Source organism: Colidextribacter sp. OB.20 (assembly GCF_009911595.1).
In the GTDB taxonomy this organism is placed as follows: Bacteria; Bacillota; Clostridia; order Oscillospirales; family Oscillospiraceae; genus Lawsonibacter.
Genome location: NZ_QWKG01000026.1, coordinates 1 through 54493 on the forward strand (window position 1 = coordinate 1; position 54493 = coordinate 54493).

64 protein-coding genes are annotated in these 54493 nt (G+C 60.7%); 8 read left to right on the forward strand and 56 right to left on the reverse strand.

Annotated elements, in window-relative coordinates; translation table 11 throughout:
• From D1641_RS08130 to D1641_RS08140, 3 genes are all read right to left on the reverse strand, one after another.
• Positions 1-191: hypothetical protein (locus tag D1641_RS08130; protein ID WP_160664518.1), on the reverse strand; the 191-nt coding region annotated here is incomplete at its 3' end.
• On the reverse strand, positions 181-1959 hold the full coding sequence (locus tag D1641_RS08135; RefSeq protein WP_160664520.1) for an ATP-binding protein: 1779 nt from the start codon (positions 1957-1959) through the stop codon (positions 181-183). The genes D1641_RS08135 and D1641_RS08130, both read right to left, overlap by 11 nt.
• 270 nt (positions 1960-2229) lie before the next feature.
• Complete coding sequence (locus tag D1641_RS08140; RefSeq protein ID WP_160664522.1) at positions 2230-2448, reverse strand: helix-turn-helix transcriptional regulator; 219 nt, start codon at positions 2446-2448, stop codon at positions 2230-2232.
• 81 nt (positions 2449-2529) lie between these two features.
• On the opposite strand from D1641_RS08140, the gene D1641_RS08145 reads away from it, so the two are divergent.
• Positions 2530-2793, forward strand: coding sequence for a hypothetical protein (locus D1641_RS08145; RefSeq protein ID WP_160664524.1), 264 nt, complete (start codon positions 2530-2532; stop codon positions 2791-2793).
• Positions 2794-2858: 65 nt separating this feature from the next.
• On the opposite strand, the gene D1641_RS08150 is transcribed toward D1641_RS08145, so the two are convergent.
• The 3 genes from D1641_RS08150 to D1641_RS08160 all read right to left on the reverse strand — a co-directional run bounded on the left by D1641_RS08150 (position 2859) and on the right by D1641_RS08160 (position 4845).
• On the reverse strand, positions 2859-3566 hold the full coding sequence (locus D1641_RS08150) for a response regulator transcription factor (RefSeq protein ID WP_160664526.1): 708 nt from the start codon (positions 3564-3566) through the stop codon (positions 2859-2861).
• Between the two features lie 22 nt (positions 3567-3588).
• On the reverse strand, positions 3589-4125 hold the full coding sequence (locus tag D1641_RS08155) for an NUDIX hydrolase (RefSeq protein WP_160664528.1): 537 nt from the start codon (positions 4123-4125) through the stop codon (positions 3589-3591).
• A 498-nt stretch (positions 4126-4623) separates the two neighbouring features.
• A complete protein-coding gene (locus D1641_RS08160; protein WP_347707402.1) occupies positions 4624-4845 on the reverse strand; it encodes a helix-turn-helix transcriptional regulator in 222 nt (73 codons plus the stop codon).
• 121 nt (positions 4846-4966) lie between these two features.
• Here D1641_RS08160 and D1641_RS08165 point away from each other — a divergent pair, with 121 nt between their 5' ends.
• The gene (locus D1641_RS08165; RefSeq protein ID WP_160664532.1) at positions 4967-5206 is read left to right on the forward strand and encodes a hypothetical protein; all 240 of its coding nucleotides are present in this window, start codon (positions 4967-4969) and stop codon (positions 5204-5206) included.
• 52 nt (positions 5207-5258) lie between these two features.
• Here D1641_RS08165 and D1641_RS08170 read toward each other — a convergent pair whose 3' ends face one another.
• From D1641_RS08170 to dusB, 4 genes are all read right to left on the reverse strand, one after another.
• Complete coding sequence (locus tag D1641_RS08170; protein ID WP_160664534.1) at positions 5259-7331, reverse strand: elongation factor G; 2073 nt, start codon at positions 7329-7331, stop codon at positions 5259-5261.
• A 283-nt stretch (positions 7332-7614) separates the two neighbouring features.
• Positions 7615-8457, reverse strand: a complete 843-nt coding sequence (locus D1641_RS08175) for a hypothetical protein (protein ID WP_160664536.1) — start codon at positions 8455-8457, stop codon at positions 7615-7617.
• A 5-nt stretch (positions 8458-8462) separates the two neighbouring features.
• Complete coding sequence (locus D1641_RS08180; protein ID WP_160664538.1) at positions 8463-9077, reverse strand: sigma-70 family RNA polymerase sigma factor; 615 nt, start codon at positions 9075-9077, stop codon at positions 8463-8465.
• Between the two features lie 16 nt (positions 9078-9093).
• Positions 9094-10065 carry a tRNA dihydrouridine synthase DusB gene (dusB, locus tag D1641_RS08185; RefSeq protein ID WP_160664540.1) on the reverse strand — a complete coding sequence of 324 codons (972 nt, stop codon included), beginning with the start codon at positions 10063-10065 and terminating at the stop codon, positions 9094-9096.
• A 279-nt stretch (positions 10066-10344) separates the two neighbouring features.
• Here dusB and D1641_RS08190 point away from each other — a divergent pair, with 279 nt between their 5' ends.
• The 3 genes from D1641_RS08190 (at position 10345) to D1641_RS08200 (ending at position 13667) form a co-directional block, all read left to right on the forward strand.
• The gene (locus D1641_RS08190; RefSeq protein WP_160664542.1) at positions 10345-11541 is read left to right on the forward strand and encodes a DUF815 domain-containing protein; all 1197 of its coding nucleotides are present in this window, start codon (positions 10345-10347) and stop codon (positions 11539-11541) included.
• Positions 11542-11607: 66 nt separating this feature from the next.
• Complete coding sequence (locus D1641_RS08195) at positions 11608-12243, forward strand: TetR/AcrR family transcriptional regulator (RefSeq protein ID WP_160664544.1); 636 nt, start codon at positions 11608-11610, stop codon at positions 12241-12243.
• Between the two features lie 185 nt (positions 12244-12428).
• Entirely contained in the window at positions 12429-13667 is a 1239-nt protein-coding gene (locus tag D1641_RS08200) for an MFS transporter (RefSeq protein ID WP_160664546.1), read from the forward strand.
• A 37-nt stretch (positions 13668-13704) separates the two neighbouring features.
• Here the strand turns inward: D1641_RS08200 and D1641_RS08205 are convergent, their stop codons facing one another.
• From D1641_RS08205 to D1641_RS08400, 40 genes are all read right to left on the reverse strand, one after another.
• Positions 13705-14538 (reverse strand): tetratricopeptide repeat protein, encoded by an 834-nt coding sequence (locus tag D1641_RS08205; protein ID WP_160664548.1) that lies wholly within the window; start codon positions 14536-14538, stop codon positions 13705-13707.
• Positions 14539-14551: 13 nt separating this feature from the next.
• Positions 14552-15301, reverse strand: coding sequence for a CpXC domain-containing protein (locus D1641_RS08210; protein ID WP_160664550.1), 750 nt, complete (start codon positions 15299-15301; stop codon positions 14552-14554).
• 82 nt (positions 15302-15383) lie between these two features.
• Positions 15384-16301 (reverse strand): chemotaxis protein, encoded by a 918-nt coding sequence (locus D1641_RS08215; protein ID WP_160664552.1) that lies wholly within the window; start codon positions 16299-16301, stop codon positions 15384-15386.
• A 53-nt stretch (positions 16302-16354) separates the two neighbouring features.
• Complete coding sequence (locus D1641_RS08220; RefSeq protein ID WP_160664554.1) at positions 16355-16840, reverse strand: chemotaxis protein CheD; 486 nt, start codon at positions 16838-16840, stop codon at positions 16355-16357.
• A complete protein-coding gene (locus D1641_RS08225) occupies positions 16833-17456 on the reverse strand; it encodes a chemotaxis protein CheC (RefSeq protein WP_201757302.1) in 624 nt (207 codons plus the stop codon). The genes D1641_RS08220 and D1641_RS08225 overlap by 8 nt, the downstream gene beginning before the upstream one ends.
• 20 nt (positions 17457-17476) lie before the next feature.
• Entirely contained in the window at positions 17477-18283 is an 807-nt protein-coding gene (locus D1641_RS08230; protein ID WP_160664556.1) for a flagellar hook basal-body protein, read from the reverse strand.
• A gap of 32 nt (positions 18284-18315) precedes the next feature.
• Positions 18316-19071 carry a flagellar hook-basal body protein gene (locus D1641_RS08235; RefSeq protein WP_160664558.1) on the reverse strand — a complete coding sequence of 252 codons (756 nt, stop codon included), beginning with the start codon at positions 19069-19071 and terminating at the stop codon, positions 18316-18318.
• Positions 19072-19099: 28 nt separating this feature from the next.
• A complete protein-coding gene (locus tag D1641_RS08240; protein ID WP_160664560.1) occupies positions 19100-19921 on the reverse strand; it encodes a FliA/WhiG family RNA polymerase sigma factor in 822 nt (273 codons plus the stop codon).
• Positions 19918-22041, reverse strand: a complete 2124-nt coding sequence (flhA, locus tag D1641_RS08245; RefSeq protein ID WP_160664562.1) for a flagellar biosynthesis protein FlhA — start codon at positions 22039-22041, stop codon at positions 19918-19920. Before flhA ends, D1641_RS08240 begins: the two co-directional genes overlap by 4 nt.
• Before the next feature lie 58 nt (positions 22042-22099).
• Positions 22100-23164 carry a flagellar biosynthesis protein FlhB gene (flhB, locus tag D1641_RS08250; RefSeq protein WP_160664564.1) on the reverse strand — a complete coding sequence of 355 codons (1065 nt, stop codon included), beginning with the start codon at positions 23162-23164 and terminating at the stop codon, positions 22100-22102.
• A gap of 37 nt (positions 23165-23201) precedes the next feature.
• A complete protein-coding gene (locus tag D1641_RS08255) occupies positions 23202-23969 on the reverse strand; it encodes a flagellar biosynthetic protein FliR (RefSeq protein ID WP_347707403.1) in 768 nt (255 codons plus the stop codon).
• 14 nt (positions 23970-23983) lie between these two features.
• Positions 23984-24247 (reverse strand): flagellar biosynthetic protein FliQ, encoded by a 264-nt coding sequence (locus tag D1641_RS08260; RefSeq protein ID WP_160664566.1) that lies wholly within the window; start codon positions 24245-24247, stop codon positions 23984-23986.
• 9 nt (positions 24248-24256) lie between these two features.
• Entirely contained in the window at positions 24257-24931 is a 675-nt protein-coding gene (fliP, locus tag D1641_RS08265; RefSeq protein WP_160664568.1) for a flagellar type III secretion system pore protein FliP, read from the reverse strand.
• 28 nt (positions 24932-24959) lie between these two features.
• Complete coding sequence (locus D1641_RS08270) at positions 24960-25328, reverse strand: flagellar biosynthetic protein FliO (RefSeq protein ID WP_160664570.1); 369 nt, start codon at positions 25326-25328, stop codon at positions 24960-24962.
• A gap of 4 nt (positions 25329-25332) precedes the next feature.
• Entirely contained in the window at positions 25333-25698 is a 366-nt protein-coding gene (locus D1641_RS08275) for a response regulator (RefSeq protein WP_160664572.1), read from the reverse strand.
• 56 nt (positions 25699-25754) lie between these two features.
• Positions 25755-26987, reverse strand: coding sequence for a flagellar motor switch phosphatase FliY (gene fliY, locus D1641_RS08280; protein ID WP_160664574.1), 1233 nt, complete (start codon positions 26985-26987; stop codon positions 25755-25757).
• A gap of 20 nt (positions 26988-27007) precedes the next feature.
• On the reverse strand, positions 27008-27997 hold the full coding sequence (locus D1641_RS08285) for a FliM/FliN family flagellar motor switch protein (protein WP_160664576.1): 990 nt from the start codon (positions 27995-27997) through the stop codon (positions 27008-27010).
• A 60-nt stretch (positions 27998-28057) separates the two neighbouring features.
• On the reverse strand, positions 28058-28879 hold the full coding sequence (locus D1641_RS08290) for a flagellar motor protein MotB (protein ID WP_160664578.1): 822 nt from the start codon (positions 28877-28879) through the stop codon (positions 28058-28060).
• Positions 28880-28968: 89 nt separating this feature from the next.
• Positions 28969-29796, reverse strand: a complete 828-nt coding sequence (locus D1641_RS08295; protein WP_160664580.1) for a MotA/TolQ/ExbB proton channel family protein — start codon at positions 29794-29796, stop codon at positions 28969-28971.
• Positions 29797-29900: 104 nt separating this feature from the next.
• Positions 29901-30116, reverse strand: a complete 216-nt coding sequence (locus D1641_RS08300; RefSeq protein ID WP_160664582.1) for a flagellar FlbD family protein — start codon at positions 30114-30116, stop codon at positions 29901-29903.
• A gap of 126 nt (positions 30117-30242) precedes the next feature.
• Positions 30243-31724 (reverse strand): flagellar hook-basal body complex protein, encoded by a 1482-nt coding sequence (locus tag D1641_RS08305; RefSeq protein ID WP_243149327.1) that lies wholly within the window; start codon positions 31722-31724, stop codon positions 30243-30245.
• 84 nt (positions 31725-31808) lie between these two features.
• Positions 31809-32192, reverse strand: a complete 384-nt coding sequence (locus D1641_RS08310; protein WP_160664584.1) for a flagellar biosynthesis protein — start codon at positions 32190-32192, stop codon at positions 31809-31811.
• A 70-nt stretch (positions 32193-32262) separates the two neighbouring features.
• On the reverse strand, positions 32263-32862 hold the full coding sequence (locus D1641_RS08315; protein ID WP_160664586.1) for a flagellar hook capping FlgD N-terminal domain-containing protein: 600 nt from the start codon (positions 32860-32862) through the stop codon (positions 32263-32265).
• Positions 32863-32884: 22 nt separating this feature from the next.
• Positions 32885-34093 carry a flagellar hook-length control protein FliK gene (locus D1641_RS08320; protein WP_160664588.1) on the reverse strand — a complete coding sequence of 403 codons (1209 nt, stop codon included), beginning with the start codon at positions 34091-34093 and terminating at the stop codon, positions 32885-32887.
• 8 nt (positions 34094-34101) lie between these two features.
• Positions 34102-34593, reverse strand: coding sequence for a YeaH/YhbH family protein (locus tag D1641_RS08325; protein ID WP_160664590.1), 492 nt, complete (start codon positions 34591-34593; stop codon positions 34102-34104).
• Between the two features lie 64 nt (positions 34594-34657).
• Positions 34658-35110: a flagellar export protein FliJ gene (gene fliJ / locus D1641_RS08330; RefSeq protein ID WP_160664592.1), complete on the reverse strand. Its 453-nt coding sequence runs from the start codon at positions 35108-35110 to the stop codon at positions 34658-34660.
• A gap of 89 nt (positions 35111-35199) precedes the next feature.
• Entirely contained in the window at positions 35200-36501 is a 1302-nt protein-coding gene (locus D1641_RS08335) for a FliI/YscN family ATPase (protein ID WP_160664594.1), read from the reverse strand.
• A 20-nt stretch (positions 36502-36521) separates the two neighbouring features.
• Positions 36522-37430, reverse strand: coding sequence for a FliH/SctL family protein (locus D1641_RS08340; RefSeq protein ID WP_160664596.1), 909 nt, complete (start codon positions 37428-37430; stop codon positions 36522-36524).
• Positions 37423-38439 carry a flagellar motor switch protein FliG gene (gene fliG / locus D1641_RS08345; protein ID WP_347707404.1) on the reverse strand — a complete coding sequence of 339 codons (1017 nt, stop codon included), beginning with the start codon at positions 38437-38439 and terminating at the stop codon, positions 37423-37425. The genes D1641_RS08340 and fliG overlap by 8 nt, the downstream gene beginning before the upstream one ends.
• Positions 38432-40087 carry a flagellar M-ring protein FliF C-terminal domain-containing protein gene (locus D1641_RS08350; RefSeq protein WP_347707405.1) on the reverse strand — a complete coding sequence of 552 codons (1656 nt, stop codon included), beginning with the start codon at positions 40085-40087 and terminating at the stop codon, positions 38432-38434. The genes fliG and D1641_RS08350 overlap by 8 nt, the downstream gene beginning before the upstream one ends.
• Before the next feature lie 51 nt (positions 40088-40138).
• On the reverse strand, positions 40139-40444 hold the full coding sequence (locus tag D1641_RS08355) for a flagellar hook-basal body complex protein FliE (protein ID WP_160664600.1): 306 nt from the start codon (positions 40442-40444) through the stop codon (positions 40139-40141).
• 127 nt (positions 40445-40571) lie between these two features.
• Positions 40572-41048: a flagellar basal body rod protein FlgC gene (gene flgC, locus D1641_RS08360; RefSeq protein WP_160664602.1), complete on the reverse strand. Its 477-nt coding sequence runs from the start codon at positions 41046-41048 to the stop codon at positions 40572-40574.
• Positions 41049-41131: 83 nt separating this feature from the next.
• Positions 41132-41527: a flagellar basal body rod protein FlgB gene (flgB, locus tag D1641_RS08365; protein WP_160664604.1), complete on the reverse strand. Its 396-nt coding sequence runs from the start codon at positions 41525-41527 to the stop codon at positions 41132-41134.
• Between the two features lie 416 nt (positions 41528-41943).
• On the reverse strand, positions 41944-42180 hold the full coding sequence (locus tag D1641_RS08370; protein ID WP_160664606.1) for a carbon storage regulator: 237 nt from the start codon (positions 42178-42180) through the stop codon (positions 41944-41946).
• On the reverse strand, positions 42174-42626 hold the full coding sequence (locus D1641_RS08375) for a flagellar assembly protein FliW (protein ID WP_160664608.1): 453 nt from the start codon (positions 42624-42626) through the stop codon (positions 42174-42176). Before D1641_RS08375 ends, D1641_RS08370 begins: the two co-directional genes overlap by 7 nt.
• Positions 42627-42637: 11 nt before the next feature.
• Positions 42638-43246, reverse strand: a complete 609-nt coding sequence (locus D1641_RS08380) for a DUF6470 family protein (RefSeq protein ID WP_160664610.1) — start codon at positions 43244-43246, stop codon at positions 42638-42640.
• Between the two features lie 92 nt (positions 43247-43338).
• Entirely contained in the window at positions 43339-44658 is a 1320-nt protein-coding gene (locus D1641_RS08385; RefSeq protein WP_160664612.1) for a hypothetical protein, read from the reverse strand.
• Positions 44659-44680: 22 nt separating this feature from the next.
• On the reverse strand, positions 44681-46996 hold the full coding sequence (locus D1641_RS08390; protein WP_160664642.1) for a flagellar basal body rod C-terminal domain-containing protein: 2316 nt from the start codon (positions 46994-46996) through the stop codon (positions 44681-44683).
• A 36-nt stretch (positions 46997-47032) separates the two neighbouring features.
• Entirely contained in the window at positions 47033-47482 is a 450-nt protein-coding gene (locus D1641_RS08395) for a hypothetical protein (protein ID WP_160664614.1), read from the reverse strand.
• On the reverse strand, positions 47483-47785 hold the full coding sequence (locus D1641_RS08400; RefSeq protein WP_160664616.1) for a flagellar biosynthesis anti-sigma factor FlgM: 303 nt from the start codon (positions 47783-47785) through the stop codon (positions 47483-47485).
• A gap of 230 nt (positions 47786-48015) precedes the next feature.
• Here D1641_RS08400 and D1641_RS08405 point away from each other — a divergent pair, with 230 nt between their 5' ends.
• Positions 48016-48624 carry a PilZ domain-containing protein gene (locus D1641_RS08405; protein ID WP_160664618.1) on the forward strand — a complete coding sequence of 203 codons (609 nt, stop codon included), beginning with the start codon at positions 48016-48018 and terminating at the stop codon, positions 48622-48624.
• Positions 48625-48847: 223 nt separating this feature from the next.
• Here D1641_RS08405 and D1641_RS08410 read toward each other — a convergent pair whose 3' ends face one another.
• Complete coding sequence (locus D1641_RS08410) at positions 48848-49057, reverse strand: DUF378 domain-containing protein (protein ID WP_035103403.1); 210 nt, start codon at positions 49055-49057, stop codon at positions 48848-48850.
• A 78-nt stretch (positions 49058-49135) separates the two neighbouring features.
• A complete protein-coding gene (gene cdd, locus D1641_RS08415; protein ID WP_347707406.1) occupies positions 49136-49573 on the reverse strand; it encodes a cytidine deaminase in 438 nt (145 codons plus the stop codon).
• A gap of 56 nt (positions 49574-49629) precedes the next feature.
• Here cdd and D1641_RS08420 point away from each other — a divergent pair, with 56 nt between their 5' ends.
• Complete coding sequence (locus D1641_RS08420; RefSeq protein ID WP_160664622.1) at positions 49630-50292, forward strand: HAD family phosphatase; 663 nt, start codon at positions 49630-49632, stop codon at positions 50290-50292.
• A gap of 148 nt (positions 50293-50440) precedes the next feature.
• Here D1641_RS08420 and D1641_RS08425 read toward each other — a convergent pair whose 3' ends face one another.
• The 4 genes from D1641_RS08425 to D1641_RS08440 form a co-directional block, all read right to left on the reverse strand.
• Positions 50441-52642 (reverse strand): ATP-dependent RecD-like DNA helicase, encoded by a 2202-nt coding sequence (locus D1641_RS08425; protein WP_160664624.1) that lies wholly within the window; start codon positions 52640-52642, stop codon positions 50441-50443.
• A gap of 33 nt (positions 52643-52675) precedes the next feature.
• Entirely contained in the window at positions 52676-53008 is a 333-nt protein-coding gene (locus tag D1641_RS08430) for a hypothetical protein (protein ID WP_160664626.1), read from the reverse strand.
• Between the two features lie 143 nt (positions 53009-53151).
• A complete protein-coding gene (locus tag D1641_RS08435) occupies positions 53152-53649 on the reverse strand; it encodes a small multi-drug export protein (protein WP_160664628.1) in 498 nt (165 codons plus the stop codon).
• A gap of 88 nt (positions 53650-53737) precedes the next feature.
• Positions 53738-53950, reverse strand: a complete 213-nt coding sequence (locus D1641_RS08440) for a helix-turn-helix transcriptional regulator (protein WP_160664630.1) — start codon at positions 53948-53950, stop codon at positions 53738-53740.
• An 81-nt stretch (positions 53951-54031) separates the two neighbouring features.
• Between D1641_RS08440 and D1641_RS08445 the strand changes: the two genes are divergently transcribed.
• Positions 54032-54259: a hypothetical protein gene (locus D1641_RS08445; protein ID WP_160664632.1), complete on the forward strand. Its 228-nt coding sequence runs from the start codon at positions 54032-54034 to the stop codon at positions 54257-54259.
• Positions 54260-54493 lie beyond the last annotated feature (234 nt).

Below are 54493 nucleotides of genomic sequence, written 5' to 3' on the forward strand. Positions count from 1 at the left end.
AGCGCCGCCGCCCCCCAGCCGCCCGCCTGGCTCTGGCCGGGCGGGGTCTGAGGGCCCTCCTCCCGGAGCAGGCTCCGCAGGGGGGCCGCCAGCTGGGTGTGGAAGGCCAGCCAGACCGCGGAGCAGGACAGCAGGAGAATCAGCACATTTTTCAGGGCCTCAACGGCCCCGCGTCCGCGTTTATTTTTCATCGCCAGGTCCCTCAACACTCAGCTCCAGCCGAATTGCCAGGCCGGGCCCCTCCTTGTCCAGCAGGGTAATCCGGCCCTGGTGGCGGTCCACAATCTCCTTGGCGATGGACAGGCCCAGGCCGGTGCCCCCGGACTGGCGGGAGCGGGCCTTGTCCACCCGGTAGAACCGCTCGAAGATGCGGGGGCGATCCTCCTCCGGGATGCCGATGCCGTTGTCGTCCACCACCATCCAAACCTTTTCCCCTCTCCGGCCCGCATAGATGTCAATGTGGCCGCCGTCGGGGGTGTATTTGATGGAGTTGGACACGATATTCATCATCACCTGAAGAATCCGCTCCCGGTCGGCCAGGATCTCGGGCAGGCCGGGCTCCATCTCCAGGGTAAGGGTGTGGTCGTGCTTTTGGGCGTCCATATAGACGGCGTTGTAGATGTCCTGCACCGCCTCCTCGAAGGAGAAGCGGGTCAGCTTCAGCTCGCCCCGCTCCGAGTCGAAGCGTGACAGGGTGAGCAGGTCCTGGACGATGTGGGTCATCCGGTCGCTCTCGTTGAGGATAACCCCCAAAAACTTCTTCTCCATGTCCGGCGGCATCTCCCCGGCGCTGTCGGTGAGGGTCTCCGCGTAGGAGCGGATATTGGTCAGGGGGGTGCGCAGCTCGTGGGAGACATTGGCCACAAACTCCCGGCGCATGTCCTCATTTTTCCGCTGCTCGGTGACGTCGTGGAGAACCACCAGGGCGCCGCCCCCCTCCCGGCCCCGGTCGAAGGGGGCCATGACAATCTGGAGGTAGCGCTCCCGGACCTGCCGCTCCTCCTCCAGGTAATCGTCGCCATAGAGGACCTGTTCCAGGGGGGCTCCCCCGGCAAACAGCGCCTCATAGGTGGTGTCCGGCCCGATGGACCGGCGCAGCATCCGGGCGGCGGCGGGGTTGGAGTGGATGACCCGGCCCTCCCGGGAGAAGGCCACCACACCATCGGTCATGTGGAGAAACAGGGTGTCCAGCTTGTTGCGCTCGTTCTCCACCTGACGCAGGGTGTTTTGCAGCTGGGAGGACATGTCGTTAAAGGCGTCGGTGAGCACGCCAATCTCGTCCTGAGAGGGCACGGCGATTTTGCGGGAGAAGTCTCGCTCCGCCACCCGCATGGCCCCCTCGGTCAGCTTCTGGATGGGGGTGACCATGGTCTTGGACAGCAGGAAGGACAGCAGAATGGAGATCACCAGGCCGAAAATCAGCGCCTCGATGATCAGAACCAGCATCTGGTCGGTGAGGTCGTTGGCGGTGGCCTTGTTGTCCAGAATGTAGATGACAAAGTCCTCCCCGCCCCGGTGGATGGGGATGGCCACGTCCATATAGTCCAAAGCCAGGCTGCTCTTGTCCCCGGCCTGATTGCTCTCCAGGCCGGGGCCCAGGGCAAAGACCAGGTTCTCCGTGTACTCCAGCTTGGACTCGTCCCCGTCGGGGGAGACCACCGGCGTGCCGCTGCCGTCCAGCACGTACAGCTTGCGGTTGCGGTTGTCCACGCCCAGCTCGCCCGCGTAGGCGTCCAGCACCAGAGACAGCTGCTCCGCCCCGTTCTCCTCCTCGCCGGCGGGGGTGGTCAGGTCGTGGTAGAGAACGGGGTCCTGAAATACGTCGGACATCTGGCTGTAGAAGTCCTCCAGATAGAAGGCCGTCACTGAGTTGATCAGGAACGCCCCCACCACCATCATCAGCGACAGAATCAGCAGTACCAGAATCATTACCAGCTTCATGTGTAAGCTGCGCAGCATATGGAGGGCCTCCTTTCTCTTTCGTTGGCGCGATTAAAGCTCCCGTCCCGCCCGCAGGCGACAAGCCTCCTTTTGAAAGGAGGTGGCACGGGCGAAGCCCGTGACGGAGGATTGTATTTCGCCGCAGGCGAAATGTGCGGAGCAAACGAGGTCTGTGCAAATCTGGTTTACTTCGTATATTTTGCTTCGCAAAATACAATCCTCAGTCAGCCTTCGGCTGACAGCCCCTTTCAAAAGGGGCCTTTTTCGCCTGCGGGCGGGACGGGGGTTTTACCTCCGCTCTCTCACGTCTGAGCGTCCTACCAGGTAGTCCAGGCTGACGTCGAAGAAGTCGGCGATGGCAATCAGGCCAGGAAACTCAGGATACCGGGTCGCATATTCATAGCACTGATAGGAACTCATGGCAAGACCAAGCAGTTCAGCCATTTCCCGTTGTTTTAAGCCGCGCTCTTTGCGCAGCGTTTTGAGGCGTTCACAGAATTTTGCCATAATTCCTCCGAAAGGGTTGACACATGCTTTAAGCCGGTATATAATAATACATGCTTAAAGCATACATAAGGAGTGATTAAAATGCAAGAGCTTCTTGCCGAACTGCTGTGGCGGAATATTGAGGTTGACAAGGCGGCGGACCGTCTGCGCAAGACGCTGCCCGGATTTCCGGAGGCACAACAGGCCTATGAGGACCTGGCGGAGCAAATTCGCTCCATTGCCGGTCCTGAGCTGTACGACCAATTTTACAACTGCTTCATGTGCTACACCGACTATGAGGTCCAGGCCTATTACGCCCTGGGTCTGGGCCTGCGGGAGGAGCTGGCCCGGGCGTTAGGCGTGTAGGGCGCGACGACCCCGGCGCACCGTCTCTCCGGCTCCGGTGCGCCCCTACACACGGGCCCCGAGACTTATTCCCCGAAGTAGTACCCCATGCCCCGCTTAGTCTTGATAAACACAGGTGCGCCGGGGTCGTCCTCAATTTTTTCCCGCAGGCGGCGGACGGCCACGTCCACCGCCCGGACGTCGCCCACATAGCCCTCATAGTTCCACACGTGCTCCATCAGGGCATCCCGGGAGAACACCTTCCCCGGCCGTGCGGCCAAAAAGCGGATCAAATCATACTCCCGCTGGGTCAAATCCAGGGGGGCGCCGTCCTTGAACACGGCGGCCCGGTCCTCGTCGATGTGCATCCGCTCCCCCAGGGGCAGGCCGGCCGCAGGCGCTGGCTCCGGGGCGGGGATGGCCGCCATGGACACCCGGCGGATATTGGCCTTTACCCGGGCCATCAGCTCCCGGTTTTTAAAGGGCTTGGTGATGTAGTCATCTGCCCCCAGCTCCAGCCCCCGGACCTTGTCGTCCTCCTCCTCCCGGGCGGTGAGCATGACAATCGGGACGGCGCTGCCCGCCGCCCTGATTTTTTGGCACACCTCAAAGCCGCCCATCCCGGGCAGCATCAGGTCCAGGAGCACCAGGTCGGGGTTCTGCTCCAGAGCCAGCTGCAGTCCCGTGGGGCCGTCCAGGGCCTCCAGGGTGTCATAGCCCTCCTTGGTCAGGATAAAGGACAAAATGTCTATAATATTCTGCTCGTCTTCTACAATTAAGACGGTTTTTCCCATAAAATGGTCTCCTTTTCTATCCTCACAGGTCCAGCAGGACCTTCGTCTTCAGCGTGGCCGCCACCGTCTTTCCGTCGGTGATGGTACCGTCCATGACCTGTTCGACCAGCTTCTCAAAGGGGACGGCCAGCACATCCAAAAACTCGTCCTCGTCCAGGTGCTGCTTCTGTCGGGTCAGCCCCCGGGCCAGATACATATGGATTCTCTCGGTGCAGAAGCCGGGGGAGGACAGCATATAGCCCAGATAGGTCCACTCCGCCGCCTCCAGGCCGGTCTCCTCGCTCAGCTCCCGGACGGCGGCAGGGTAGTGCTCCTCGCCGTACTCCAGCTTGCCCGCGGGCAGCTCGACCAGCTGCTGCTGGATGGGGTAGCGGAACTGCTTCACCAGCGTTACGGTGCGGTCCTTGTCCAGAGCCAGAACGCATACCCCGCCGGGGTGGGCCACCACCTCCCGGCCGGCCAGACTGCCATCGGGCAGCTGGGCCTGGTCCTTCATCACTTTGATAATCTTCCCCTCAAAAATTGTCTGACTGCTCACCATTTTTTCCGTCAGTTCCATTGTCGCTCCTCCTTGTGGAATTTCCAGCTTAGTTATAGCTAGTATACCACAAACCAGCATTTGGGTAAAGGTGTATCAGAGATTTCCATGTAAAAGGCTGGGCATTTTTATCGGAATCAGCAATCCCATCTTGTACACTCTGTCGGATTTTGTTATAATGGCTGCGCTGTCTCCCCCTACACCGGCAGCAGAGGGAGGTGGGAGCAATGGACTTTATCCTCAGTTTTCTTGTGTCTGTCGCAGCAAATGTAGCTGCCTACTACATTTGCAAATGGCTTGACCGGCACAGCAAAGGAAGACAGTAAGCCTGCCATCGCAAGAAGCGGCCCCCCGGAGAGTGCCTACCTCTTCCGGGGGGCCGCTTCTTGCGGTGGGAGTTTGGAATTATCCTCAGTTTGGCTTTCGCCACAACAATTATAGCACATTCACCTTTAAATGCGCAAGAGGTAATTTTCAAAGCAGAACTGTAGAAACCCCCGCTCCCTTTGGGGCGGATTTTTAATCCCGGAACTCAAAGAGCTTGTGAACAGGCACCTCCAGCGCGTCGGCAATGCGGAAAATAACGTCCAGGGACGCGCCCGTTCTGGCTAACTCTATGTTCCCCATATGGACGCGCTCAATATCCACCATCTCCGCAAGCTCCGTCTGGGTCAGCCTTTTCTTTTTGCGGTAATAGTGTACATTCATGCCCAGCTGTTCGTATTTTTCAACCTGCGACATATCCATAGAATCACCATAAATAGTATATGTCCCTTCAAAGAATCTTTAAACATTTTCAAATTTATCTAAAGATAATTGACAATATACATTTTCGGTCTATAATATAACATGAGGTGATACTATGCAATTATATGAAGAAATCCTGATGCACTACTTAACCAGCCAGGAGTGTGTTATCTCTGTTGATTTCCCCGGCCTGGAGCATGGAGTAAAAGAAATCGTGGAGCTGGCCTCATACCAGGCCCTGTCCAAGATACAGAAAATTCTCATGGACGACTCCCTGACCGACCAGGAGTGTTATAATAAAATCGAGGAAATCGTACACGTTTTTGAGAATCTGGGCAGCGACTGCGGAAACTGATATGATTTTTTGGATAAAAAATCCCGCCCCACTGGGGCGGGATTTATCATGCTTACTCCTCCTGCATCGCCTTGGCGGCAGCAATCGCCTTCTCCTGGGCGGCGGGGGGGCAGTCCTCGTAGCGGATGAAGTGGAACACATAGGAGCCCCGGGACTGAGTCATGGCCCGCAGGTCGATGGCATAGGAGGTCATCTCAGCCATAGGGACCTCGGCCTCGATCACCTGGTCGCCGTCGCCGGTGGGGTTCATGCCCATCACGCGGCCGCGGCGCTTGTTCAGGTCGCCGATGACGTCGCCCATGTAGCTGTCGGGCACGGTGACCTTCAGCTCGCCCACAGGCTCCAGCAGCACGGGGTTGGCCTCAGGCATGGCGGCCTTATAGGCCAGCTGAGCGGCGGTCTTGAAAGCGATTTCGGAGGAGTCCACCGGGTGGTAGCTTCCGTCGTAGAGCACGGCCTTCAGGTTGACCACGGGGTAGCCGGCCAGGGGGCCGTGGACGCAGGCCTCACGCAGGCCCTTTTCCACAGCGGGGAAGAAGTTCTTGGGCACGGAGCCGCCAAAGACCTCCTCGGCAAAGACCATCTCTTCCTCCTCCAGGTTGGGCTCGAAGCGAATCCACACGTCGCCGAACTGGCCGGAGCCGCCGGTCTGCTTCTTATGCCGCCCCTGCTTCTGGATGGTCTTGCGGATCTTCTCCCGGTAGGGCACCCGGGTCTCGCTGAGGACGGCCTCCACATTGAAGCGGCTCTTCAGCTTGGCCACCAGCACGTCCACCTGTATATCGCCCGAACCGGTGAGCACCATCTGGTGGGTCTCGCCGTTGTTCACCAGGGTGAAGGAGGGGTCCTCCTCGTTCAGGCGGTTCAGGCCCTGGGCCACCTTGTCCTCCTGGCCCCGGGTCTTGGGGGCAATAGCCACGGCGTAGCAGGGCTCCGCGAAGGGGATCTGCTTCAGGGCAATCACCTTCCGGTTGTCGCACAGGGTGTCGCCCGTCTTGACCTTGTCCATCTTGCCGATGGCGCCGATGTCGCCGCAGCCCAGCTCCTTGACCTCCTCGGCCTTCTTGCCCCGCATCACATACAGCCGGCCCAGCTTCTCATTGGCGCCGGTGCGGGCATTGACCAGGGTCAGGTCGGAGGTGATGCTGCCGGACATGACCTTAATAAAGGAGTATTTGCCGTACTGGTCGGAAACGGTCTTAAACACGAAGGCGGTGGGCACGCCGCCGGGGGAGACCACAAACTCCTCGGTCTCGCCGTCCTGCTTCGTGGCCTTGTGGGGGTTGCCCTCGGCGGGGTTGGGCAGCAGGTCCACGATATAGTCCATCAGCATCAGGGAGCCCAGGCAGTTGACGGCGGAGCCGCACAGCACAGGGAACAGGCTCAGCTCCCGCACGCCCTGGCGGAGGCCCTGGATCATCTCGGCGTAGGTAAAGTCCTCGCCGCCGAAGAACTTCTCCATGAACTCCTCGCTGGTCTCGGCCACCGACTCCTTCAGCGCGTCGTTGAACTCGGTGATGATGTCGGCCTTGCCCTCGGGCAGGTCGATCTCCACCCGCTGGAGCTTCTGCATCTCATAGGCCCGCTTATTCAGCACGTCGATAATGCCGGTGACCTTCTTGCTGTCGTCCCAGATGGGCACCACCAGGGGGGCGATCTTGTTGCCGTACTTCTCCCGCAGGGCCTCGAAGGTGGCGTTGTAGTCGGAGTTGTCCTCGTCGGTCTTGGAGATATAGATGAAGCGGGGCATGTTCCGCTCCTCGCAGTACTTCCAGGCCTTCTCCAGGCCCACGGACACGCCGTCCTTGGCGGAGCAGACGATAATGGCGGCGTCGGCGGCCCGGAGGGCCTCCATCACCTCGCCGGAGAAATCGAAGCCGCCCGGGGCGTCCAGCACGTTAATCTTACAGCCCTTGTACTCGATGGGGGCCACGGCCAGAGAGATGGAAATCTGGCGCTTGACCTCCTCAGGGTCGTAGTCGCACACGGTGTTGCCGTCGGTGGCCTTGCCCATGCGGTCGATGGCCTTGGTCATGTACAGCAGGCTCTCCGCCAGGGCGGTCTTGCCGCTGCCGCCATGTCCGATGAGGGCCAGGTTACGGATGTTTTGTACAGAATAGCTCATAGTTGGTTCCACTCCTTATCGTTTGGTATCGCCCTGGACAAAACCCGATACAAGGGCGTTACACGCTGTTAGTCATTATACACTAAAACCCCAAGTATGACAACTGTTTTTTTGAGGGATTTTGGTTGCTTTAAAAAATGCGCAAAAAAAGCCTCCCTTCACAGAGGGAGGCGGCATTTGCGAAGCAAATGACGGAGGGTTTTCTCCCAGACATACCTGTCTTCTTCGAAGAAAACCCCCACCCGGCTTCGCCGGGAGCCCCCCTATAAAGGGGGCCTTTTGCCTACTTATCCGGCTGTAAAATCACCAGGTTGTACCGGACCTCCGCCTCTGGAGCGGAGCATCGTTCGGCGGTGACGCCGATGCCCTGCTCCTGGGCCAGGAGCTCGATCTGGTCCAGAATCTCCAGCGGCAGGTTCCAATAGATGCTTCCCTGCCGGTCGTCCGTGGGCGATACCGCCGTCTCCGGGGGGATCAGCTCCGCCGCCCCCTCGGGCATACGCTCCAAGGTCGTGGTGCCCTCCATCAGGGACCAATCGCCCTCCAGGCCCTCCGCAGCGGGATTGGGAGCTGCCTTCTGCATTTCACCCTCCCCCGGGGCGGCATAGGCGGTAATCTGAGGTACGTCGCCCGCCTCCGGGCCAGCCAGAGAGGCGTTCACCTGGGGGCACTCCTCGCTCTCCACCTGGGCGTCCCGGGTAAAACTGCGTGCTGTTACGTCTATTTTTTCTGTCTTGTCCCAATGCCGGGGCCGGGACACGCCATACAGCCCCACCACCAGAACCAGACAAGCGGCCAGCCCGGCCAGCGCCCGGACCTGGGAGCGTTTAAACAGGGGGATCACCTTGGGGGACGTCTCCTCCCGGATGCAGTCCATCACGCCCCGGGCGAAGCCCTCGGGGGGATCTGGCTCCGGAAGCGCCTCAAACCCCGCGCGCAGTTCCTTCAGCTCCCCAAACAGAGCCCTGCAGCTGGGACAGCAGGCCTGATGCTCCGCCACCTCCAGCTCCAAATCGTCCGGACCTCCCGCTTCCGGCGTGTCTGCAATATCAGGCAGCTCGCCATCCATCCAGGCGGACATGTTCTCAATCAGCCGCTCATGCTCCTCATGCGTCCAATATTCCACAGGCTTCACCCCCCTTCTGTTTTGTCCTTCGATGGTTTAGACGGCCCATATCCAAAAAAGTTCCCGTCCTCCAATAAAATTTTTCGCAGATTCAGCCGGGCCCGGGCGATGCGGGACTTTACCGTCCCCATGTCGATGTCCAGCTTCTCTCCAATCTCCTGATAGCTCAGGCCGGACAGCTCCCGCAGCACCAGCACCTGCCTCTGCCAGTCGGGCAGCCTGTCCAGCCCCCGGGCCAGGGCCTGTCCCCGCTCCGACCGCTCCAGCAGCCGCTGGGGGTCGCTCTCCCGGTCCACAGGCTCGGCCCAGCCGCTGTCCGTGTCGTCCAGGGAGACTACCGCCTCCACCCCCTCCCGGCGCTTCTTCTTCCGCAGGTGGTCGATGCACACATTTGTGGTCAGCCGGTACACCCAGGTGGCAAAGCTGCTCTCCCCCTGGAAGGAGGCCAGCCCCTGCCACGCCTTCACAAATGCCTCCTGGGCCAGGTCCGCCGCCTCCTCCCGGTCGCCCACCAGCCGCAGAGCCAGGGAGTACACCTTGTTCTGATTGTCCAGCACCAGCTGCTCAAAGGCGCTCTGGTCGCCGGCTTTTGCTTTTTCCACCAGCTCCCGGTCGGTCACGGCGGTTCACCTCCTTCTAGCACAGATCCCGTTTAATCCCCCTGGTCACCCGGTATACATCCTCCAGGGTGGTAATTTTTACGATCTGCTCCTTATAATACCCCGCGTGAGGGACACCCTTCAAGTACCAGGCGTACTGTTTCCGGGCCTCCAGACAAGCGATCTTCTCCCCCTTGTTCCGCGCGGCCATCTCGAACTGCCGCACGGCGGTGTCGCACCGCTCCGCCAGCGGGGGCAGGGCGGGGATGGGCTCCCCGTTCAGGGCCGCCCTGCACTGGGCAAAGAGCCAGGGGTTGCCGAACACCCCCCGGCCGATCATGGCCATGTCCGCCCCGGTGTATCTGAGGATACGGGGGGCGTCCTCCCCCTTGAATACGTCTCCGTTGGCGATGACGGGAATGTTTACCGCCTTTTTGACCTCTCGAATCCAATCCCAGTTGGCCGTTCCGGCGTACATCTGCACCTTGGTCCGTCCGTGGACGGCCACCGCCGCCACGCCCGCCTCCTCCATGGCTTTGGCGAACTCCACGCAGTTGATGGACCCCCTGTCCCAGCCCAGGCGGAACTTCACCGTCACCGGGCATTTTGCGCCCCGGATCACCGCCTCCGCCACCCTGACGGCCAGGTCCGGATTTCTCATCAGCCCGGAGCCGTCCCCGGAGTTGGCCACCTTGGGGACGGGACAGCCCATATTGATGTCGATGATATCCGCCCCGGAGACCTCCCTTGTGATGGCCGCCCCCTCCTCCATACAGACAGGGTCGCTGCCGAAGATCTGGGCGGCGGCGGGGGTCTCCTTCTCCCCCATCTGCAAGAGCGGGATGGTTTTCCTGTCCTGATAGCACAGGGCCTTGGCGCTGACCATCTCCGTGCAGGTCAGCCCCGCCCCCTGCTCCCGGCAGATGGTCCGAAAGGCCATGTCCGTCACCCCGGCCATGGGGCCCAGGGCCAGGGGCGTCTCGATTTCAATTCCTCCGATGGTGACCATAGGACTGCTCCTTAATTTGCATAGATATTGTGTGTAGGGGCGCACATTGTGCGCCCGCGGAATACGGTACATCTACGGCGGGCGGACAATGTCCGCCCCTACAGGCACACCGCAAATCCGTAGGGGCGGCCTGTGGCCGCCCGCGATACGCCGCGCCCTTCCGAACGGGCGGCCACAGGCCGCCCCTACAAAGTTTAACCATTGTATCATGTCTCTTTGATGTTGACAAGGCCGCTTTTACCCGGTAAAATGGAAAAAACCTCAAAAGGAGACAAATCCATGGAATTGAACGCCTTACGCGCCGCCCTGCGGGGGATATCCGCCTATCGGGAGTTGACCGGCACCGCCATCATGTTCAACGCCGCCACCCTGCTGGACGCCCTGTCCAACCGGGAGGGGGAGGACGCCCTCACCGCCTATACCGCCCTGTTCTACACCCTGCGCCAGGAGGGGTATGAGGGCCTGGGCGACTGGCTGCGGGACTGGCTGCGGTATACCGAGACCCCCTACTCCCGGCTCATCGACCAGGGCAGGTCCGACCCCGCCCTGGAAAACGCCGCCCGGCGGGACATCGACACTCTGGTCCTCCTGGCCCAGACCGACTGCGACCGCTTCATCGACGCCATGAAGCCCCTGCTGCCCAACGAGTTTGCCCCGGTGCTGGCCGGCCTGCCCCGGTGGAAGGCGGCGGCCCCCTTCGACTTCGACTCCCTGACCCGGTTCTATCGGGAGCACGGGGCGGGAGAGTTCGCCAAATACCGGGCCTTCCTCTGGGAGGACGAGATGCTGATTCCGGTGGCCGACCCCGACTGCCCCCGGCCCCAGGACCTGCTGGGCTACGAGCACCAGCGGGGGATGGTGGAGGAGAACACCCGCCTCATGCTGGCGGGCCGTCAGGCCAACAACGTCCTGCTCTTCGGCGACGGGGGCACCGGCAAGTCGGCCACAGTGAAGTCTATGCTCTACCTGCCCGGCATGGAGGACCTGCGCCTCATCGAGGTGGAGAAGGGGAACCTCACCGGGATGCCTGAATTGATCCGCTCCCTGGCCGGCCGGCGGCAGAAGTTCATCCTGTTTATCGACGACCTGGCTTTCGACCAGGACGACAAGACCTACTCCGCCCTCAAGACCATCCTGGAGGGCTCCCTGGAGAAGCGGCCCGTCAACGTGGCGATTTACGCCACCTCCAACCGCCGGCACCTGGTGCGCCAGACCTTCGCCGACCGGGCGGGGGACGAGGTGGACACCTTCGAGACCATCTCGGAAAAAACCGCCCTGGCCGAGCGCTTCGGCCTGCGCATCCCCTATCTGACCATGAACAAGGCAGGCTATCTGGCCCTGGTGGACCACCTGGCCGCTCAGGCGGGAATCTCCATGGACCCGGAGGTCCTCCACGCCCAGGCCATGACCTGGGAGATCCGCCACGCGGGGCGCACCCCCAGAGTGGCGCGGCAGTTTGTGGCAAGTTTAAGTTGACAGCGCCCCGGTGTTATGCTAATATAATACAGACCGTTGGTCTGTATCTGGAGAGGAGGGCCCGCCATGGCCCGGAACAAGCACCCTGAGCAGACCGTACAGCGTATCCTGGACACCGCCTCCGCCCTCTTTTTCCAAAAGGGTTATGACAAAACCACCCTCCAGGACATCATCGACGCCACAAAGCTGTCCAAGGGGGCCATCTACCACCATTTTGCCTCCAAGGAGGCCATCCTCATCGCCGTGGCGGACCGGATGGGGGAGTACAACTGTGCCGTTCTGTCGGAGGTCCGGGACCGCAAGGGCCTCACCGGGGCGGAGAAGCTGCGGGAGATGTTCCGCACCGCCGTGCGCCTGTCCTTCCAGAGCGGCATTGTGAACATGCTGCCCTTCCTCATTGAGAACCCCAAGTTCATGGCCCTCCAGATGGAGAGTATCCTGAACGAGGCCGCCCCCTGCTACGCCCTGCCCATCCTGCGGGAGGGCATCGCCGACGGCTCCATTCACGCCGATTACCCGGAACAGCTGGCCGAGGTGCTGCTGCTCCTGTCCGATCTATGGCTCCACCCTGTCCTCCGCCCCAGCACGCCGGAGCAGGTCCGGGCCCGGTGCGCCTTTTACAACCAGCTCACCCGGCAGTACGGCTTTGAGCTGCTGGACGAGGATATCATTGAAGCGATGGTAGGGGTTTGCCGGAGCTGATTCCCCTGTAGGGCGTGACGACCCCGGCACGCCGCGATACACGGGATCATGGAGGAACGGCGCGCCGAGGTCGTCGCGCCCTGCAAAATCTGTTTTCGGCACCTTCTCTGCGGGCGGGTAATACCCGCCCCTGCTTAGCCCCCTATATAAACCGACGGTCGGTTTTATTCGAAAGGAGTATCTCTATGGACACACAAAAAAGCGCCCTGTTCACCCGGGATTTTACCCTGGTGGTCATCGGGCAGATCATCTCTCTCTTCGGCAACGCCATTCTCCACTTCGCCCTGCCCCTGTACCTGCTGCGGGAGACGGGCTCCATCACCCTCTTTGGAGCGGTAAACGCCTGCTCCTTCCTGCCCATGATCCTGATGGGCCCCATCGGGGGGACGGCGGCGGACCGGGTCCACAAGGGCCGCATCATGGTGGTGCTGGACTTCCTCACCGCCGGGCTGACGGTGGCCTACACCCTGCTGTGGGGCAAGGCCCCTCTGGTGCCCCTGGTAATCGTCACGCTTATGCTCCTCTACGCCATCGCCGGAGCCTACCAGCCGGCAGTCCAGGCCAGCCTGCCCCTGCTCCTCTCCCCCGAGCGGCTGACCCAGGGCAACGCGGTCATCAACATGGTGGCTACCCTGGCCAACCTGCTGGGGCCCGCCCTGGGCGGGGTCATCTTCGGCCTGTGGGGACTGGGGCCCATCCTCACCATCGGCGGAATTTGCTTCTTTTCTTCGGCGGTGATGGAGATATTCATCCGCGTCCCCCACGAGAGGCGGCCTCGTGACGCCGGAGTGCTGGCTACCGTGGGAGAGGACCTGGGGGAGAGCTGGCGGTACATTTCCCGGGAAAGGCCTGTGTTTTTATCGGTGACGCTGGTGCTGTCCGCCTTCAATCTGATTTTGTCGGCGGTGATGATTGTGGGCATCCCCGCCATTGTGGCCCAGGTGCTGGGCATGAGCGACGCCTACCTGGGCCTGACTCAGGCGGCCATGGGATTTGGGGGCCTGCTGGGCGGAATGCTGGCCGGTGTACTGGGCACAAAGCTGAAGCCCCGGCACGGGTCGGTGTGCCTGCTGGCCTGCGCCGGGATGGCGGGCGTTATGGGGCTGGCTGTCCTCCCCGGGGTACCCACGGCGGTGAGCTACTGGCTGATTACCGGGATGGCTATGGCTGCCATGGCCGCCGCCATGCTGTTCACCGTGGTCCTCCTCACCCTGGTCCAGGCTCAGGTGCCCGGACAGCTTCTGGGCAAGGTAATCGCCTGTATCCAGGCGGTAGCCAACTGCGCCTCCCCTCTGGGACAGCTGGGGTACGGTCTCCTTTTCGACCGCCTGCCCCCTTGGGCCGTCCTGCTGGGGGCGGCGGTGCTGTCCGCCCTGGTGGCTCTCCGGTCCAAAAGGGTGTTTGACGTCCTGGAGCGGCTCTGACAGCCAGGGGCCCGGCTTCCGCCGGGCCCCGCTCCATTTATTTTCTCTTTACCGCCTGGCAAAGCTGAGCCCCCCGCTGGCTCTGGGGCCTGGACGCGGCGCACAGCGCCAGCCGCTCCAGCTCTGCCGCATCTCCGCTGACCAGCCACCGGCAGTAGATCAGAGAGGGCTCCGCCCACTCCACATCCTGGGCGTCCCCCCGGTCCACCACCAGAGCATAATACTCGGCGGCCTTGGGCAGATCGCCCCGGTTCAGGAAATAATCCCCCAAGTCGTTGCAGGGGGCCAGATTTCCGGGGTCCCGCTCCAGGCCCCGGAGAACATAGTCCTCCGCCTTCCCGGTATCCCCCAGGTCCAGACAGCACAGGCCGGCGAAGGTGTAGCAGGAGGCGGCCTCATGCCGGGAGATGCCCTCCCGGGCCGCCTCCAGGGCATCCTCCGTCCGGCCCATATGCCGCAGGAGGACGCACTGGGTGGTGTAGCGGTTGGTCATGTCCTGGCGGGGGGCGGTGCTGTCCCCCAGCCCCTGTAAAGCCCTGAGGCAGCTCTCCCACAGCCGTTGGCGCTGGGCCGGCTCCATGGGGTCCAGCACCTGGGTGAGGAAGGCCACAAACCGGCACACCGTCTCCTCCCCCGCCCGGTCCAGCAAGGCTTTGTCCTCCAGCCAGCGCTCCGCCAGGTCCATGCGGGACAGGTCCCGGGTCTGGACGGCGGTCCGGGCAAAGCTCTCCAGGGCCTCGGCGGTCTCCCCCTGCTCCATCAGGGCCACCGGTTCATCCCAGGGGCTCTTGGGGTCGGGCTGGGCCTTGGCCCTTGAGGCGCCGGAGGCTCCGTTGTCCTGGCTGCCCTTCTTTTTTAAAAAATTAAACATCCTCGTCTCCTCCTTACCCCTGCTGCGCCCGGTTGTGACAGTCAATCGCCCAGTTCAGGTCGTACAGGTGGAACCTCCCGTCGTCAGGAGGGAGCTCCAGCTTCTCCAGCATCCCCTGGCACATCTGAAAGACCACCTGATTTACCCCGGTGCGGACCACCTTCCGGTTGGTCAGATGGACGTCATACCAGTAGATGGGCTGGCCGTACTCCGGCGTTTCATCCGGGCCAATGGCGGCGTAGAGAACGGCGTGGAGGGGCTCCTCCTCCGGATCGGGGGTGGACACCCCCTGGAAAAAGCCGTTCCAGACCACCTCTCCATGGGACTGGAGCTGGCCGATAATCAGGGGCTTGACCAGCTGGAGGGTCCGGTCGTCCAATCCCATATCCTTGGCCCGGACCGCCTCCTGCATAGCGTAGAAGCTGCCAGCCACCCTGTGAGTCATCCCGGGCTGAGACAGCCCCTCCAGGCTTCGGTTCATGGCCTGGACGGCCTCCTCCCCGGCGGAGGATTCGATGCCGGGGACCAGGGAGATGCCCAGCCTGGCCTCAGGGTCATAGTACCAGCAGGGCCAGGCGGTGTCCGCCTCCAGGCCGCATTTGGGGCAGCGCCACTGAAAGAACTCCCCCTTCAGCAACAGCTCCTTCCCCTCCGGACTTCGGGTCAGGTCCAGACCGTGGTACTCCTCCAGCTGGCTGAGGGTGCCGCACTGCATACATTTGCTCCAGCTGTGCCGGATCAGGCCGGGAATTTTTTCCTCCATACAGATAACCTCCAAATCCTGTGTTTAATCCAAAAGCCCCCTGACGCAGGTCTGTCGTCTGCGTCAGGGGGCTGGCGTTCCTTTACTTCTTGCCCAGCAGATGGTCCATCACGTCCACCAGGTGGCCAATCTCCGGCTTGCTCATCTGCTCATCCGCGCCCAGCTGACGGCCCTTAATCCGCATCTCCTCACTAATCAGAGAGGAGAAGATAATCAGCGGAATCTCCCGGAAGCGGGCATTGCTCTTGACCAGCTTGGTGAGGCGGTGTCCGTCCATCTGCGGCATCTCGATATCGGTGATAATCAGCGCCACCTGATCCGACAGCTTGCCGCCCTGGGGCAGGGCGTTCAGCGCGTCCCACATCTCCTGACCGTTGGGGAACAGGCGCAGATTGACATAGCCCGCCTTATGCAGGCAGTCCTCAATCATTTTGGACAGGAGAATGGAGTCCTCCGCCACCCAGATGGGCTCATTGCTTCGGTCCCGGGGGCCCATCTTGTCGATCTCATTCAGCTGAATGGTAGTCTCCGGGGCAATCTCCGCCACAATGCGCTCAAAATCCAGAATGGTCACCAAATCCTTGCCGCACTGGGCAATGCCGGTGGCCACACCCTCAGAGCCGCCGGAGACCGTCTTGTCCGGCTTGTGGATATCAGTCCAGGAGATACGGTTGATGCCCACCACAGTGTGGACCCGGAAGGCAATGTACATCTTGTTGAAGTTGGTGACAATAAACAGGTCCTTGTCCAGCTTCTCGCTGTCCACCCCGCTGAGGTACTTGGGCAGATCCACCACGGTGATGACAATATCTCTGGGCTTGAAAATGCCCTCCACCGCAGGATGCGTATGGGGCATCGCCTTCACCGGAGCGGACATAATGATCTCCCGCACCTTGGCCACATTGATGCCATACAGGTTGTTGTCAATGGTAAACTCCATGATCTCGATCTCATTGGTGCCGGATTCCAATAGGATACCGCTGTTATGTACCTCTGCCATTACTGACACTCCTCACTCTATTTAGGATGCGCCCGCCGCGCTTCGGGTCTGTCTTAAAAAATGATGTCCTTCACTCCATAGGACCGGATACATCCCTGACCGGAGACCACGTCGAAGAGCAGAGTCCGGGCGACTGTTCCTCCGGTGTACTCTCCAACCAGGCGGATGTTTTCCCGCTTCAGGATGGTATGGACGCTCTCAATGTTCCGCTGACCTATGTTGCCCAGGCCGCTGCTGCCCGAAACCTCAAACATTTTGGCCCCGCCGGCAATCTTCACGGTCATCCTGGCGCGGGAGGCGCCCTGGGCCTCCAGCTGCTTCAGCGTCTCCTTAATTCCGGTGTCCGCGTATTTCATCGGATGGGTCCGCCCCGTTTCCAGGTTAAGCGGCAGCATAATATGGAGCAGAGCCCCCAGCCGCAGGCGAGGGTCGTGGAAACAGAGACCTATGCAGGACCCTAACGCGTAGGTCACCAGAATGCCATCCCCCTTGGCAATCTTCATATCAGCGATACCTACTGTTATTTTTTTTTCACTCATCACTAACGCCCAGCTTCCTTAGCAAGAAATCCAAAGAGCGCAGGTCTGGAGACAAAATAACGTGACAGGGGACCTGCTTGCCCTCACAGACAAAATTTCCCCCGATGGCCATCAAATAATCGGACATGCCGCCGTACTCGGCCATCGGCACAGTCAGGATGGCGCCCTGCATGTCCACCGCAAAGGCGGGAACCGTCAGCTTGATGCTCAGGTCCGCAAGGCCGGATATGGCGTTGATAAAGGTAGAGATCATGATATTGCCGATCTCGATCATGGCGGACCGCTCCAGTTCGCCCAAGGCGTCGTAGCTGGCGATGCTGGTGCCCAGCATGGTCTCCAGAACCACGTTGACCAGCTCCAGCTTCTGGACGGACAACATAATGCCGCCCACGTCGCCGCTCATCTTCACCAGTACCCCGGCGGTGACCTCCTCCGGACCGCCGATCCACTCGATAGCCTCATTATACCCCATGATGCGTACTTCTGGCAAGGTAATTCTTACCTCTTTATTCAGCATCTGAGAAAGGGCGGTGGCCGCGTTCCCGGTGCCGATGCTGCCGATCTCCCGCAGAGTGTCAATCTCCAGGGAGGTCAACTGATCATAATTCTTTATCATACCCTCGCGCTCCCTTTCAGTTAATTGGGCAGGCCGTTGATTGTCTGCTCGATCTCGTCAGAAACCTGGACCATCCGCAGCGCGTAGCTGTAGGCCCGCTGGGACTCGATCACCTTGATAAACTCCTGGGAGAGGTCCACGTTGGACAGCTCCAGGAATTTGTTTATGACCTTTCCGGTGCCCAAGTACAGATCGCCGTTTTTCTCGATGGGCAGGAACCGCCCGCTGTCGGCGTGGAGCATCCCGTCGTAAACCAGATAGTCATAGACGCCAATATCCAGCTCAGCATCCTGATTGTCGGGGTCGATGATGATAAAGTTGCCCATGCTGTCCAGCACGCAACGGCCCTCGTTGTCGCTGAGCCGCCACTCCTCGGTGTTCTCCGGCACAATCTCCTCCCCGGTATCCGGGTCGATCTCCGGCGGAAGCTCCTCTCCGGTGTCCGGGTCGGTCTCCGGCTCCGGCGGGACCTCAAACCGGGCCATCACAAAGGCGCCGTCCCGGGTGAAGGAGATCTCGCCGCTGGCGGGGTCATACAGGGCGAAGAACCCGTCGCCCTCAATGGCATAGTCAAAGCGGCGGCCCGTCTCAACATAGCCGTTGCTGCTCAGAAAATCCACGCTGGCCTTGGCCATCTTGGTGCCGGAGCCCTTGGGCAGCTGCTCCTCGTCAATGCCCAGCACATTGCCATACATCAGGTGGTGGAAGGTAGCCCGCTCCGCCTTGAAGCCGTAGTTATTCACATTGGCAATGTTGTTAGCCTGGACGTTCATGCGCTGGTTCTGCATGTACGCGCCCACAGCGCCGGTGAAAAAGGACATATTCATTTCCGCTCACGCCTCTCTTTCTGGAAGGGTCCTTACATCTGGCCGATATTGTTGACACCCTTCTGAATCACCTGGTCATAGATCTTGCTCATCTGGGCGGCGCTCTGGAGGGCCCGCTGGGTGGACATCATCTCCACCATCTCCTTGACCAGGTCCACGTTGGACCGCTCCACCCACTTGTTGTAAACGACGGCCTCCTCGTTAATCTGGGCGCCCTCGCCGATAAACAGGCCGTAGGGGTTGCGCTCCAGGGCCTGGTTGTCCTCAAACTGATAGACACCCAGGGTGCCCAGATAGCCGCCGTCCTTGTTGTACAGGTTGCCATGGCTGTCTGCATCCAGCTTGTCGGTGGGCAGCTGGATGGGGTTGCCCTCCTGGTCCAGCACCCGGCCCAGCTCAGACAGGCACAGATAGCCCTCGTTATCCAGGGTGAAGCTGCCCGCCCGGGTGTACGCGATGCTGTCATCCGCCATCTGAATGGAGAAGAAGCCCTCGCCTATGATGGCGAAGTCCAGGGGCAGGTTGGTCTCCTCCGGGGCCCCCTGGGTAAAGTCGGTATACAGGTGGTCGGGGGCCAGGATGTGGCTCTGATAGGTCTCCATGGTCTGGTAGGGCGACTTGATCTTGTTGCCGATGCGGGACACCATCACCTCGTCGAAGGTCCGGTCGGTGTACTGCTCCGCCTTATAGCCGGCGGTGGAGATGTTGGTCATATTGTTGGCGATGACGTCCATTCGCCGCCCCTGAGACAGCATCCCGGAGGTCAGGTTATAAAAGCCTCTCACCATAGCGCAAAACTCCTCTCGTCTTCCCCGCTCACTTGGAGCCGGTCATATACTGATTCATATAGAGCTTCAGCTTCTGGATGGCCCGGGAGTGGAGCTGAGAGATACGGGGCTCGCTAACCTCCATTACCTGGGCAATTTCCTTCATGCTGAGGTTTTTCTGGTAGTAGAGAGAGATGACCATCTGTTCATTCTCCCGCAGGGACTCAATTCCCTTGGTCAGGGTCTCCAGCAGCTCCTGGCGGAGCATAGAGTCCTCCGGGCGGCTGTCCTGACTGCCGTCAGGCAGCTCGGCTCCGCCGTTCTCCTCCCGGTCCTCAAAGATGGCGTCCAGAGACAGGACGTTGCACATGGAGGAGTTTGCCAGGTCCTCCTGATACTGGTCCTGGCTGATGCCCAGCCGCTCAGCCATCTCCCGGTCGGTAGGGTAGCGCCCCAGCTCGGAAAACAGCTCGCCGCTGACCCGGTCAATGTCCCGGGCTCTGCGCCGGACACTGCGGGGCACCCAGTCCTGCCGCCGGGCCAGGTCGATGACCGCCCCCCGGATGCGCTTGGAGACATAGGTCTCGAACTTGATGCCCTTGGCCGGTTCGAACTTATCCACCGCGCTGGCTAGGGTGAGCAGGCCCTCGTTGACGATATCGTCCACCTGGGCGAAGCTGGAGTAGACTCCCCGCACCTGAAGGGCGATGGTCTTGACCAGCCCCACATACCGCATGACCAGGGGCCACTTCAGCTCCTCATTCCCGGTGCGCTTATAGGTCTGGAACAGCTCCTCAGTGGTCAGCTCATCCAGCTCCTTCTGGCTCCAGGTCAGCTTCTCCTGCCCGGCGGAAGCTGTTCCCCTGCTCATACCGCCGCCGCCCTTCTCTCAGGCCGGGCCGGGGCCGCATTCAGGGCGATGTTGCCCAGGGACTGAATCTGCACGTCGCTGGTGATCTCATTGAAGGACAGCACATAGACGCTGGGGTAGAACTGGGCCAGCATCCGGCTGAGGTAGACCCGAATGACCTGACTTGTGAGGACAATGGGGGTCTGTGACAGGTCGTTGAACTTTTTCAGATACTCGGCCAGCTGGTTGACAATGTTCTGCATCAGCTCCGGGCCCATAGCCAGGTAGATGCCCTGCTCGTTCTTGCTCAGGGAGCTGATGACCCGCTTCTCCACCTCGGCGTCCAGGGTGACCACCCGGAGCTGGCCGTGCTCGCAGAAGCGGCGGGTGATGGTGCGGCTGAGGGCTACGCGTATGTTCTCGCACACCATGTCCAAGTCCTTGGTGGTCATCAAAGCATCCACCGCCGTCTCCAGAATGGTGCCCAGGTCCCGGATGGGGACGCCCTCCTTCAGCAGATTCTTCAGGATACGCTCCAGATTGGCGTAGGACAGCACGGCCGGGATGGCCTCCTCCACCAGCTCGGGGGCGGATTTTTTCAGGTTCTCCACCAGCTGGATGACCTCCGCCCGGCCCAGCAGCTCGTAGGCGTGGCGGCGGACCACCTCGCTCAGGTGGGTCTGCATCACCGACAGGGGGTCGATGACCGTGTAGCCGTAAATCTCGGCCATCTCCTTGTTCTCCGGCAGAATCCATCGGGAGGGGATGCCGTAGGCGGGCTCGATGGTCTCGATGCCGTCGATCTCGCCGGCCGGGTTGGAGGGCTCCAGGGCCAGGTAGTAGTCCACCAGAATCTCGCCCCGGGCCACCTCCTCCCCCTTGATCTTCACCACATACTGGTTGGCACCCAGTGCGGAGGAGTCGTGGAGGCGGATGGAGGGGATGACAAAGCCCATGTCCTGGGCGTACTGCCGGCGGAAGATGACGATCCGGCTGATGAGCTTGCCGCCGCTGCTCTCGTCCACCAGGGGAATCAGGCTGTATCCGAACTCCATTTCGATGGGGTCTACGGACAGCAGGCCGTACACATTGTTGATATCCTTATAGTAGTCAGTTTCGCTGGGTGCCTCCGCCATAGCGGCCGCGGCCTCCGCGGTCTCCTGGCTCTGAATCTGCTCAACAGCCTCCTGCCGCTCCAGCCGGCCGCTCATGAGCCAGCCCAGCGCCGTCAGGGCTACGCCCACCAGCATCAAGGGGAGCGTGGGGGTTCCGGGGATGGCCCCCAAAAGCACCAGCACCAGTCCGGCCGTGAGGATTGCCCGGGGCTGCCGGGCAAACTGCTTGACCACGTCGGTGTTCAGGCTGCCGTCGGACACCGACCGGGTGACGATCATGCCGGTGGCGGTGGAGATCATCAGGGCAGGCAGCTGAGAGACCAGGCCGTCGCCGATGGTGGCGATGGAGTAGGTCTGGGCCACGGTGCCCAAATCGCCCACGCCGTTGATGCTGCCCAGAATGATGCCGCCGATGAGGTTGACGGCGGTGATAATCAGGGACATAATGGCGTCGCCCTTGACAATCTTGGTGGCGCCGTCCATAGCTCCGTAGAAGTCGGCCTCCTTCTGAATTTTATACCGCCGCTCCCGGGCCTGCTGCTCGTTGATCAGGCCGGAGGACAGGTCGGCATCGATGGCCATCTGCTTGCCGGGCATAGCGTCCAGGGTGAACCGGGCGGCCACCTCGGCCACGCGCTCGGCGCCCTTGGTGATGACGATAAACTGCACCAGCACGATAATCAGGAAGATGATGACGCCCAGCACGATGTTGCCCTGGGTAATCATCTGGCCGAAGGTCCGGATCACCGCCGTTCCGATTTCAGTGCTGCCGTCATAGCTCAGGATGGACCGGGTGGTGGACACGTTCAGTCCCAGCCGGAACAGGGTGGTAATCAGCAGCAGGGAGGGGAAGATGGAAAACTCCAGCGCCTCAGAGATGGTCATGGTAATCATCAGGATCACAATGGAGATGGAGATATTCGCGATAATCAGAATGTCCAGCAGAGCCGGATGCAGGGGGACAATCAGGAACAGGACGATGACCACCACAAGAAGGGCTATGCTGTTTTGAAAAAGTCGCCGCATGGTGTCATCCTTTCCTTAAATGTTATCAAAACGCCCAAAAGGGGCCTTATACTCGAATTTAATTTACTTCCCGGTCCAGCTTCAGGACATAGACCAGAATCTCAGCCACCGGGCCGTAGAGGTCGGGCGGGATCTCCCGATCCAGCTCGGTGCTGTCATAGAGGGCGTGGGCCAGGGGGACATTCTCCACAGTGGAGATTCCGTGCTCCTCCGCCACCTTGACGATGCGCAGGGCCAGCTCATCCATGCCCTTGGCCACCACCACCGGGGCGCTGTCCTTGTCAGGCTTATACCGCAAGGCCACGGCAAAGTGGGTAGGGTTACGGATGACCACGTCGGCCTCAGGCACCTGCTGCATCATCCGCTGCTGCGCCCGCTGGCGCTGGATTTGCTTGATCTTGCCCTTGACCTGGGGATCGCCCTCGGTCTGCTTATACTCCTCTTTGATCTCCTGTTTGGACATTTTCAGCTGGCGCTCATAGTCCCACCACTGATACAGGTAATCAAAGAAGGCCAGAGCCGCGAAAGCAATGGAAATCTGCACCACCAGGCCGATGCTCTCTTTAAACAGGATGCTGCAGGACTGCCACAGCTCCATATCCAGGAACCGGGAGAAGCCCTGGGCCTCTTTTTTGAAGTAGTTGAAAATCAGAACAAGCAGAATCGTAATCTTCAGGATACTCTTGAATGCCTCGATTACGCTGCGCAGGGAAAACAGCCGCTTGAGGCCCTGGAGGGGGTTGAGACGGCTGAATTTTGGCTTGATAGAGTCGCCAGCCACCAGCATTTTTGTCTGAAAAAAGGTTGCGCCAATGGCCAGCACACAGGTAACCGCCAGAAAGGGGCCCGCCATCACTGCGAAGGTCACAGCGACGGTTTTAAACAGCTCGTTCAGCACACCGGGAAACGTACTCAAGGAGCCCGGTCCCATATAGCTGAAGCAGAGGCTCAGCAGGAGCTGAAGCCGCTCCAGCAGAACGCCACCCATCATCTGAACCATAAACAGGCTCCCCACCAGGGTGACCACAGCGACGGCGTCCTTGCTCATCATGACGTTGCCTTTTTTTCGTTCGTCACGCCGCTTTTTTGGTGTTGCCTTTTCGGTCTTGGATTCGCCGGCCATGGATTCATCCCCCCTTTGTCAGCCGTCCTGCCGCCGCTCAGCCCGACATCAAGGGCAGGATACGCTGGAGCGCGGTCAGCATCTGAATTTCCGCGTCCAGCAGAAACTCACTGAACGGGGTAATGAGCAGGAAGATAAGCACCAGTCCGATGATGACCTTCAGCTCGATGTTGATGACAAACACGTTGATCTGGGGGATGACCTTCATCAGGATGCCCATGCCCACCTGACCCATCAGCTCCGCCGCCAAAATCGGCATACACAGCTTGATGCCCAGGACGGTGCAGCTGAGAAACAGCTCAATCACCGCAGCGTAGAGGTTTTCTCCCAAGGCCACCGCCCCAAATGGGACAATCTGTCCTGACACCGCAAAAATGCGGATCAAGGTCTGGTGGCCGTTGGCCGCGAAGAACAGCAGCGACATCAGCGTATTGAGCAGAGTGGAGGTGGCCGTCACCTGGATGCCCGAGGCCGGGTCATAGGTGGAGGCCATGGCCAGGCCCATCTGCATATCGATGACGGAGCCCGCCAGCAGGGGGATATAGAAGAAGATATTGACCACCAGGCCCAGAATATAACCCAGGAACAGCTCCAGCAGAAACACCAGAGCCAGTCCCAGCAGGCTGTCCGGCAGCTGCCGGGGGGCGGGCGCTATCGCGAAAACACAAAAGGACAGCATCATAATAAAGCCGGCCTTAACGATTCCCGGAATGCCTCTCCGGCCCAGCAGGGGGTTGAACAGGACGCAGCCGCTCATCCGGGCTGTGATGAGCAGAAACAGGGTAAGCGAGGTCCAAAGGTCCACAGCGCGGTCCTCCTCTATCGGGCGGCCATCAGCTCAAAGAGCCCTCTGGCGTAGTCCAGGAGGTTCTGCATCATCCAGCCTCCCCCTACAAGAAGTACCAGAATGACCACCATGAGCTTGAGGATAAAGCCCAGGCTCTGCTCGTGAATCTGGGTGACGGCCTGGAAGATGGCGATCAGGATGCCCACCATCATACTGAGCAGCAGCGTGGGCCCGCCCAGCTTGATGGCAACCCAGACGCCCTCCCGCAGCTTCTCAACGACTAAATTTGTATCCATGTTCCCTCCTTATCCCAGTCCAAAGCCCCGCGCGAGGGTGGAGAACAGCAGCTGCCACCCGTCCAGCAGGATAAACAGCAGCAGCTTGAAGGGGGTGGAGATCATGGAGGGTGGGAGCATAACCATACCCATGGACATCAGGGTGGAGGCCACCACCATGTCAATCAGGATAAAGGGGATATAGAGCAGGAAGCCGATGATAAAGGCCTGCTTCAGCTCTGAGGTGATAAAGGCGGGAATAATCACTGTGAGGGGCAGGTCCTGAGACTCCTCCTCCGTCTCCGGCACGGGGATGCCCGACATGTTGCAGTAAAGCTCCATGCTCTCCACCGAGGCCCAGTGGCTCATGAACCGCTTGAGGGGGACCTGGGCCCGTTGGAAGAATTCCACCTGGGTGATCTCCTCCTCCTGATAGGGCTGAAAGGCCTCCTCGTTAATCTGGTTCAGGGTTGGGGTCATGGTGAAGAGGGTCAGAATCAGCGCCATGCCGACGAGCACCATGTTGGGCGGGGTCTGCTGGGTACCCATCGCGCCTCTCAGGAAGGAGAACACCACGATATACCGGGTAAAGGAGGTCATCATGATGATCAGCGAGGGCAGAAGCATCATGATGGTGGTGAAGAATAAAATCTCCAGCGCCTGTACGCTCTCTCCGTTTACATTGATCAGCGCATCAGTTGGCATTGTTCCTCACCTCGGTTCTCCTCAGCGCTCATTTTTTCTCTCTCAGCCGCTGCATCAGAGCGAGGAAATCGGGCTTTTTCCCCACCTCCGCCCCCCGGGGCGAAGCGGGAGAGCTCCAGCTCTCTCCCTCCTCCTGTGTCAGCTCGGCCAGCAGGGTCACTCCTGCGGGGGTGCTGCCCAGCAGCAGATACCGCTGTCCGGCCCGGACCACCAGCAGGCTCTGGTCCTTTCCCAGGCCCGCCCGGTCCAGCACCTCCAGACGGCGTCCTCCGCCAAAGCCAGCGATGAGGCCTCCGTTCAGGCTTTTGCCCGCCCACTTGGTAAAAAGGTAGGCTCCAACCAGCACCAGGAGGATAATCGCCAGCAGGCCAATGACCGAGAGAATCGGGTCATTCATGGAATCAGGGCTCGCCCACGATGGAGGTGACCGTCTTCAGCACGCGCTCGGGCTTGAAGGGCTTGACAATGAAGTCCTTGGCGCCGGAACGGATGGCGTCGATGACCATGGTCTCCTGACCCATGGCGGAGCACATGACCACATTGGCGTTGGCGTCGGCGGCGCGGATGGCCTTCAGGGCCTCCAGGCCGTCCATGTTGGGCATGGTGATGTCCATCAGCACCAGATCGGGCTTCAGCTCATTGTACTTCTCTACCGCCTGTGCTCCGTCCTCGGCCTCAAAAATATCGGTGTAGCCAGCCTTGCTCAGAGTGTCCTTGATAACCTTCCGCATAAAAGCAGCGTCGTCAACCGTAAGAATCTTAGCCATAGTTAACCTTCCTTTTTTCAAAATTACAATTTTGTTTTCTATATTCAAATAGGGGGTCAGCCCTGGACCAACTCATTGATGTCGGGTTTTTGCAGAATCTCGGTGATTCGGATGCCAAAGTTATCGTCGATGACCACCACGTCGCCCTTGGCCACGCACTGGCCGTTGACCAGCAGGTCCACCTGATCGCCGGCCAGCTTATCCAGCACCACCAGGGAGCCCTTGGAGAAGGACAAAATTTCCTGAATCTTCCGCCGGGTCCGGCCAATCTCCACCGCCACCTCCAGCGGGACGGAGAGGATCAGGTCCAGGTTATCCTTCTGCTCCTGGCTGAGTCTGGCGTCGGCGCTGAGCTCCCGCATCTTGGGCTGGGCCGCGTTGATAACCTTGGGCTCAGGCGGCGCGGGCTGCTGGGGCGGGTACATGGGGTAGGGGGGATAGGGGTAGGGATACTGTCCCGGCGCGGGCATCTGGCCGTAGGGGGGGTAGCCGGGATAGGGGGGCATCTCTCCCGGGGCTGGCGCTCCGGGGACTGGGGCGGGCTGTCCCACAGGAGCTGCGGGCGCTGCGGGTGCCGCTGGCGGAGTGCCGCCCGCCATCATCGCCTCGATCTCCTCCTGGCTCATGGTGGCGCCGCCGCCGGCAGGAGCCGGGGCGGGCGCGGCGGGCTCCGGAGCGGGCTCCTCCTCATCCATGTTGAAGCCGATGCCGGCAATCAGCTCCTTGCCCAGCTCCACCGACATAACGTTCATGAACTCGCTGTCCAGAACGCCCTCGATAGTCAGATTGAACCGGACTACGATCACGGGGCCCTTGGTGACGGGGAAGTGCTCCTCCTTCACCTTGTCCAAATCGTTCAGCTCAAAGGACTCGGGGGTGGAGATGTTCACCATCCGGCCCAGAAAGTCAGACAGGGCGGTGGCGGAGGAGCCCATCATCTGGTTCATGACCTCGCACACCGCGCTGATGGACAGGTCGTTAAGCTCAAACTCCTCGTCCGGTGTCTCGGTCATCAGCAGGATATCCACAATGGCCTTGACGTCGCTGCGCTTGAGCAGCATGATGTTGCTGCCCTCCAGGCCGCAGACGTACTTAATCTCTACGCCCACCGCCGGTTCGATCTTGCCTAGGGTAAAGTCCTCCGCGTTGACAACGCTCACTCTGGGGGTTGTGATGTCCACCCGGTGATCCAGCATGTTAGACGCCGCGGTGGCCGAGGAGCCCAAGCTGATGTTCATGATCTCCCCGATGGCATCTATTTCCATCGGGCTAAAAATAATATCTTCCATCCAGATTCGCTCCTTTTAGCCTACTGTTTAATATAGGTCTCGCCTATTTTCACGGCCACCTGCTTATTGCTGGTGCCCATCCGTCCGTCAAACCACCGGCGGCCTCCGATATTCAAAAAGACCGGGGCGTCCTTGGGACGCTTGATATCCACCACATCGCCCACATTCAGGTGATACAGGTCGCTGAGCAGGATTCTGGTCCTGGCCAGCTCCGCCACAATCTCCAGCTCAGACTCGCGCAGGGTGTCGAAAATCTCCTCCGACTTGTCCTCTCCGGTGCTGCGGCGGCTGGTGCTCTTGCTGATCTCGGTAAAGATGTTGGTCAGCATCTCGCCGGGCAGACACAGGCTCATGCGCCCTGTGCAGTTGGGGAACTTGATGTTCAGCCCCACAATCACCACCGTCTCGTCATAGCCGATGAGCTGAACCAGGGTGGGGTTCACCTCGGTGCGGGTATAGGAAAAGTGGATGGTGATGTAGTTCTCCCAGCTGCTGCCCAGGATGGGGATCAGGTCCGCGATCAGGCCCTCGTACATGTTCAGCTCCAGGTCGGTGAGGTTGTAATCGCTGGACAGACTGGCGTCCGGGTCGCCCTCGCCGCCCATCATCCGGTCCAGCATGGACAGCACCACAGGGGTGTCCATGTGGATCAGGATGGGGTCCTCCCCCTGGAGCTTCTCCAGGTCGATCTTGGCCAGGGCCACCACGTCGCTCTCCGTCAAAGCGTTGGAAAACTCGTAGTAGCGCTGCTCCTCCACGCTGTCCACATCAATCTCGCAGGTGGCGTGAAGCAGGGCGTTGATCCGGGAGTTGATGACCCTGGCATAGCCCTCAAAGATGCTGTTGAGCATCTTCAGCCGGTCCTTGGTGAACTTGCGCGGGCTGTAAAAGTCATATTTACGATATTTTTTCTCAGTAGACTCCTCTTTAGGGCTGTCCATGTCCAGCTCACCGCTGCGGGCAGCATTCAAAAGGGCGTCTATCTGACTTTGTGATAAGACTTCAGCCATATCGTTCCCCCATTTTGTCTCCAGGTCTTTCCGCCCCCGCCGGGGCGGAGGGTTCACGCATCAGCCGGTCACCTGCAGCGTGCCGGTCACCTGCAGCGTACCCGAGCTTTTAAGCATTGTGTCGTATTTCTTATAGTTGTCCTGCAGCGGGCCCTCCAGTCCCCGGCCGGTGATGATCATCTCCACCCGGCGGTTCTTGGCCTTGCCCTCCGGGGTATCGTTGGGGGCCGCGTTACGCCACTGGCCGTGGCCCTCGGCCACCATCCGCCCGGGAGCCAGATGCTCCGCAGGGATTTGGTTCTGGATGTAGGCCACCACGGTGGACGCCCGGTTGCCGGACAGCAGCCGGTCAGCCAGGGTGGGGTTGGGCGTGTTGCCCGCCTGGGCGGTGTGGCCGATCACCCTCAGCTCGTCGATGGACGGGCTCACCTCATCCAGCTTCGGAATAATGGTATCCAGGATGTCCTTCCCGCCTTGGCGCAGAGCGTAGCTGTCTCCATCGAAGAACACCGCGTCGGCGAAGGAGATAAACACATAGCCGTCGCCCTGGCTGACGCTGATGGTACCGTCGCCCTGGGCGGACTCAAGGTCCTTCAAAAACTCATAGAGCTCGTTGATCTCCTCCTCCACCTCGCTCAGGGCGGGCATGCCGTCGCCGCCGGAGGTGTCCTCCGAGCCTTTTGGGCCGCTGGGCTGTTCCTCCGCCACCATGGCGTCCCGGTTGAAGCTGCGGACCACGATCAGCCACTTCTCCGCGTCCACGGTGGAGATGGAGTACAGCAGAACAAAGAAGCACAGCAGCAGAGTGACCATGTCTCCGTAGGTGTCCATCCAGTTGGCGCCGCCGCCTCCGCCGGAGGATTTCTTTTTAATGCTTGCCATAGGTCAGTTCACCTCTCTCGGGCGGGCCGGCCAGGGGCCGGCCTCTACTGTAGGGGGCCGCCGCCTCCGGCGGCCCTGTCTATGGGGATTTACTCGTCGCCCTTTTTGCCCTTCTTGCCGCCGCCGTCGTCAGAGCGCTGCTTCTGGCTCAGGAAGGTGAGCAGCTTCTCGCGCAAAAACTTGGGGTTGGCGCCGGCCTGGATGGACATAATGCCCTCCACGATGATGAGCTTGCACAGGGTCTCCTCCTCGTCCCGCTGGCGCAGCTGGGTGGCGATGGGGCCGAAGATCATGTGGGCCAGCACGCAGCCGTACAGGGTGGTAATCAGGGCGGTGCCCATGGCGGTGCCGATGCTGCTGGCGCCGTCGCCGGAGACGTCCATGCCCTTCAGCATGTTAATCAGACCGACCAGCGTGCCCACCATGCCGAAGGCGGGGGCCACGGAGGAGGCTCTGTCATACATCCCCGCAGCGTCCTCGTGCCGGGCGGAGGACTGCTCGATGTCGTTCATCATAATTTCCCGGGCCTGGTCGGCGTCGTTGTTGTCCACCACCAGCATGATGCACTGCTTGAAGAAGGGGTCGCTCTCCTGGTTGCCCATCTCCTCCAGCGCCAGCAGGCCGTTTTTCCGGGCCACCTGGGCCAGCTCCACCAGCCGCTCGATGATGGCCATGGGGTCATACTTCTTGGTATTCATCAGCACCGCCAGATGCTTGGGGATGGCTGCCAGGGTAGGGATGGGGAAGCTGGCAATCAGCACGGCGAAGGTACAGCCGATGGTGATAAACACCGAAGCGCCGTCCACAAAGTTCATGATCTGGCCGGGGGTCAGGAAGCCTCCGTCTCCCCCCTGCATCATGCCGATGACCATGACGCCAAAAGCCGCGATTACACCGATAATATAGGTAATATTCATGTAATATCCACCTCTTTATGTTTCTCTCAGGGAACATTTGAAAAGCGCAGCCTCCGGCGCAGCGTCTGCGGCGCCTGTCAAACATCCCCTGTGACCGGCGCCTCTCAGCGCCGGTCCACAATGGTCAGGGCGCGGTGTACGTCCTGCACCTTGGCGTTATACTCCGAAATCTTCCGGATGATCTGGTCTGGGCTCTCCCGCACGATGAAGTAGTCTCGGTTCATCATGACAATTTTGGACTCCGGGATCATCTCGATGCTCTCAATCTGCTGGTGGTTAAGCAGGAACCGCTCACCGTTTCGTTTTGTCAGTTGGATCATGATAAACCGTCCTTTCCTCTCTCCGTCCGCCCACAGGGCGGGTTTCTTCCCCTCTGCCCCCTCCTCAGCCTCCCTCTCTGAGGGAGGCTGCATCGCCGCAGGCGGTGACGGAGGGAGTAATTGCGCTTACCGCTTCATGTTCACCAGTTCCTCCAGCATGGAGTCGGTGACCGTGACAATTCTGGTGTTGGCCTGATAGCCGCGCTGGGTGGTAATCATCTCCGCGAACTCATAGGCCAGGTCGGTGCTGGAGGCCTCCAGGCCCTGGCTCTCCAGATGGCTCTCCTTCTCCACGGGAATCCGGTCGATGGCGGCGGCGGTATTGCCCTCACCCGCTTTCGGATCATCGGGGGCCAGCTTGTTGCCCAGATAGTCGCTGGGCAGCTCCAGACCCAGGGTGGAGACGGTCATATTGCCCGCGCCGGGCATACATTTGTAGTACGGGCCGCCCGTGTGGGTCACGCCGTTGGGGTTGTCGGCGCTGGCGACGGCGATATAGCCCAGAACCACCGTCTTGCCGTTGGCGGTGCCGGTGATGGAGCCGTCTGTGCCGATGGCCACCTCCCGCATCTGGCAGGGCATCACGTTGGACACCGCGTCGGAGGCGGTATTCGCCGCAACCGCGATCCGGCTGCCTTTCTGAGCTATTATTTTTCCGTCCGCGTCCATCGTAGCTCTGGATGTGGTGGCCAGCTCCGGGTCTGCGTACTGGTTTAAGCCGGCCACCTCGGCGCTCAAAAACGGATAAACGGGGTCGCCCTCTTCCCAGAGATACCTTACTTCCGCCTTAGCTTTGTCGTCTGCGGGAGCATCAGGGGGAAGTATAGTCTCGTTTCCATTAGCATCTGTTTGAACATATATCTTGCCACCATTTGCCTCAGTAGGCGCAGCGGCCTTGAGGGGAACCCGCAGGGGAATCAGGTGGGTGCTGATGATGGTCTCGCTCTCAATATCAATACCCTGATCCTTTGCCTTCTGAATCTGCGCCTTTGTGGCCCCCTGGATATAGTAGGGGTTCTGCACCCGGCCGAAGCCGTAGACAATCTTGCCGTCTCCGTTACAGACATAGCCGTCCGGATCAATCCAGAAGTCGCCCACCCGGCTGAGCTCATAGTCCTTCAGCTGCTCGCCGCTGGTCACGCCGCCTGTCCAGCTAACGCTCTTAAGTGAGCCAATCTCTGGCTTCACAGGCTTTCCATCTTTTCCGTCATCTGCCGACCAGCCGCCATCAGGCTCGTCAGCATCAATCTCATCCTCTGTCATATAATACGTCTCCACTCTGGTCAGCTTGTCGCCCAGCATGAAGAAGCCGTCGCCGGCGATATAGCAGTCCAGGTCCTTGCCGGTGGGGGAGTAGGTGGAGGGGGCCATGTTCAGGTCGATGGTGCCCACCTGGCAGCCGTAGCCGACCTGGGAGGGGTTGTTACCGCCGCTGACCACGCCGCCGTTGGAGCCGGAGCGGTTGGTGCCATAGATGGACTCCTTGAAGGTCATGCGCTGGGCCTTATAGCCGTAGGTGTTGACGTTGGCTATATTGTTGCCGATCACGTTCAGCTTGCTCATATGGGAACGCAGGCCGCCGATGGCGGCATACATTGCTCCTGTCATTGAATCAAATCCTTTCTGTGGGCGCTGCCGGTCCCCTGTCATTCGGGCAGGGGACCAAAGCATCCGTAAAGGTCCTGCTTTCTGTTATTTCAGCAGTACAGCGCCGTCAATATTGGTGAAGATGTTCTCTTCCATTTCCTCCTGAGACATGGTGGTAATCACCCGTCCGTGGGGGACGTTGATGATGAAAGCCCGGGTCGCGTCGAAGGCCAGGATATTGGTGGCTCCCTTGGCCTGAGCCCGCTCTACCGAGTCGGCCAGCTGGCCCATCAGGGCGTCATCCACCTGAATCCCCCGCTCCGCCGCCCGGCTCTGGGCGTGCTTGGAGAAGGAGATGGCTGGCTCCGCGGACCTGATCTCCTGATTCAGCAGAGCGCCAAACTGCCCGGACGCCGGCCTGATCCGGCTGACCTGCTGGACGCGTTCCACCGGGGATACTCCCTGAACGGATTGAATGCGTTCTGCCATGGTGCTTCCCTCTTTCCTTGCGGACCTCCTGCCCGCTTATTCCGGCCGGATTCCCTTCCGGCCCTCCGGTTCAGACACCCTCTGTGCCGTTTTCGGTGTCTTCCTCCGTGTTTCCGGTGTCCTCTCCACCGTCCTCACCGTCCTCCACAGGCGGTGTCTCAGGCTTGGGCAGGGTGCCAACGGCCATGATCTGGCTGAGGTAGTAGGCCTTGCCCTTGATATAGATGACCTGCTGTCCGTCGTAGGTGCCCGCGGCCTCTACTTCGCCCACAATCTCCTCCAGCTTTCCGGTGTCCTCGTTGTAGACACCCACGGTGACGGTCTTGCCCACCAGGGAGGAGGAATAGCTGAGGATGTTGGCCGTGGTCAGGTCCTTCATCTGGGACACCATATCGTTCATCGCCTGCATGGAGGTCATCTGGACGAGCTGATTCATCATGTCGCTGGTGTCCGCCTGGTTGTCGATGGTCTGGTTCTGGAACTGGGCGATCATCAGGCCGAGCATGTCGGTGAAGTCCAGAGTGGTCTTGTCCTTGTACTTTTTGTCGTACTCCTTCTGAGCCTCCGTGCGGTTGATGGTGGGGTCGAACTCTGTGCCCGTCTTGCCGGCTGCCGCCTGCTGATAGCGGTTCATGATGTCCATTCCGGTGCTGATTGCGGAATCTGCCATATGATTTCACCTCTGATTCATTTTAGTCTTGGTCAGAGCCAAACAGTCCCAAACGCAGGCGCTGGACAAAGTCCTGGCTGTCGCTGTGCTGCTCCTGGCGCTGCTGCTGCCGCTGCTGACGGTTGTGCCCGTCGGGGTTGGTCTGCTCCTGCTGGGCCTGCTGGCTGTCCTCATTGCGCTGGACCTCCACCCGGACCTCGCTGTTCTGACTGTAGCCCTGGAGGGCTGCGTTCAGGCCGTCGGCGTGCTGGCTGAGCAGGCTGGCTGCCTTGGCGTTAGCCGCATGGAGCACCACCTGTAAGGTGCCGTCGCTGGCCTGAGTCAGCTTGATGGTCAGGCTGCCCAGATTTTCGGGGCTGAGCTTGATCTCGATCTGCCGCAGGTCCTGCTGGGCCGCGTAGCGGATGGCGTCGGCCAGCCGGTCGTCCATGTCGGGCCGCTGGGTGTCCAACTGGAAGTTCTCGCCCACCTTCACGGGGGCTGCCTTCACGTCCTTGAACAGGGGCTCCCTGGCAGTCATGACCTGGGCGTCCACGTCCGCATCGGCTTCTTCCTCCTGGTCGCCGGCCTGCTCCGTCACAGCGGCGCTGACCACGATCTCGATCTCGGGCTGCGTCTCCGTGTTCTGGAGCTTCACCTCCAGGCTTTGCAGGATGTCTCCGACGGATCTGGGATCACCGGCCTTCGCCAGAAGCTGCTCCAAAGCGCTGGTCAGCTCCTCAGAGGGCTCGACTACCCACTCGCCTTCCACCAAGAGGGCGGACAGGTCCCGGCTCGCGCCTGTGAGCTTGTCACTCAGCAGGGCTCCGGCCACCGCAGGATTCTCCGCGCCGTTCTCTCCCATGGAGACAGCCATCCACACCGTTCCATCCGGCTGGACTGGTGAGAGCACCGCGTAGCCCGCGGCCACCATGGCGGCCTCCTGGGCGGTAAGATTTATCTTCTTTGTGATGGTGCCGTCCTGATTTTTGGTCTCTGTGACCTTTCTGGGCTGCTCCGTCTGCTGGACCGCCTCCGTCTTTTCAGGCTTCTCGGTCTGCTGAGCGCCCTCCTCCTTCTTCACCGCTTCCGGCTTCTGGTCCTTGGTCGCCTTGTCCATCAGGTCCTTGAAGCTCTCCCCCTTCTCGGTCTTGGGGGTCTCGGTGTTCTGGCCTGTCTGAGGCAGCGTCGTCGCCATATTGGCGGCCATCTGCTGCATCTGCTCCAGCATCCATTTGTCATTCACATTCATTTCTCGTTTCACCTCCCTTCAATGTCGTCCTGGTCGCTGGGCGCGCGCTGTTCTGTGACCTCCAACCGCTTATCCTCGGCCCGCTCGTCCTGAACGCTGTCCACCTGCCGGAGCATGGACATGCCGCTCAGGCAGAACATCAAGGCCTGAAGCTCCGGCAGATCGGTAATCTCCGCCCTGCCGTCCAATTTTTCCCGGAGCTCCTGAAAGCGCTCTGACTCCTGGAGGGACGGTCCCGCCCGTGTCAGTGCCTCGACCGCCACCCTCTCCGGGTCGGCCAGCCGGTCCTCCTTCGGGGCGGTCATGGCGTCGATGACGGCCAGCAGGGCGTCCTCAGCGGCGTGTTCCTCCTGTTCCTCCCGGTGCCGCCGGACCTTGTTCAGATAGTCCATGAAAAGCATGTTGGGGTTCCAGCCGGTCTGCTCCTCGATGCTCTGCCGGGGAGCGGGCATCTGCCCATACCGTGCGCTGATGTCACAGAACGAAAGTGGTGTGCTCACTGCAATCACCTCCTTCCCTGTGACCTTTATATAGAGAAACACTTAATGAAGTGTAACTCCCCTTTTAGATGCCCATGGCCGCCATGGCCCGGGCGGTGGAGACGAACTCCTCAATGCGCTGTTCCTCTTCCTTCTGCTCCGCCTTGCGGTAGTCCTCCAGCTTGTGCTCCTTCAGCTTCTCGATGGTGGCAGTCTCCTTCCGGGCCTCCAGCACCTGGGAGCGCTTCTGCTCCTCTCTGCGGCGCAGGGTCTCCAGCTTCCGGCGCTCCCCCGCAATCTCCCGCTCCAGCGCCCGGAGGTACTGCTCATAGTTCAGGGCCTCCAGAACGGTGATACCCTCCAGCTTGCACTGGGAGAACTCCTCGTCCACCTGCCGGTGCTCCTTCTCCAGGCCCTCCACCACCGCCTCCTGAGCCCGAACCTGGGCCAGAATAGCGCCGTGCTCCGCCCGGAGCGCATCCAGGGCCTGCTGCTTATAGTCCAAAACCGTCTCCAGTGAGAAGCGGAATTTCTTCATTCGCTGTCTAACTCCTTTGCGGGGATTTTATCTCTTGCAGAGGCGGCCACAGACCGCTCCTGCGGATTTTCTCTTTCAAACGAATCACGCTATCGAAGGATGCGTCCCATCTCCGCCAGGCTCTCCTCATAACCGAATGCCTCGTCCACGCCCTGCATCAGGAACTGGTTGATGGCATCGATTTTGCCCAGTGCGTGGTCCAGCTTGGGGTTGGTTCCCGCCTTGTAGGCGCCGATAGACACCAGGTCGGCGTTTTTCTCATAGACTCCCATAATATCCCGCAGCTTTCCGGCCAGCTGCCGGTGCTCCGGAGAGACGATCTCCACCATCAGTCGGGAGATGCTGGCCCCCACGTCGATGGCAGGGAAGTGGTTGGAGTTTGCCAGAGCCCGGGACAGAACGATGTGACCGTCCAGAATGCCCCGGACCGTGTCCGCGATGGGCTCGTTGGTATCGTCGCCCTCCACCAGCACGGTGTAGACCCCGGTGATGGAACCCTTCTCGAAGTTGCCGCTGCGCTCCAGCAGCTTGGGCATCTCGGCGTACATAGAGGGGGTGTATCCTCTTGCCACCGGCGGCTCCCCGATGGCCAGACCGATCTCCCGCTGCGCCATGGCGAATCGGGTGAGGGAGTCCATCATCAGCAGGACGTCGTAGCCCTGGCCGGCGAAGTACTCCGCGATGCTGGTAGCCACGCTGGGGCACTTCATCCGCAGCATGGCGGGCTGGTCGCTGGTGGCGACCACCAGCACGGAGCGGCGCATGCCCTCCTCCCCCAGGTCCTTCTGCATGAACTCCAGCACCTCGCGGCCACGCTCGCCCACCAGAGCGATGACGTTGATGTCCGCCTTCACGTTCTTGGCGATCATGCCCATGAGGGTGGACTTGCCCACGCCGGAGCCGGCAAAGATGCCGATACGCTGTCCCTTGCCGATGGTCAGCAGGCCGTCGATGGCCTTGACGCCGAACTCCATCCGCTCCCGGATGGGGGGGCGGGACATCGGGTTAATATATGCGCTGTCCACAGAGAAGGTGTCGGCCCGCTGAAAGGGCTCCAGCCCGTCGATGGGCTGGCCCAGGGCGTTGATCACCCGGCCCCGCAGAAAGGGTCCCACCGGAAGGGTGAGCCGCTTGCCGGTATTGCGGACAAAGTTGCCCGCGGAAATCCCGCTCATGTTGGCGTAGGGCATGAGAAGGATATGGTCGTTTTTGAAGCCCACCACCTCGGCGGGGATCTGGCCGCCCGACTCGTTGGAGTAGATGCGGCAGATATCGCCGATGGCGGCCCGGCCGCCGGAGGCCTCGATGGACATGCCCACGATATTCTCGATTTTTCCCGTCCGTCCCACCGTCTCGGCGGAGCGGACGGCGGGAATCAGCTCTCGAAACACGTCCTGGTCTCTCCTCTACGTCATTGGATCCACTGGGAACCCATCTGGTCCCGAAGCACATCCCGGATGTTGGACATCTGAGTGGACACGCTGGCGTCCACAATCTCCTCCGGGGTCTCCACAATGCAGGTGCCGCCTTCGTCGTCCCCCATAGGGACCACCTTGATGTGCTGACTCAGCGCCCCGAGGGTGCTGGTAAGCGCCGGGGAAATCTGAGCGAGCTGGCGGGTGTCGCAGCCGGAAATGTAAATATGTACCCACTCCTGCCGCTTCATCCGCTCGGTGGCGGTCTGAATCATGCGGACAATGACCTCGCTGCTGCTCTTCAGGCTGACTCGGACAATCTTCTCCGCAATGGACAGACACAGCTCAAGCAGCTCGTCCTGGGTCTGGAGGATTACCTCCTCCCGGGCCAGAGAGGCCTTTTCCAAAAATTTCCGGACATCCTTCTCCAGCCGGGCGGCGGTGGCCTCCCGGTCACGGACCGCGTCGTCCATAGCCTTGGCGATGCCCTGGGCATAGCCGTCCCGATAGCCCTCATCCCGGGCGCCCGCCCGGATTTCCTCCTGCTCGGTCTCGGCCTGTCTCCGGGCCTGCTCCAGCAGCTGCTGGGCCTCCTCACGGGCCTGATTTAAAATCAGCTCGGCCTGGAGCTGGGCGTAGTGGACCGGAGTCTCGGCGGGTCCTTTGGCCCGCTCCTCCCGCTCCGCCTGTTGAACCTCCGGCTCTGGCTCGGCTTCCGCCTGGGTGCCCTCATCGCCGGTGTCCGGGTTCAGCTCCTCCTCGGCCGGGGCGGCCGCTTCCTCCTCCTCATCCAGAGAGGGGGGAACAAAGGTCTGTATTCCCTCCTCAAAGTCCGTTTCACTCACGCCGGGCAGAACATAGTTCTCCGCCCGGGGCTCAAGGAAGCCTTTCAGGATGTTACGCAATGATATCGTCCTTTCCGCCCTTCATAATGATGATCTCGTTTCTCTCCTCCAAATCCCGGATGACACCCACAATACGCTGCTGGGCGTCCTCCACATCCTTCATGCGGACATTGGTGGTGACCTCCAAATCGTCCCGGATGCTTTCCGCCATACGGGCGGACATGTTGACAAACAGCTTGTTGGCCACCTCGGAGTTGGCCGTCTTGAGGGCCAGCACCAGGTCCCTGGGATCGCAGTCACGGACGAAGCGCTGCACCGAGCGGTCATCCATGGTGATAATATCCTCGAAGACGAACATCCGCTTGCGGATCTCGTCGGCCAGGTCGGCGTTTTTGGCGGACAGGCCGTCGAAGATGGACTTCTCGCTGGAGCGGTCCAGATTGTTCATGATGTCGGCCACGTAGTCGATGCCGCCCACCTTGACGTTGGACTGGGTGATAATGCTGGAGAACTTGCGCTCCATCTCCGCCTCGATGGTATGGATGGCGGCTGGGGAGGCGCTCTCCATAGTGGCGATGGCCTCCACCACCTTGATCTGGCGGTGGGGCTCCAGCTGCTCGATGACGCCGGCGGCCTTGTCCGGGTCCACATAGCTGAGGACCAGGGCCATGGTCTGGGGGCGCTCGTTCTGCAGGGCGGAGTACAAGCTCTTCACGTCCGCCTTGTCCAGGAAGGCGAACTCCCGGTTCTTCAGGGACTTGGTCACCTTCTCCAGCAGGGCCAGAGCCGTCTGGTTGCCGAAGGCCTTCTCCAGCACCGACCGGGCGTACTCCAGGCCGCCCTCGGTGACCGCCTTGCTGGTCAGGCAGCTCTGGTAAAACTCAGTGAGGACCTCCTCAGTCTGCTCGGAGTTGAGCATACCCAGGCGGGCCACCTCCAGGGTGAGGGCCTCCACGTCCTCCGGTTCCATGAACTGGTACAGGGCGGAGGCCTTGTCGGCGCCCAGGGATACGATGACCGCCGCCGCCTTCTGGGGATAGCTCAGTTCGATTTTCAGCGCGTCAGCCACCGACTTCCTCCCCTTTCAGCCAGGCCTTTACCATCTGAGCGGCGATTTCCGGGTTGTTCTGGGCGAACTGCCGGACATTCTTACGCAGTTCCATGCTCTTCTCGGTATTGACCTCCATAATATCGGCGCCGCCAGTGGGGGCCGCCGCCAGAATCTCGGCGGCAGCCGCAGCAGCTGCGGCCTCCTCGGCCGCCCGCTGCTCCTCCTCCAGGGCCTGGAGCTTGGCAAGCTTCTTCCTCTTGCTTCTGCGGCGAAGCAGAATAATGACAACCAGCAGGATGATGAACAGCACCAGCCCGCCGATGGCGGCGAAGATCACCCAGTCGGGCACATTCTCCAGCATTCTGGCAAAGAAGCCGTTGGGCCCGGCGCTGGGTACTACGTCGTCGGCGAAAGGCGCGATGAGCACGGACACATGGGAGTCCCAGCCCTCCGCGGCGGTTCCAATACCGGAGGCGGTGGCCACGTGACTGGTCAGCTGCTGGAGGGTCAGTGCGCCGGCGTTTTCCGACTTCTGGTCGATGGTCACCGCCACACTGATGTCCTGGATTCGGCCGGCCAGCCGCTCGGTCTGGGTGACCGTCGTGTCGATTTCGTGCCCCCGCTCGCCCTCGCCGGTGGAGAAGGTGGTGTCCCCGTCGGTGTTGGGCACGATGTCCGGGTAGTTGGGGATATCGGAGTTGGGACCGGCCCCTACCACGCCGCCCTGCTGGATGGTGCCGTCGGTGCCGATGGCCCACCACCACTTTTCCGTGCCGATGAGTCCGCCGTTCTCTGTGGAGCCCTCGGGCTGCTGGTGGGTGGTGGACTCCTCCACCTGGCGGCTCACATCCACAACGGTGTTCACCGCCACCTTCACGTGGCCCGGACCGTAGATGCTCTCCAGGGCCTGAAGGACCTGGGCGCGGACCTGGTTGTTCATCTGCTGCTCGCACTGCAGCCGCAGGGCGTTGGCGTCGATCATACCGCCCACGCCGCTGGCGTCGTCGTCATATGTATGCCCGTAGGTATCCACAATGGTGACCGATCCCACATTCAGGCTCTTTTCCCCGTGGATCACCATATTTCGAATCGCCTTAGCCACATTTTGGCTGATGCCCTGATTGCTCTCAGGGGTGATGGTCACATAGGCGGTGCCCGCAGAGACGTCGTCCTGTAGGACATAAATCCGCTGAGTGCCCGGCTGGATATCCACTGACACGTCCCGGACGCCCTCCATCAGGCGGATGGTGGCCTCCAGCTTCTGGATCGTGGCGATGCGGATGGCCTCGGTCCGCTCGGCGGCAGTGGAGAAGCTGGTCACATTCTGGGTGTAAAAATCATAGTTAAAGCCGGTGGTGAAGTACCCTTGCTGGGCCAGGTCGGCCTGGATCTGCATCTCCCGGCCCTTGGGCACCAGGATCTGATCCCCGTTTATCTGGTAGTCGATCTGGTTGTCCCTGAGGTAGGTCGTCACCGTGGTGGTCTCGCTGGTGTTCAGCCCGGTGTACAGCAGGGCGTACTCCTTCCGGTTGAGCAAAAGCGCCGCTGTGATGATCAGGGCCAGGATGACCACGGCGCAGACCCCTAAAATGACCAGGGTTTTTTTATTCAGTTTTTTGAAAAAGCCTTTGACCTTTTCCAAAAGGTCCTTCAGCTTCGCCTGCACCTTCTGCAACTTGAACCCCTCCGGACTGTTGTGTTCTTACTTCCCTTAATATTACAGGGAGATGCGCATCAGCTCATTATAGGTGTCCACCGCGTGATTGCGCATCTGCATCAGCAGCTCGGCCGCCGTGGTGGCCTTGGTGATGGCGGTGGTCACCAGGGCGGGGTTGTCAATCTGGCCGGTGGCCAGCTGATACTCCAGCTGGACCTGCTCCGCGTTGGTGTCCCGGACGTTTTGAATGGCCTTCTGGAACACGCTGGCGAAGAGGGAGCCGGCGGGGTCCTGGCCGGCTGTCTGAACCGGCTGGGACAGTGAGTCCCAAAGGGGCCGGATAGGCTGAATAGGTGTAAATTCCATGACAAATTCCTCCTGAAACGCCCAAAAAGGGCCGGTATTTTCTGATCCCACAGCGCAAATCCAGGCCAGACCGGATTTTTGTTTTCGGGCATCCTCTCCCTAAACGAAACCCAGGCTGACCTAGAGTTTACTTGCCAATCTCCAGTCCCTTGGAGATTATGCTTTTCAGCAGATTAAAGGCTGTTACATTGGCGGAAAAGGCCTGACTGGCGGCCATGCCGTCAGTAATTTCCTTTACCAGATCCACGTTCGGCATCTCCACATAGCCGTCCTCGTTTGCGTCAGGGTCCTCCGGGTCGTACTTCAGCTTGAAGTCGGAGGGGTCCTCCCCTACCTCCACAACCCGCACGCCGGCCCTGTTCCAGCTGCTCAGGCTTCCGGTGCCGTTGGCATAGCGGGAGCGGGCCGCGGACAGCACGTCCTGGAAGCGGGTCGCGGAGCCGTTCTCCGCCTGAAACACCACCACCTTTCTGCGGTAGGGGCCCTCACCGTTCTCGGTGCGGGTGGTGTTCATATTGACAATGTTCTCCGAAACCACGTCCAGCCGCAGCTGCTGGGCGGTAAAGCCGGAGCCGATGGTGTCGATTGTTCCGACGAATGCCATAGCGCATCCCTCCAAAATCAAAGCTCTGTCTCAAATGCGCAGCGGGAGCTCTGTGCAGCGCCCTGCGCCGAAGCCGCCTTCCTTTACTGTCCCCGGATCATGGTCCGCATCAGGGACAGGTTGCTGTTGATGGCGTCCATGGTGTACTGCATCTGATAGGCCGTCCTGGTGGCCTCCGTCTCCTGCTCAATGACGTTGACGCCGTTGTCGTCCATACGCATGGACTCATCCTCAGCCACATGAACCACCGGCTGTGCGCGAAGGATGGCGGAGCGGACAGTGGACCCCTTCTGGCCGGTATGCCGGGCGGAGGCCCGGATGCTGGAGGCCAGCGCCTCCTCAAAAGTGACATACTTCGCCTTGTAGTTGGGTGTCTCCGCGTTGACAATATTGTCAGAAATGGCGCCGAACTTGGTCCACTGGTAATCCATGGCCCGTTCCAGCATCAAAAGTGAGTTTGTAAACAGGTAGCCGGCCATCCGGAGCTCCTCCTCTCAAAACAGCGACGCTGTTATATAGTATCACATTTCCACCAGGAAAGCAAGAAGCAAGCGATAATTTTTGCAGTGCCCCAGCGCCCATCTTTTTCCCGAGAGGCGGCAGGCACACATATGGATTATACCGTATTTTCCCGCTCATTGCAATACTTCGCAGAAATTTATCTTCAATTTTTACAGACGCCGCAGGGTGCGCGGGCGTCCCCGCGCCTCCGGCCCTTCCTTATTTTATCATACTATAGCGCCTCTCCGATTGCAATGGTAAATTCCGTAAAATCAGCGCTCCATTCCCTGTCAGTTTTTTGGCTTTACCGATTTCAGCCCTGGAATATATAGAAGCTCCTCCAAACACAAAAACGGCTGTATTCCCTTGACAAGTATACAGCCGTTTCACACCGCTATTCTTTTTTTTCCCGCTCTCTGAGCACATCCAGCAGCTCCAGGGGGGAGACCTTCTCGTCCGCCGCCTCCCGGTTGGCCTGGGCAGCCACCTTCAGCTCGCTGCGCAGGATGGTAACGCTCCGGGGCGCCTGGATCGCCAACCGCGCCCGCCCGGCCTCCACAGCCAGAACAGTGACCTCAATTTCGTCACCGATGAGCAGGGATTCGCCCTCTTTGCGCTGAAGGATCAGCATGTGGCCTCCTCCTTCCGCCCGAAATCCGACAGAAGGTGGTGCATATGATAGCCGCCGTCCTCCAAAATCACCTGCATGGCCTGCCCAGTCCGGTCGTTGACGGCCACAGGGCAGCGCAGATTTACTGTGCTGTCCCCCACCGGGCTGCGCACCACACACAGCGCGTAGAAGCACAGCTCCTCGCTGCGCTCCACCCCCATGGTCCTCAGCTCCGCCGGGGTGAGGACCGGGGCGTAGTCAGGCTTGAGGGAAAAGGGGTTCATGGCAACAAAGGCCAGCTCGGGGGTCAGGGCGCTCTGGAAGCAGAGAAGGCTGCCCCCGCTGCCCTCAAAGGGCAGAAGGAAAAAGCGCTTCTCCTCTTCAAACCCAAACAGCCCCTCGGGGAAATGGAGCTCCTCCGACTGCTCGCACTCGATCTCGCCAAAATACTTGGTCTTTAAGCGCATAGCTCCTCCTGTTATACCTTCACATCCACCGGCTCATAGTTGGGGTCGGCGGAGGGCGGGACATAGATGGGCCCGCCGATATATTTGATGACCACGTCAGGCCGCTGGGTGACGGTGAACTCGATGTCGCCGGGGGTAAACTCGAAGCTGCCCTCCCCCATCTTCCAGTCGATAGCCAGCTTATCCATCTCATAGCGGATATTCAGCTCGCCAGGGTCCCAGGTGATCTCGGGGCCCACCTTGGGGATGAAGTCCAGTCCCACATTGGTCTTGACGTCCTTCATCATGGCGTCCTCCGCGAACTTGGTCACCAGCTCCTCTCCGATCTGGGTGTTCAGCAGCAGCTGGCCCTGGCCGGCGTAGGTAGCGGTGGCCTCATAGGCGGCCTGACGGCCCTTCTGGGCGTTCTGCTCCAGATAGCGGGCCAGGGTGGGGGACACGGAGTTCCGGGCCTCGAAGGTGTCGATGTTGACCTTGATGGGCCGGCTTTTGATCTTGAGGCTGCCGTTGTCCCGTGTGATCTCCATCTCAGCGGTGGCACGGGCGTACTCCAGCTTTGCGTTGGTAGTTTTCATCTCGATTTGAATTGGTACAGTGGTGATCTCAATCAGAGGCTTCATGTGTGACACGCGCTCCCTTCTGAAATAATTCGGCTTCCATGCCGATTACACACATTGATTACGCAATTCTGTCCTGTGAGGCGGGCGGCTGCTCACCGCATATAGTCGATCAGCGACTGGCTGAGCAGCTGGTTGCCGATCTTCAGGGCGGCGTTGTAGCAGTACTGCTGCCAGGAGAAGCTGGTGATAGCGTCGGCCAGGTCCACCTGGAAGACGTCCAGAATCTGGGTATTGGTGTCGGTGAGCAGGGTCTCCAGCCGTTCCTGGTTGGTGACCAGAAAGACCGCCTGGGCGTCCAGCTCATCCCACTTCTCCACGCAGTGCTCCCGGCTGTCCTTGAATTTGTCCAGAAGCCGCCAGGCCTTCTCCTCCAGCTCCTCCTTCGTCAGCCCTTGGGCCGACGGACCGGCCAGGTCCGGATTGTAGCCCTGGGGGTCCATGTTCTCATCCCAGGCCTGGAAAATATCGGCGAACTCCCGCATGAGCAGGGCCAGGTTCTTGGGGTCGCCGTCCTCGTCCACGCCGAAATCAATGAAGTCGATGCCGCACAGGGCGCCGTTGAAATAACTGCCGTTGACGGGGTTGTTGGGGGATTTTTCGGCCACGCCCATGCCAAGGTCGATGTACAGCTCCTCGCCGCTCATCTCCTTCAGCTTCATATAGTCATCCTTGTCCTTGTAGTAGCTCAGCCACGCCTTTTCGCCGTCAGTGGTCCCCTTCTCCTTCATCAGGTCGTTGACCCAGTCGGGCCGGGTGCCGGCCTCGGGGGCCTTAGCGCCCTGAGCGCCGCTGAGGTAATTATACCACGCCTCGTCGTCGTCTGTCCAGGTGCTGGGGACAGCCGCCTGTTTATTCGCCTTATCTGATACTCTATCCAGCAAACCTGGGTCCGCCGTCTCGGGCTTATCCACCAGGCTGCCCGCCCGGACGTTGATGCCCCGGTAGAGCAGGTCCTCCCCCTTCCACTCGAAGGGGACGTTCAGCCCGTCGTTGCCGGCGAAGATAAACTGGTCGCCCAGCTTCTGGTTCAGGGCGTAAATCAGGGACTCGGAGGTCTCCCGCAGGGTGGTGGCCAGGCCCCGGCGGGCCTCGCCGGTGGTGTCGTTGGTGCCCCGCATGACGGACTCTATCGCGGTCCCGTCAATCAGCTTGGTCTTGATGCCCTGGAGGTTGTTCCAGGCGGTGTTGTACTTGCTGTAGACGTTCTTGGTGTTATTCAGCTGGCTGTAGGTGGAGTAAAAATCCCGGCGCAGGCGGAACTCCTGGGTAGCGGCGGCTGGGTCGTCGGCGTAACTGTTGAAGTTGCGCTGGGTAAGCACCATATCACGGGCGTCCGAGAGCTTCTTGGTGGAGCCCTGGAGATTATAGCGATAGGTGTTCATCATCATATTGGTTGTAATGCGAAAGCCCATATCAGATTACCTCCTCGTAGTATCAGGACCGGATGGTGCCGTTAATCAGCTTATCCAGCATGGAATCCAGGGTGGTCATCAGCTGGCAGGCGGCGGAGTAGGATTTCTGGAACACCATCATGTTGGTGGCCTCGTCGTTGAGGTCCACGCCGGCGACGCTCTCCCGGTCGTTCTCCAGGGACAGAGACTTGATGCTGTAGCTGTTGTACAGGGTGGTGGTGGTCTGCCGATCCACCGCCAGGGTAACGTTCATGTCGGCAAACCGCTCCTGGAAGGAGCCGTTGAAATAGCGCTTGTCCTGGGCCGCGTCAGCCACGGTGTTTTTTGGCAGATAGTCCAGCTTCTGGGTCATCAGGTTGACCATGTGGTAAATGTTGTCGTTGGCGGTGGAGTGGCCCACATAGGTCTCTGTGCCGTCCTCGTTCTTCCGGACAGTATCCGGCTTTTTGGTGTTCAGGATACGCACCTCGCCGGTGGACCAGGCCTTGGAGATGGTGATGTTTTTGGCGGTGATGCCGGTGGGGTCGTTGGTGTCGCCCGAGCTGCTGAACATCACGCCGCCGTCGTAGTAGGCATACTCCGGGGTCAGCACGCCCTGCTGCCGGAGGATTTCCATCTTCTCATAGGCGGCCTCTTTTCTGGCCTCGATCCCCTCGCCTTTTTCCTCCAAAGCCTTAATTCTATCAGCAATGGTCTTCCTCTCGGTATCCGACAGGTCTTTATCCTTCAGCTTCTCGTTCAGCTCGTTCAATTCCTTGATATCCGCGGCCAGATCATCAAACTCCGCCGGGTCAATATTCGCCATCGTGCCGTTGGCCGTGGTGTACTGGATGGCAGTGCCGTCCTTGGACACGAAGGCGTCGCCGGCGGCATTCAGCTGATATGCCTTGGTCACCATATCGAAATCCATCCGGTTGGCGTCGTTGAACATTTTGGCGAACTGCTGGGCCAGTGCGTCCAGGGAGTAGCGGTAGTAGGGCACGCCCCGGGTGCTGGTGGCGTCCTTGTCGTACTTGATCTCCGTCGCGCTGGAGAACTCGCCCTCGCCGGTGACAAACTCCCGCCGGGCCTGGAGGCCGCCGTACAGGGCGTTGTCCCCCAGCTCTATCATCTTGCTCTTCTCGCCCTCGGAGTCCCGGAACACATAGCCCTTCCGGGTGACCAGAGGCTGGACGTTCATCCAAACCCGGTTGTCGCCCTCGTTCTCGTCGTCGGTCTTGGCGTTGTTGACCTCCAGCGCCCAAGGATTGTCAGGGTCCTCCACCGGCGCCGGCTTCCCGGCCTTTTCCGCCTCAGCCTTGGCCATGGCCTCAGTAAGCGGATTGTTGGTATATTTGATCGTACCATCGTCCTCTATCTTGGCGATATATTGCGGGCGGGGGACGGTCTTCGTGATAGGATTGCCGTTAGCATCCTCGAACGGCTTCCCAGTCACCGGGTCGGTATTTGTGGTAATAAAATTGTTGGGGTCGTTGTGGTCGTCAAAATTATACTCCGGGTTGCGCATCGGCGCGGTATCCCCCATGCCCAGCTGGGTGCCATAGATGCCGCAGATCAGGCGGATGGGGGGATTGCCCGAGCCGGCGATGCTGATATTCAGCCGCTCCACAGAGTTGAACTCGTCCAGCTTCTCCATGTCATAGCTGACGTCGATCTTTATATACTTGGACAAGTCGTCAATGAGCACATTCCGCTCGTCCCGCAGCTCCAGCGCCTTGCCTCCGTGGATGCCGGCCTCCCGGATTTCCTCATTCAGGTCCCGAATCTGGGTCAGAATGGTGTTCACGGTGGTAACGTCGTCCTTGATCTGCTTGATCTGGTTGTTCTCCACCTTCTCCAGGGCCTTGGCGTAGCTGTTCAGCAGGTCGGTGAGCACCTTGGCGGAGGTACGGGTGGTGGTGTCGTACTCCTCTGTGCCCACCGCGCCCAGCAGCTGCTCCAGCTGGAGCTTGAAGTCGTTGAACTGCCGCTCCACGATGCCGAAGTCATCGCCGTCGCCCACCTCATCCAGGGTGTGGGACAGCTGGTTCAGGCAGTCCAGCCAGGTCTCGGACTTGCCCACGTTGGCCTGCTCATCCCGGTAGCGGATATCAATAAAGGGGTCCCGCAGCTGGGAGACGCCGTTGGTCATAACGCCGTAGCCAATGTCCTGGCTCATCTTGTTGGCGTACCGGGCGGTGCCCCAGGAGTGGAGGGACACCAGGTCCATCCGCTGGCGGGTATACCCCTTGGTATTGATGTTGGCAATATTGTTGCCCGTCACGTTCAGGCTGGACTGGGAGGCGTAGATGCCCAGCCGCGCGGCGGTGAAAGAACCGAAAGTACCAATGACAGCCATAATTGTTCTCCTTTTATCTGATCTTGCTTCTCGGGCTCAGGCCCGGAAATCGGTCTGATGCTGCTTGCGCTCCTCCTCCGCCTCGGAGGTGTCTCCGGCCCGTTTGGCCTGGAGCTGCTCTATGCTCCGCAGGTTAATCTCCAGCGTGTCCCGGGCCACCTGGCTGGCCGCCTGAAACAGCTTATACTGCCGGCGCAGCTCCTCCACCACAGCCTTGGTCTCCAGCTGCAGCTCGTCGGGGCTGTGGTCCTCCAGCTGGCTGAGGGTGACCCCCTCCAGCCCCAGCTGGGACAGCAGCTTATCCCGCCTCTGGTCGTAGCCCCGGAGGGTCAGGCTCATAACCTGCTCCCGCCGCATGCACTCCTCCACTCCGGCCAGGTCGCCCCGGGAGGCGGCGGCGTTCTTTTCCCGCTCCACCTGGGCCAGGGCCTCAAGGGAGCCTGTCAGCTCGCGCATCAGCTTCAAATAGTCCTGCCAGCCGGCCATTTACTCGCCCTCCGACAGCAGCAGCATCCGCGCGGCGGTCTCCCGGGCGTCGGGGCGGTACTCGCCGGACGCCACCTGGCTGCGCAGGTCCTGAATCTTTCCGGTGGTATTATAGGTCCGCACCTGCTGAGACAGGGCCGCGGCCATGCCCCGGAAGGTGGTGGAGGCCTCCTCCTGACCGGCGGACAGGGAAATCCGGTCGAAGCTGCTCTCCGCCGCCCTGGCGCGCTTCGCGCCCGTCCCACAGACCTTGCCCGTCTGGACGGGAGCAATGGAAAGGCCTTCTCGTCTTGTTACAATCATTTCCTGACCTCCTGAAGCCCCTCCGCTCAGAGAGGAGCCATTCCGTTTTCAAAAGCATTCTGTATTACATTTATCGGTCTGACCGCCGGAAAACATAACATTAGGGCCAAAATTTTTTTGCATCTCCGCCGCCGCCCGGGATTTTTCTTTTTCCCATTGCGCGCCGGACAGTTTTCTTCTATAATAACAGGTATCAAGCCTCTCGCAGGCGCGGAAAGGTTGGACAGATCATGGTTTCGTTATCTCAGTGTAAAAAGGCGGACGTCCTGCACCCGACAGAGCGGCGCGTCATCAAGGCCGCTGTATCCATCGGCCCTCTGGAAAGCCTGCTGATTACCGTTCCCAAGGAGTTTGCCCTCCCCGTCGGCGAACCGATACAGATTTCCTTTCTGGACTCTGTGCTGGGTGTGGTCCTCTGCTCCTGCCAGCTGTCCGCCCCCCTGCTCAGCGACGACCGCAAGCTCTGCTCCTACCGCTGCCAGGTGCTGGAGAAGCTGAGCCAGGAGCAGCGGAGGGAGGACATCAAAATTTCCCACACCGTCCAGGTGACGGTGAAGCTGGCCGGCTCCGATACTTACGCCCCCGCCACGGTGCAGAACATCAGCGCAGGCGGGGTCTACCTGACCACCAGCATGCCCGCCCGGAAGGGGGACCAGCTGACCTTCGACTTCCCCCAGGCCGACGGAGCCATCCCCCTCACCGCCGAGGTCCTCCGGGTCGAGCTGCGTCCGCCCCAGAAGGGCCGGCTGGCCTATGGCTACGGCTGCCGCTTTGTCCGCCTGTCCTCCCGGCATGAGGCCCAGCTGCGCAGCTATGTATTCAAACTGGCCAGGCGCTGAGCCCAGGGCTTGTTTGAAAAATGTCAATACGCCCAAGGGGCGGGTCTTTTTCTGCCATACTGCCCCAATTCTTCTTGAAATACATCCAGTATTTCTGCGAAAAATTGTGCTTGTCTGGCAGAAAAATCCCTCACCACTGTGCATATTTCCATTTTTCAAACTGCGCCTAATCAGCACACAGAGGTCCGGAGCGGCTCGCTCCGGACCTCTGGTTTTGGAAAACTCAGCGCCGCTCCTCCACAGGGTCCCGGTCGCGGAACAGCAGGGAGACGCACCATACAGCGGACAGACCCACCAGGGTATAGATCACCCGGCTGATCATGCTGCCCGAGCCGCCGCAGGCGAAGGCCACCAGGTCAAACTGAAACAGGCCCACACTGCCCCAGTTCAGGCCGCCGATAATCAGCAGCGTCAGGGCGATTTTGTCCATCATCACGTCAAACCACCTCCTTATCGCAGGTTCCGCAGGTAGTTTATACGCATTTTTCTTTTTTATGTGGCTGGAAAAATATTATTTCAGCGACTTTGGCCCAAATCCGTGGGGCAGCAGCTCCGCCAGCGGGACCACCTGGAACTGTCCGTCCCCCCGGGCGGCGATCACCCGCACCTCGGGGGCGAACTCATAGAGCATCTGCCGGCAAGCCCCGCAGGGCCAGCAGTAGTCCTCCCCCCGGCCGGCGATGGCGATGGCCGTCCAGCCCTCCCGGCAGCCCTCGCTCACCGCCTTCAAAATAGCGGTGCGCTCGGCGCAGATGGTGGAGCCGTAGGCGGCGTTCTCCACGTTGCAGCCGGTGAACACCCGGCCGTCCTCCGTGAGAATGGCCGCCCCCACCGGGAAATGAGAGTAGGGCACATAAGAAAATTGGTGCATGTCAAAGGCTTTTTTTACCAGCTCCTGGTCGGTCATAGGCCGCTCCTCCTTAATAATTATCTGCAAAAGCTTGCGCATCATGTCTCTTTCTATTATAATACCTCTGACCATTTCACGCAAGGACGGGATGACTTATGAATAAAAAATTCGCGATTTTTGACATGGACGGCACACTGGTGGACTCCATGGGCTTTTGGAACCAGCTGGCCGATGAGTTTCTGGCCCGCCGGGGCTTTCCGCCTCTGTCCCCGGAGCTCCAGGAGGAGTCCATCGCCCTGACCATGGAGGGCACCGCCAACCTGTTTATCCGCGCCTACGGCCTGCCTGAGACCCCGGAGGAGATCTGCGCCGAGGTCAACGGCCTGATGGAGAAGCACTACCGGGCCGACGTCCCCCTGAAGCCGGGGGCGGCGGACCTTCTGGGGCGGATGAAGGCGGCGGGCTTTGAAATGTGCATCGCCTCCTCCACCAACCCTGCCCTCATCGACATCTGCCTGCGGCGGCTGGGCGTACGGGACTATTTTGAGTTCCTCCTGTCCTGCGAGGAGGTGGGCGAGGGGAAAAACAGGCCCACCGTCTACCTGGAGGCCGCCCGGCGGCTGGGGGGGAGCCCTGAAAGCACTGTCATTTTTGAGGATATTCTGGTGGCCTCTCAGACCGCGAAAAAGGCCGGCTTCGCCCTGGGCGTCGTCTACGACGCCAACTCCGACGTCGAGCAGGAGCAGCTCAAGGCTCTGGCCGACTGCTACATCACCCGCTGGGACAACCCGGCACTGCTGGAGTGGCTGGGGATATAATTGCAGGGGCACACATTGTGCGCCCGCCGTTAACCGGCCAAGTCTGAAAAAACGGGCGGACAATGTCCGCCCCTACAGAAGCGGCGCGCCAAGTCGCCGCGCCCTACAGCATCGTGTGCAGGGCGTGACCACTGGGCACGCCGCTTTTTTATTTCTCCATCAGCCGGGCCCGCAGGCCGGAGTAGCGCTTGGTCTGGCGGTTGTTGTTCACCATTCCTGCCACGGCCTCCGGGCTGCCCACCACGATGAACAGCTCCCGGGCCCGGGTGACGGCGGTGTACAGCACCCCCCGGGTCATGAGCATGGGGGCTCCCTCCAGGGCGGCCAGGATGACCGCCCGGTACTCGCTGCCCTGGGCCTTATGTACCGTCACGGCGAAGGCGGGCTCCAGCTCCCCCAGCATGTCGGGGGAGTACTCCACCACCTTGCCGTCGAAGTCCACGGTGATGACCTCCTTCTCGATGGAGCGGATAACACCAATGTCCCCGTTGAACATCCCCATGCCCGAGTCGGTCCCGCCCTCCTCCCGCCAGAGGATATCGTAGTTGTTGCGCACCTGCATCACCCGGTCCCCCGCCCGAAAGACCCAGTCGCCAAAGCGCCGCTCCCCCTTCCCCTCCAGAGGCGGGTTCAGGGCGGCCTGGAGGACCTGATTCAGAGCCCGGGTCCCCGTCCCCCGGCGGCGGGTGGGGGAGAGCACCTGAATCTCGCCGGCCGGGATGCCCATCCGCTCGGGCAGCCGCCGGCGGCACAGGTCCACCACCGTGTCCAGCACCGCCTCCGGCTCCCGCCGGGTCAGGCAGAAGAAGTCCCCCTCGCTGCGGCGCAGGTCAGGGACCTGGCCCCGGTTAATCAGGTGGGCGCTGCGTACGATGGCGCTCTGGGCAGCCTGGCGGAAGATCTCGGTGAGCCGGACGGTGGGCACCACCCCGCTGCGGATCAGGTCGGCGAAGAGGCTCCCCGGGCCCACCGAGGGCAGCTGGTCCGGGTCGCCCACCAGCACCAGCCGGCAGTCGTCGTCCAGCGCGTCCAGCAGAGCGGCCATGAGGGGCACGTCCACCATGGAGGTCTCGTCCACAATCACCGCGTCCGCCTTCAGGGGGTCGTAGGAGTTCCGGGTGAACACCAGCTTGCCCGAGCGGGGGTCGAAGCCCGTCTCCAGCAGGCGGTGGATGGTGGATGCCTCGGTGGAGCACAGCTCCCCCAGCCGCTTGGCCGCCCGGCCCGTGGGGGCGGCCAGGGCGGTCTCCAGTCCCATCATCTCAAAGAGGGCCAGCACCCCCCGGAGACAGGTGGTCTTGCCTGTGCCCGGCCCGCCGGTGAGGAGCATCACCTGCCGCCCGGCGGCCAGCTCCACCGCCTCTCTTTGCTGGGGGGCATAGGAGATATGCTGCTCCCGCTCAATGCGGCGGATGAGCTTGTCCAGCCCCTCCGGGGGCAGCAGCTCGGCCCGGCTCATCTCAGTCAGCCGCCCGGCGATGTAGGTCTCCGCCTCGTAGAGGGCGGGGAGATACACCGCCTCCTGACCCGCCACCTGCTCACACTCCGCCTCTCCCCGGCGGAGCAGGGCCTCCAGACTGTCCTCCAGCAGCTCGCCGGAGATGCTCAGCAGGGCGCTGGTGGCCTCCACCAGCTTGCGCCGGGGGAGAAAGGTGTGACCGTTGTTCCGGTTGTTGTGGCTGAGCTCGTGGAGCAGACCCGCCTCCAGCCGCAGGGGGTCCTCCGCCCCCACACCCAGGGACAGGGCCAGCTTGTCCGCCTGGGAGAACTCCACCTCAAACTCCTCGCTGACCAGCAGGTAGGGGTTGGACCTCACCACCTCAAGGGCCACGTCGCCGTAGGCCCGGCGAAGGAGGGCGGCCAGCTCCAGAGGGAGCTGGTGCTCGCTGAGAAACTCCATCAGCCGCCGGGAGCCCATTTGCTGGCGGAATACCTCGCCAATCTGATTGGCCCGCTTTTTGGTGATGCCCTTGATTTTCGTCAGCTGCTCCGGATCGCTCTCGATGACGTTCAGGGCGTCCTCCCCGAACTCCTCGATGATGAGCCGGGCGGTGGCCTTGCCCACCCCCTTCACCGCTCCGGAGGACAGGTAGTGGAAGATCTCCTTCAGCCCCTGGGGCAGGCGGCGCTCCACCACCTCCGCCCTCAGCTGGGGGCCGTAGGTGGGGTGCCGGGTCCACCGGCCCCGAACAGACAGGTACTCCCCCGGCGCCACTCCCGCCATGGGGCCCACCACCGTGATCTCCTCCCCCCGCACGTCCAGCTTGAGGATGGTGTAGCCGTTCTCCTCGTTCTGATATATGACAGCGGAGACAGTACCCTCCAGCAGCTCTTGATTTTGGTCTGACACGGGGCGCCGCCTCCTTTCGTCTAAAGCCTCCTTTTATGTCCGCGATACATACTCCCCCAAATTCTCCGCCGGCCACAGCACCACCTCGGGCCACCGGGCGGTGAGGCGGGAGGCCAGCGCCCAGCCCGCGGGGGTAAGCCCCGCGTCGGCGATGACAATGGGGCACCGCAGCAATCCCAGCCCCCGCAGCCAGAGAAAGGACCGGACCTGCTGCTCCAGCTTCTCCCCGTCCCCCCGGCCGGGGAGGACCACCCTGGCCTCCCGTCCCGGCAGGGGGCGCAGCAGCAGCCCGAACAGCCACCAGCCTATAAAAGCCAGCCCGCAGACGCAGGCCACCGCCCACAGAACATCCCAAAACGCGCTCATCAGCAGCACCTCCTGGGTATTCTATGCAGGGAGGCGGCAAGGGGTCACTTTGTAGAACGGGACGACTCGGCCCGCCGCGTTTTCTCCTTATCCCAACGGCGTGCAGGTAACCTGCGGGGACAGCGCGCCGGGGTCGTCGCACCCTACACCGCCCCGGAGAACAGGTTGACTCCCACGTGGGTCAGGGCCAGCATGATGCACCCGGCGGTGAGCACCCCCAGCACCACGGCGGGCATGGCCTTTTTCAGCCGCATCCCTAAAAACGCTGCCGCCAGAGAGCCCGTCCAGGCCCCCGTTCCGGGCAGGGGGATGGCCACAAAGAGCCACAGGCCCAAATACTGATATTTCTGCACCTTCTGGCCCTTGAGGTGGGCCTTTTTCTCCAGCTTGTCCACCAGGCCGTTGAGGCTGGGCAGATATTTCCGCATCAGCTCAAAAATCCGGCGGATATAGACGATGATGAAGGGGGCGGGGATCAGATTGCCCACCACCGCCGCCGGAAAGGCCAGGTAGTAGGGCAGGCCCAGAGCCACCCCGAAGGGCAGTCCCCCCCGCAGCTCGATGACAGGGATCATAGACACCAGCATGGTCAGCAGGCATTTGCCCCCGGTAGTCGTGGTTAAAAAATCAAACAGTTCCATAGATACCTTCTTTTTTTGCGGGGGCGCACAGCGTGCGCCCGTTTTTATCCGGTCGGTACAGCTCAGGGCGGGTGCGCGATGTGCGCCCCTACTCCCGCCCCAGCAGGTAGTCAGTCGTTACGCCGAAATAGTCGGCCAGGAAAATCACTGTCGTGGCGGGAGCATTGACCTTGCCATACTCAATTTTCTGATAGTGCTGCTCTGTACAGTCCAGCAGCTCCGCCATTTGTCTCTGTGTGACTTTTTTCGCTTTCCTCAGCGGCTGTAACCGCTCTGCAAAGCTGGGTAAAACAATTTTCATTTTTCCTGATTCCTCTCTTGACACGTTATGAAAGTTTGTGATATAATGGACCCATCATTAAATAACGTGGGCGATGCAATCATGAAAGAAAAACTCAAAGAGCTCTACATCCAGGAAATCGACCAGTCCCGGCTGGACTTCGACCACGATCCCGAATATCAAGCCTATTATACACAAGCTGAGACCCTTTGGGAAGGGGGAGATATGCCCGAATCCCTCTACCGCCTCCTGGACACCGGCAACTTTCTCTCCTTCGCCCGCGGCTTCCGCCTGGGGATGGAGCTGGCCAGGTGGGTGCGGGCAGGCTGAGGTCCGCACCCTAAAGGCCCCCTTCGCAAGGGGGCTGTCAGCCGTAGGCTGACTGGGGGTTTTCTCCATAGAGACAGATGCGTTTCGATTGGGAAACTCTCCGTCATTTGCTTCGCAAATGCCACCTCCCTTCGAGAAGGGAGTCTTTTTCCCTGCGGGGGACGGGGGTTTTCTCCACAGAGACAGATACGTTTCGATTGGGAAAACCCTCCGTCATTTGCTTCGCAAATGCCA

What these genes read in the sequence shown, in the direction of transcription:
- D1641_RS08140 (WP_160664522.1), bottom strand. Translation starts at nt 2,448, where the DNA reads ATGGCAAAATTCTGTGAACGCCTCAAAACGCTGCGCAAAGAGCGCGGC.
- D1641_RS08205 (WP_160664548.1), bottom strand. Translation starts at nt 14,538, where the DNA reads ATGTTTAATTTTTTAAAAAAGAAGGGCAGCCAGGACAACGGAGCCTCC.
- D1641_RS08170 (WP_160664534.1), bottom strand. Translation starts at nt 7,331, where the DNA reads ATGAGCTATTCTGTACAAAACATCCGTAACCTGGCCCTCATCGGACAT.
- D1641_RS08215 (WP_160664552.1), bottom strand. Translation starts at nt 16,301, where the DNA reads ATGGCAGAGGTACATAACAGCGGTATCCTATTGGAATCCGGCACCAAT.
- flgC (WP_160664602.1), bottom strand. Translation starts at nt 41,048, where the DNA reads ATGGCATTCGTCGGAACAATCGACACCATCGGCTCCGGCTTTACCGCC.
- D1641_RS08230 (WP_160664556.1), bottom strand. Translation starts at nt 18,283, where the DNA reads ATGAATATGTCCTTTTTCACCGGCGCTGTGGGCGCGTACATGCAGAAC.
- D1641_RS08200 (WP_160664546.1), top strand. Translation starts at nt 12,429, where the DNA reads ATGGACACACAAAAAAGCGCCCTGTTCACCCGGGATTTTACCCTGGTG.
- D1641_RS08305 (WP_243149327.1), bottom strand. Translation starts at nt 31,724, where the DNA reads ATGACAGGAGCAATGTATGCCGCCATCGGCGGCCTGCGTTCCCATATG.
- D1641_RS08355 (WP_160664600.1), bottom strand. Translation starts at nt 40,444, where the DNA reads ATGGAATTTACACCTATTCAGCCTATCCGGCCCCTTTGGGACTCACTG.
- D1641_RS08380 (WP_160664610.1), bottom strand. Translation starts at nt 43,246, where the DNA reads ATGAAGCCTCTGATTGAGATCACCACTGTACCAATTCAAATCGAGATG.
- D1641_RS08235 (WP_160664558.1), bottom strand. Translation starts at nt 19,071, where the DNA reads ATGGTGAGAGGCTTTTATAACCTGACCTCCGGGATGCTGTCTCAGGGG.
- D1641_RS08295 (WP_160664580.1), bottom strand. Translation starts at nt 29,796, where the DNA reads ATGAATATTACCTATATTATCGGTGTAATCGCGGCTTTTGGCGTCATG.
- D1641_RS08145 (WP_160664524.1), top strand. Translation starts at nt 2,530, where the DNA reads ATGCAAGAGCTTCTTGCCGAACTGCTGTGGCGGAATATTGAGGTTGAC.
- D1641_RS08390 (WP_160664642.1), bottom strand. Translation starts at nt 46,996, where the DNA reads ATGGCTGTCATTGGTACTTTCGGTTCTTTCACCGCCGCGCGGCTGGGC.
- D1641_RS08210 (WP_160664550.1), bottom strand. Translation starts at nt 15,301, where the DNA reads ATGGAGGAAAAAATTCCCGGCCTGATCCGGCACAGCTGGAGCAAATGT.
- D1641_RS08260 (WP_160664566.1), bottom strand. Translation starts at nt 24,247, where the DNA reads ATGGATACAAATTTAGTCGTTGAGAAGCTGCGGGAGGGCGTCTGGGTT.
- D1641_RS08135 (WP_160664520.1), bottom strand. Translation starts at nt 1,959, where the DNA reads ATGCTGCGCAGCTTACACATGAAGCTGGTAATGATTCTGGTACTGCTG.
- D1641_RS08150 (WP_160664526.1), bottom strand. Translation starts at nt 3,566, where the DNA reads ATGGGAAAAACCGTCTTAATTGTAGAAGACGAGCAGAATATTATAGAC.
- D1641_RS08285 (WP_160664576.1), bottom strand. Translation starts at nt 27,997, where the DNA reads ATGGCTGAAGTCTTATCACAAAGTCAGATAGACGCCCTTTTGAATGCT.
- D1641_RS08375 (WP_160664608.1), bottom strand. Translation starts at nt 42,626, where the DNA reads ATGCGCTTAAAGACCAAGTATTTTGGCGAGATCGAGTGCGAGCAGTCG.
- D1641_RS08315 (WP_160664586.1), bottom strand. Translation starts at nt 32,862, where the DNA reads ATGGCAGATTCCGCAATCAGCACCGGAATGGACATCATGAACCGCTAT.
- D1641_RS08190 (WP_160664542.1), top strand. Translation starts at nt 10,345, where the DNA reads ATGGAATTGAACGCCTTACGCGCCGCCCTGCGGGGGATATCCGCCTAT.
- D1641_RS08195 (WP_160664544.1), top strand. Translation starts at nt 11,608, where the DNA reads ATGGCCCGGAACAAGCACCCTGAGCAGACCGTACAGCGTATCCTGGAC.
- D1641_RS08370 (WP_160664606.1), bottom strand. Translation starts at nt 42,180, where the DNA reads ATGCTGATCCTTCAGCGCAAAGAGGGCGAATCCCTGCTCATCGGTGAC.
- D1641_RS08275 (WP_160664572.1), bottom strand. Translation starts at nt 25,698, where the DNA reads ATGGCTAAGATTCTTACGGTTGACGACGCTGCTTTTATGCGGAAGGTT.
- D1641_RS08440 (WP_160664630.1), bottom strand. Translation starts at nt 53,950, where the DNA reads ATGAAAATTGTTTTACCCAGCTTTGCAGAGCGGTTACAGCCGCTGAGG.
- fliJ (WP_160664592.1), bottom strand. Translation starts at nt 35,110, where the DNA reads ATGAAGAAATTCCGCTTCTCACTGGAGACGGTTTTGGACTATAAGCAG.
- D1641_RS08405 (WP_160664618.1), top strand. Translation starts at nt 48,016, where the DNA reads ATGGTTTCGTTATCTCAGTGTAAAAAGGCGGACGTCCTGCACCCGACA.
- D1641_RS08160 (WP_347707402.1), bottom strand. Translation starts at nt 4,845, where the DNA reads ATGTCGCAGGTTGAAAAATACGAACAGCTGGGCATGAATGTACACTAT.
- D1641_RS08420 (WP_160664622.1), top strand. Translation starts at nt 49,630, where the DNA reads ATGAATAAAAAATTCGCGATTTTTGACATGGACGGCACACTGGTGGAC.
- D1641_RS08400 (WP_160664616.1), bottom strand. Translation starts at nt 47,785, where the DNA reads ATGATTGTAACAAGACGAGAAGGCCTTTCCATTGCTCCCGTCCAGACG.
- D1641_RS08225 (WP_201757302.1), bottom strand. Translation starts at nt 17,456, where the DNA reads ATGATAAAGAATTATGATCAGTTGACCTCCCTGGAGATTGACACTCTG.
- D1641_RS08320 (WP_160664588.1), bottom strand. Translation starts at nt 34,093, where the DNA reads ATGAATGTGAATGACAAATGGATGCTGGAGCAGATGCAGCAGATGGCC.
- D1641_RS08240 (WP_160664560.1), bottom strand. Translation starts at nt 19,921, where the DNA reads ATGAGCAGGGGAACAGCTTCCGCCGGGCAGGAGAAGCTGACCTGGAGC.
- D1641_RS08435 (WP_160664628.1), bottom strand. Translation starts at nt 53,649, where the DNA reads ATGGAACTGTTTGATTTTTTAACCACGACTACCGGGGGCAAATGCCTG.
- D1641_RS08300 (WP_160664582.1), bottom strand. Translation starts at nt 30,116, where the DNA reads ATGATCCAACTGACAAAACGAAACGGTGAGCGGTTCCTGCTTAACCAC.
- D1641_RS08165 (WP_160664532.1), top strand. Translation starts at nt 4,967, where the DNA reads ATGCAATTATATGAAGAAATCCTGATGCACTACTTAACCAGCCAGGAG.
- cdd (WP_347707406.1), bottom strand. Translation starts at nt 49,573, where the DNA reads ATGCGCAAGCTTTTGCAGATAATTATTAAGGAGGAGCGGCCTATGACC.
- D1641_RS08410 (WP_035103403.1), bottom strand. Translation starts at nt 49,057, where the DNA reads ATGATGGACAAAATCGCCCTGACGCTGCTGATTATCGGCGGCCTGAAC.
- D1641_RS08155 (WP_160664528.1), bottom strand. Translation starts at nt 4,125, where the DNA reads ATGGAACTGACGGAAAAAATGGTGAGCAGTCAGACAATTTTTGAGGGG.
- flhA (WP_160664562.1), bottom strand. Translation starts at nt 22,041, where the DNA reads ATGCGGCGACTTTTTCAAAACAGCATAGCCCTTCTTGTGGTGGTCATC.
- D1641_RS08220 (WP_160664554.1), bottom strand. Translation starts at nt 16,840, where the DNA reads ATGAGTGAAAAAAAAATAACAGTAGGTATCGCTGATATGAAGATTGCC.
- D1641_RS08385 (WP_160664612.1), bottom strand. Translation starts at nt 44,658, where the DNA reads ATGGGCTTTCGCATTACAACCAATATGATGATGAACACCTATCGCTAT.
- fliP (WP_160664568.1), bottom strand. Translation starts at nt 24,931, where the DNA reads ATGCCAACTGATGCGCTGATCAATGTAAACGGAGAGAGCGTACAGGCG.
- fliY (WP_160664574.1), bottom strand. Translation starts at nt 26,987, where the DNA reads ATGGAAGATATTATTTTTAGCCCGATGGAAATAGATGCCATCGGGGAG.
- dusB (WP_160664540.1), bottom strand. Translation starts at nt 10,065, where the DNA reads ATGGTCACCATCGGAGGAATTGAAATCGAGACGCCCCTGGCCCTGGGC.
- D1641_RS08290 (WP_160664578.1), bottom strand. Translation starts at nt 28,879, where the DNA reads ATGGCAAGCATTAAAAAGAAATCCTCCGGCGGAGGCGGCGGCGCCAAC.
- D1641_RS08310 (WP_160664584.1), bottom strand. Translation starts at nt 32,192, where the DNA reads ATGGCAGAACGCATTCAATCCGTTCAGGGAGTATCCCCGGTGGAACGC.
- D1641_RS08395 (WP_160664614.1), bottom strand. Translation starts at nt 47,482, where the DNA reads ATGGCCGGCTGGCAGGACTATTTGAAGCTGATGCGCGAGCTGACAGGC.
- flgB (WP_160664604.1), bottom strand. Translation starts at nt 41,527, where the DNA reads ATGGCCGGCTACCTGTTTACAAACTCACTTTTGATGCTGGAACGGGCC.
- flhB (WP_160664564.1), bottom strand. Translation starts at nt 23,164, where the DNA reads ATGGCCGGCGAATCCAAGACCGAAAAGGCAACACCAAAAAAGCGGCGT.
- D1641_RS08445 (WP_160664632.1), top strand. Translation starts at nt 54,032, where the DNA reads ATGAAAGAAAAACTCAAAGAGCTCTACATCCAGGAAATCGACCAGTCC.
- D1641_RS08270 (WP_160664570.1), bottom strand. Translation starts at nt 25,328, where the DNA reads ATGAATGACCCGATTCTCTCGGTCATTGGCCTGCTGGCGATTATCCTC.
- D1641_RS08430 (WP_160664626.1), bottom strand. Translation starts at nt 53,008, where the DNA reads ATGAGCGCGTTTTGGGATGTTCTGTGGGCGGTGGCCTGCGTCTGCGGG.